Raw genomic sequence first — 57,671 nt, forward strand, 5'->3', positions numbered from 1 at the left:
TATAACCCGACCCGAGGAACTTGATCAGTGGTGGAACGTTGTAGGCGATCTGCCCGCGCACCAGCATCGCGCAGATGCCCGCACCGATCTGCAGCATGGCCAGCGTCATGATGAAGGAGGGAATGCCGATGACCGTGACGCCGAAGGCCGTGACCATGCCCAGCGCGACAGCTGACGCCAGGGCGAGCAGGATCGCGAGCGCGCCCGGCAGCGGCAGGTTGGCGATGTTCACATAGGCTTCCTGCATGGTGAAAAACGCCACCACGATTCCTACCGCATTGGCGACACTCGCCACGGAGAGATCAATCTCGGCGGTGAGGATGACGAAGGTGAGACCCGTCGCGATGATGGCGGTGATCGAGACCTGACGCAGGATGTTGGAAACATTGTCCATCGTCGCGAACGAGGGACTCATGGCACTGAATATGAGAACCAGGAAGATCAGCGTGATCAGCGGTGCGATTGCAGTGAGTCTGCGCGCGATCCACGATCCGATACCGCCTTGACTGGACGTCGCCAATAGTTCCCCTCCCCTTGATACCGTCACACCTGCGGGCCGGCTCAGGCGGCAGCCAGCAACTGGTCCTTGCCCACCGGCTCGCCGGCAAATTCCTTCGTTATCCGTCCGCGACGCATGACCACGATGCGATCGGCCAGCGACATGATCGTCTCGGGCTCGGTGGACACCACGACAACGCCCATCTTGCGCTCCTTCAGCGCCCGCACGATCTTCACCACGTCATCCTTGGCACCGACATCCATGCCGCGGGTCGGTTCGGCCAGCACGAGAATGCGCGGCTCGTGGGCAATCCAGCGGGCCAGGGCGACCTTCTGCTGATTGCCTCCCGAGAGTGTCCGCAGCAATGCATCGACGGAATCGGTCCGGATCTTCAGGTCATCGACCTGGGTCCGGGCGATCTGCCTTTCACGTTTCGGTCTGACGAACCAGCGGGAGATCCTCTCCAGGATGCTGATCGAGATATTCCGATAAACGGGAACATCGCCAAACAACATTGATGCCCGGCTCTCCGGAACGATGGCGATCCCGGCCCGTTTCCCGTCCGCGGTATGACGCAATCTCGCCGGCTTGCCGCCCCGCAGCAATTCGCCCGACCGCGGCCTGAACTTGCCGACCAGCGCCCGTGCCAGCTCCAGCTGCCCGCAACCCATGAAGCCATAGATGCCGACGGCCTCGCCCTCGCGCACGACAAGGTCGATGTCCTCGAAGGCCCCGGGCATGGTCAGGCCGCGCGCTGCCAGGACGACCGGCGCATCGGAAGCCTGTGGCAGTTCGAGCTGGTGCAGATAGGTTTCCTCCAGCTCATGATGCGACCGGCCGATCATCTGCTCGATGATCTTCGCCTTGTCGAGTTCGGCCGCAGGCGCCGTCATGACCCGCCGGCTGTTCTTGAAGATCGTCACCGAATCGGAGATCTCCAGCACATCGTCGAGGAAATGCGAGATGAAGATGAAGCTCCGCCCGCTCTTGCGCAGCCGGTCGATGACCGAGAACAGCTGCTTGACCTCGGGCGGCGAAAGCGCCGATGTCGGCTCGTCGAGGATGATGATCCGGGCACCGGAAAACAGCACGCGGCCGAGCTCGACAAGCTGCTGCAACCCGATGGACAGATCGCCGGCCCGCATCGCCGGATCGACGTCGATGCCCAGTGCGGAGAGATGCTCGCGCGCCTGTCCGGCCATGTGCCGCCAGCGCACGAGCCCCATGCCATTGACCGGCTGCGAACCGAGAAACACGTTTTCGGCGACGCTCAGCGCCGGAACGATCGACAGTTCCTGATGGACCATGCCGATGCCGTGGGCCAGGGCATCGGCCGTCGAACGCAGGTGCACGGGCCTGCCATCGATCTCGTACACCCCCTCGAAATCGGTATGCACCCCGGCGATGATCTTCATCGCCGTGCTCTTGCCCGCACCATTCTCGCCGACGAGGCCGTGCACCTCGCCACGCTGAAGCGCGAAATCGACATCGCTCAGGGCCGTGACGCCGCCGAAGCGCTTGGTGACGCCGCTCAGCCGGAGCAGCGGCGACGTCACCCCAACGGATTCGCCCACGTCGGATCAGATCAGGAAATGCTTCTGCATCCACAGCATGCCCGGTGCGTTGGCCTGCGTCACCACCGGACCATCGGTAATCACATGCTTGGGAATGCCGTCGACCCCCGTGGCCTCGCCGGTCAGTACCGCCGCGACACCGGCCATGAGCGCACCGCCGTGGATACGGCAGGACGGGTTGCGCACGGTGGCATGCATCCGACCGTCGATGACCGCTTCCACCGCCGGCGGCATGGCGTCGACACCGCCAATGACGATATCCGTGCGGCCGCGCGCCTGCATGACATTGTAGGCGGCGAGCGCCATGTCGTCATTGTGGAAGAAGGCTGCCGAGATCTTGTCGTACTTGGTCAGCAGGCTGTCCCAGATGCGCGACGCCTTGGTGACGTCCCAGTCCGCCGGCTGCTCGTCGAGCACCTCGATATCGGGATATTTGTCGACGATCGCATGGAAGCCGCGGGCCCGGCCCTGCGCACCGGTATGGCCGAGCGCCCCCTGGGTCATGACCATGGTTCCCTCGCCGCCGATGGCATCCACCAGCGCCTGGGTCACCGATGCCCCCATGAACTCGTTGTCGGGCGCGAGGAAGCTGTTGACGTTGATCTGTTCGAGCGGTGCTATCAGCGTGTCCATGTCGAACACCGGAATGCCGCGTTCGAGCATGCGGTTGACCGGATCGGTCAGCGTACCGATGCCGAACGCCTGAATGGCCACGAAGTCCCAGTCCTGGCTGGCCATGTTGTCGATGGCGGCGCGCTGCTTGGGAGCACTGAGCTCACCGTCGAACCATGTCACCTCGACGTTGAAGAGCGAGCCCCAGTATTCGGCTGCCTGCTTGCCCTGCGCACACCAGGTCGCCTGCAAACCGGCATTGGAGAAGGCCGCCTTGAGCGGCTTCTCGCTGCGTCCCATCTCCGCCGCCATGGCCGCCGACAGGCGCGGATCCATGCCGAATCCGCCCAGCATCGCACCCGCTGCCGCAGACGATGCCGCCGCGCGCCGGACGAACGAACGCCGGGTCGATGGTGAAAACTTGTCGAGATCGCTCATTCGACTCCTCCCCCTTGAAATCTTCTGCATGTGGGTTCTTCACATTCCATATTCTCTGGCCATTGAAGACACTTGGCAAGTGGCGATTGGCATACCAGAGATAAAGACGGCACCCGGAGACATCCGGGCGTCACCTCAGAATCGCGGCCGGCCATCCTGCCATCCAGGCCAGTGCTTGCGCATCTCGGTCGCGTCGTCGCGCCGCGTCAGGCCGGCATCGAGATAGTTCCTGTGCAGCCGTGCCAGGGCGTCCCGGTCGAGGGTCACGCCGAGGCCGGGGCCGTCGGGCAGTTTCATCTCGCCATCACGGATCGTCAGCTTGCCGCCTTCGATCACCTCGTCGACCTGCCAGGGATAGTGCGTATCGCAATCGTAGGTCAGGTTGGGTGTGGCGGCGGCGAGATGGGCCATGGCCGCAAGGCTGATCCCCAGGTGCGAATTCGAGTGCATGGAAAGGCTGATGCCGAAGATATCGCAGATCCGCGCCAGTTCGCGGCTGGCACGCAGGCCACCCCAGTAATGATGGTCCGAGAGGATCACGCGCACGGCACCGCTGGCGATGGCTTGCGGCAGGTGGTCGAAGGCGACCACGCACATGTTGGTGGCAAGGGGCAGGCTTGTGGCCGACTGGATCAGGCCCATGGAGGGAATGCCGATCGTCGGATCCTCCAGATATTCGAGCAGCCGTTCGAGTTCGGGCAGCAGCTTCAGCGTCGTATGGACGTGCCAGCCGCCGTTGGGGTCGATGCGCAGCGGTGCCCTCGGGAAGGCATCGCGCAGGGCCCGCAGGGCCTCGATCTCCGCTTCCGGTTCGAGCACGCCGGCCTTGAGCTTGATCGCCTCGAAGCCGTATTCGTCGACCATCCGCCGGGCCTCGTCGACCATGGCCTCCGGTGTCAGCACCTCGCCCCAGGCATCGTCCTCCGCCTCCCCGTGATGGCGGGCGAACTTGTAGAACAGATAGGCGGAGAACGGCACGGTCTCCCGGACCTGCCCGCCGAGTATCTCGCAGACCCGGCGGCCGGAGGCCTTGCCGAAGGCGTCGTGACAGGCCACCTCGATCGCCGCCACCGCACGCGGCAGCCGTCGCTCGCCGCCATCCTCGACGATCACCGCACTTCCCTCGCGCCGCAGCGCGTTCAGGTCCATGACATCCCGGCCGATCATCCGCGGAGCCAGTGCGGCAATCGCGTCGAGCACCGACTTCGACCCGTAGCTTTCGCCCAGGCCGACGAAGCCGCCTTCAATCTCGACTTCGATGATGCTGCGCAGGGCCCAGGGCTCGTGGCAACCGGCGACATTCAGCAATGGCGGATCACGGAACGCGATGGGCGTGACCCGGATATCCTCGATACGGTTGGCCACTTGACCTGTCCCCTTCTTGAAGATCAGGCCAGATTGGCCTCGATGTAGTCGAGGTTGAGATCCTGGCCGAGGCCGGGCTCGGTGCGGCAGTGGACATATCCGTCCTTGTCCATCTCGTCATCGATGCGGTTCTGGAAATCCTTCGGTTGATCGTAGTCGATGAAGGGATGAAGCAGACCGCGTTCGTAATAGCTCGTGTTGGAGATGGCTGCCGCCACGGCAAGGTTGCCGGCACCCGTGCCGTGGACTTCGCAGGACATTCCGAAACTGTCGGCCAGATGTGCCACCTTCATCGACGGTCCGATGCCGCCGACATCCCACACGCCGGTACGGAGCATGTCGCATGCTCCCTTCGATGCCCACTCGGCACGGGTCCAGTGCTTGCCGGTCATGCTCTCGGGACCGAGAATGTTCAGTCTTGGCAGATTTCCCGAAAGCCACTGATAGGAGGAAAGCGAGGCCTCCTCCATGCATTCCTCCATCCACAGGAATCCCAGTTCCTCAAGTTTCTGGCCGAGCCACAGGCTGTCCGCTCGCGAATACCAGTGGTTGGGGTCGAGCATCAGGGGGATGTCGGGACCGACGGCTTCACGTACCGCGGCACAGGCCGCGTAGTCCATTTTCACATTCGGTGCACCGGGAATGGGGGGCATCCACGTGTGCAGCTTTATCGCCCTGTAGCCATGCTTCCTGACAAGCCGTTCGGCAAAGCGACCATAGTCCTCCGGGGTGGCAAGACCATTGTCGAGATCATCGCCGCACATGGTCGATCCATAGGCGAGGATCTTCTCACGATAGCCGCCAAGCAGTTTCCACACCGGCTGCCCGCAGATCTTGCCGACGAGGTCCCACAGGGCGAGATCGACCGCGCACAGCACACGGTCGGTGAGCCGCATGGAGCTGCCGCGCTGCCACTTGTACAGCGCCCGCCACAGGTGCTCGTGCCGCATCGGGTCGGCACCGATCAGCACCGGCCGGATGAACTGCGCCAGCAGAGGTTCCGCGATGTCGGCCGGATTGGCGATGACATGGCCGACCGTGCCGTCATCGGCGACAATCGACAGAAGTCCCCCCCGGGTTTCGGTCACCGGTCCGGGATGACCGTGCCCGTCGCTGTCGCGGCTGGTGTTGGTACGATAGCGGAATGTCCTTGACTCGACTTTTTCGATCTTCATCTTCGGCGCAGCTTTCTTCGTCGTGACAATCGTGTCTGGATGTAGAGGGCTTCATCGCGCGTTCCGGGCTCGTTGGCCCAGCCATCGTCGGGGGGAAGTTCGGCAACGTTGCGAATGCCCGGATAGCGGACAATCTCGCCTTCGATAATGTCGACGCCGAGCCCCGGAGCGTCCGGCACCGGCAGGCGGCCATCCACGACCTTCAGCACCGGTCGTACCACCTCGTACCGGCCCGGCCAGTCGAACTCGACCCGCTCCAGCATCAGCGCGTTGGGGATGGTGGCCATGACGTGCAATGCCGCGAACTCGGCCACCGGCCCGAGCGAACCCGAATGCGGCGCCATCATGATCCCGTGCGCCTCGGCCATGGCCGCCATCTTGCGCATCTGGGTAATGCCGCCGGCACGTCCCGTATCCGGCTGGATCACGTCGACCAGATCGCGTTCGATATAGGGTCGCATTCCGTGGATGGTTGCCACCCGCTCTCCGGCTGCAAGAGGCACATTTACCGAATCGCGCAGGCGTGCCAGAGCGTCGAGATTCTCCGGTGGGACAGGGTCCTCATAGAACAGGAGGTCGAATGCCTCGAGTTCCCTCCCGACGAGAATGGCATCTTGTGTGGTCATCCATGACGGGCCGTGGGCATCGACCATGAGATCGCGCTCATCGCCGATTGCCGTACGGATGTCGGCGACAATGTCGAGATCGACCGCTCCGGTGAACGGAACCTTGAAGCCGCGATAGCCGCGCTCGATCAGTTCGGCCGCCCGCTGGGGCGTGCGGGCATGGCCGTAGACCTGTATACAGTCACGGAACCGCCCGCCCAGCAGGTTCCAGACCGGCTGCCCCAGCGCCTTGCCCTTGATGTCCCACAAGGCCATCTCGATGCCGCTCATGGCGCCGCCGGCAACCGTGCCGAGCATGCCATGCCCCATCATCGCCAGTTGCATGCGATGCCATAGCCGGTCGACATGTTGCGGATCCTCGCCGACCAGGACATTGGCCAGGTCCTGCACCGCCCGTTCGACGACACGCGGCCAGCCGCTGCATTCCCCGACGCCGTGAAGGCCCTCATCGGTCAGGACACGCACGAACAGCCAGTTGCGCGACCCGCGGAAATCGGCATCCACCCCCAGCGCCGCGCCGCCGGACGGCCTCGCCCCCACCTGCATCAGGTGGGTCTCGATGGCCGTGATCTTCATCGCTCCAGTCCTTCAAGGAATCGCACGGCGTCGGCGAGCACGCTGCGGGCGGCCGGAAGCACGCGCGCCCGATTGATGAATCCGTGCGTGACCCCTTTCTCCACGCGCAATTGCGTCCGGACGCCCGCAGATTCGAGCCGACGGGCCATGGAGAGCGTATCGTCGCGCAAGACGTCGAGTTCGGCCGCTACCAGCCATGTGGGCGGCAAGCCGGCGAGATCGCCCAGCATGGGCGTCACGAGCGGATCGTGGACGCGGCGTCCGCCAGGGTCGTAATGGTCGAAATATTCCATCATCCGGGCCCGCGGCAGACCGAACCTGCCATCGGCAAATTCGCGATAGCTGGGGCTGTCGAAATTCACGGCGAGCACGCCGTAGAACAGCATCAACCCCGCCAGCCCGGCCCGCTGGTTGTCGGCAAGGGCCGTGGCCGCAGCCAGATTGCCTCCCGCAGAAGTGCCGGCAAGGACGATCCGGGCCGGGTCCAGCCCCAGCCCCGGCCCGCTTTCACGGATCCACGCCAATGCGGCCGTGCAATCAGTCAACCCGGCGGGAAAGGGATGTTCGGGCGCCAGCCGGTAGGTGGGGGCCACCACACTCCAGCCGCTGTCATGCACCAGTGTGCGGATGGCCGGTTCGTTCTGGACGACGCTCCCGGCGACCCAGCCCCCGCCATAGATGTAGAGGATGACCGGCGAGGGTCGGCCCTTCGCCCCGCGGAACAGGCGAAGGGGCACGGTATGGCCGTCATCCGCGGCTGTATGCAGCTCCTCCGTGATCCCGGCTTCCACAAGTCCCTCATTCCAGAAGGATGCCGTCAGCGGTCCGGCACGTCGCGATTCGGCGATGCCCTCGCCGCGGCCAAATTCACGGTCGAGCCTCGCTTCCTCGGCCATCGAACGGGCCATGCCCGGCGCCAGCCTGTGTTCGTCATCGCCTGTATGCAGGTTCATTCCTCCCCTCGATAGCGTACCCTCTTGCGCGTTCCGCGCAGTGCGGGATCGGCACTGGGCACAGCCGACAACAACGCCTGGGTGTAGGGATGTTGCGGATCGGTGATGACCTGTTCGGTATCGCCGAGCTCGACGATGCGGCCCCGGTACATGACCGCGATCCGGTCGCAGAAATAGCGGATCACGGCCATGTCGTGACTGATGAAGAGGAAGGACAGGCCGAGGTCGCGTTGCAGTTCCAGCAGCAGGTCGAGGACCTGTGTACGGATCGACACGTCGAGGGCCGAGGTCGGTTCGTCGGCGATGATGAGCTTCGGATCGAGCGCTATGGCCCGGGCAATGACGATACGTTGCCGCTGTCCGCCGGAAAAGGCGTGCGGATAACGTTCCCGCATCGCCGGATCGAGCCCCACCCGTTCGAGCAGCGAACCGACCCGCCGATCCAGTTCACTGCCCGCCATGCCCTGATTGATGACCAGGGGCTCGGCAATGATCTGCTTGACGGTCATCCGCGGATTGAGCGAGGCGAACGGGTCCTGGAAGATCATGCGGATCTCGCGCCGCACCGGTTCGAGGTCGGCGGCACCGGCCGTCATCAGATCCTTGCCGCGGTAGCTGATCTCGCCGCCGGTCGGTTCGTAGACCCGGGCGATGCAACGACCCACGGTGGTCTTGCCGGATCCGCTCTCGCCAACGATCCCGAGCGTCTCGCCCTGCCTGAGTTCGAAGGAGATGCCGTCAACGGCCCTGGTGCGGTCGGTCACCCTCTGGAAGAAGCCGGTGCGCTTCTCGAAATGCATGGCGAGATCGCGCGTCGTGAGAATGGATGGCGCGTCGGCCGGAACGGGCGTCTTGTTGCGGGCCTTGCCGGAAAGCAGCTTGACGGCTCCGAGCAGGCGCTGCGTGTAGGCCTCCCGGGGCGCATTGAAAATGGCATCGACATCGCCGCGCTCGACCACGCGCCCCTTGTGCATGACCACCACGTCATGCGCGATCTCGGCGACCACCCCCATGTCGTGGGTGATGAACATGACCGCCATGCCGAGATCGCGCTGCAAGGTGGCGATGAGATCGAGGATTTCCGCCTGTGTGGTGACGTCCAGCGCCGTGGTGGGCTCATCGGCGATAAGGACGTCCGGATGACAACATAACGCCATGGCAATCATTGCCCGTTGGCGCATTCCGCCCGAAAACTCGAAGGCATAGCGGTTGATCGCCTTCTCCGGATCGGGAATTTCGACCTGCCGCAACATGTCCACGGCGATCTCGCGCGCTTCCCTCCGGCTCGCCTTGCGATGCAGCAGCACGGCCTCGATGATCTGCGCCCCGATGGTGTGGACAGGCGAGAGCGAACTCATCGGTTCCTGGAAGATCATGCCGATGCGCCCCCCGCGGATCTCGCGGATGGCCTTCGAGCGCGAGCCGAGCGCAATGAGTTCGGTCGCTCCGCTCCCCGGCTCGGGCTCGAAGAGGATGCGGCCGCCCGTGATCGTTCCCGGCGGCGGCACCATGTTGAGAATCGAGCGCGCCGTCATCGACTTGCCCGATCCGCTTTCGCCGACGATGCAGGTCGTCTTGCCGCGTTCGAGCTCGAAGGTCACGCCATCGAGGACGCGAAGCCCCCCCTGGCGCATCGCGAAATCGACGACGAGGTTGTCGACCCTGAGAATGGCTCCGTTCATGCCGTCACTGCCCATAGGGGTCGGCGGCGTCACGCATGCCATCGCCGAGGAAATTGAAGGCGAGCACCGCCACCACCACGAAGCCGCCCGGGATGAACAGCCAGGGTGCTTGACTTATGGAGCGCACGTTCTGCGCCTCCTTGAGCAGCACCCCCCAGCTGATCGCGGGCGGTTGCAGGCCGAGACCGAGGAAACTCAGGCTCGTCTCGGCAAGGATCATCAGCGGGACCGCCAATGTCAGCGAGGCGATGATGTGGCTGGTGAGCGATGGCAGCATGTGACGAAAGATGATGCGCTTCTCGCTGGCACCGTCGAGACGGGCCGCGATGACGAAATCCTCGTTCTTCATGGCGAGGAAACGGCCGCGCACCACCCGTCCCAGTTCGGTCCATCCCACGAGCGACACGATCAGCGTTATGACGAAATATTGCAGGTAGATGGGCCATGACGGCGGCAGGGCCGCCGCAAGCGCGAGCCAGATCGGAATGGTCGGCAGCGAGAGGACGAACTCGATCAGGCGCTGGATGATGACGTCGACCCGTCCGCCATAGTACCCCGACAGGCCGCCAAGCGTGATGCCGAGGACGAGGGAGATGGCGACGCCGACGAGCCCGATCGACATTGATATCCGCGTGCCGTACATTGTCCGGCTGAACATGTCGCGGCCAAGACGATCGGCACCGAAGAAGAAGACATTGTCGCGGGGATTTTCCGTGGCGATCAGATGTGTCTCGCTGTCGAATATCCCCCACAACCTGTAGGGTGCGCCCTTGCCGAAAAACTCCAGATAGATCTTTTCGCCCGTGGGCTCGTAGCTCACCCTGAAGGTCTTCGGATCGCGCTTGCGGTCCATCGCATCCACATAGGGCCGGAACGACCAGCTCCCGTCTTCGGCAACATCCACGAAATGCGGCATCTGCGGCGGGTGGAATATCGCCCGGCGGTTCTGCGTGAGCGGATCGCCCGGCGCAATGAACTCGCAGAAGAGCACGATCACGTAGAACAGCACGATGACCCACAGCCCCGCCATGGCGAGCTTGTGCCGTTTGAAGGCCCACCAGGTGAGCTGGGCCTGGGACGCGACCGCCACCTTGTTGTCGACGGCGACCGGCGCATCGTTGTCGAGAATGCCTGCCTCACTCATAGCGCACCCGCGGATCCAGGAGAACGAGCAGAATGTCGGAAATCAGCATGCCGATGACCGTCAGCGACGAGAGCAGCAGCACGAAGGCACCGGCCAGGTACATGTCCTGCGCCAGCAGCGCCTGAAGCATCAGCGGCCCCGCCGTGGGCAGCGAAAGGACGATGGCGGTCACCACCGCCCCCGAAACGAGGTTGGGCAGGACCCACCCGATCGTCGATATGAACGGATTCAGCGCGACCCGCACGGGGTATTTCATGATGAGCCTGAATTCCGACAGCCCCTTGGCCCGGGCGGTATCGACATAGGGCTTGTTGAGCTCGTCGAGCAGATTGGCGCGCATGATGCGGATGAGGCTGGCGGTTGCCGACGTGCCGAGCACGACCATCGGCAGCCAGAGATGCTTCATCAGGTCGACCACCTTGGCCATCGACCACGGGGCATTTGCATACCGGTCGGAGAACAGTCCGCCGACATCGGCTCCGAAATACACGACACCGATGTACATGAGCACCAGGGCGAGGAGGAAGTTCGGGGTGGCAAGGCCGATGAAACCGATGAAGGTCGCAACGTAGTCACCCAGCGAATACTTGCGGACGGCGCTGTATACACCGATGGGAAAGGCGACGGCCCACGTGAACAGCAGGGTCGAGAAACTCAGGATGAGCGTCAGCCCCATGCGCTCCCAGATGAGGTCCGAAACCGGCTGCCGCCATTCGAACGACATTCCGAAATCGCCATGGAGAAGATTGGTGACCCACTTGAAGTACTGGACATAGAGCGGCTGATCGAGGCCGAAGCGCATGCGCAGGTTGTCGATCGTCGCCTGGTCGAGGACTTCGTTCGATTCGCCGAGCTTGGCGATGTAGGTGGTCAGGTAGTCGCCGGGCGGTGCCTGTATCAGCAGGAAGGCAACGATCGAAACGGCAAAGAGAAAGGGCACCATCCAGATGATGCGCTTGACGATATAACGCAGGATCATGATGGCGCCCCGTCAAATACGACGGGATCCGCAAACCGACCCCCCGACGCGGATCCCGCCCCCCATCAATTGTTGTCGTAGTACCAGGTCTGCGGCAGCGTCGGCCCGGGATCCGGATACATCCAGGCACCGGGCATGATCTCCGGAACGTTGCGCAGCTTCACGTTCACCACGCCATAGAGATTCGGTGCGGATGAAATTCCGAACACCTCGAAGGCGTCGGCGGCCATCTGGTGGATCTGCCGGAACAATTCGGCCTGCCGGTCGGGATCGGCCGTCTGCTTGAACTCGTCGTAAAGGGCAAGGCGTTCCTTCATCGACTCGCTCGGTTCCTGGCCATCCTTGCCGCCCGACAGGTACCAGCGCGCCCATGGAATGGCGAACCAGGAAGCCTGCGGATGGACGGCCAGCACGTCACGCGGGCTCAGATAGGGATCGAGACCGCCCGGCGCACCCCAGACCATGAAATCATGCTCATTGGCCTCGCCGCGGCTGTAATAGATGGAACGCTCCACCGAGGTGGAGTGGAGATCGACGCCGATCTTGCGCCACTGCTCCTTCATGATTTCGAGCGCATCGCCCCAGTCGGGCTGCTCGATCCCCGTGTACTGGACATTGAAGGTGAACCGGCGGCCGTCGGGCAGCAGGCGGAAGTCGTCGGAATCGCGCTTGTCCAGTCCCGCACCGTCAAGCAGCTCGTTGGCCCGGTCCGGGTCGTATTCCGTGAACTGGTGCCCCAGCTGCTCGTTGTACAGCGGATGGCTGGGTTTGGGACCGATCTGCCACGGCTCGCCCATTCCCTGGTAGACGATGTCGATGATCTCGTCACGGTCGATCCCGAGCGACAGTGCGACACGCACATCCCTGTTGTCCAGCACCTCGCGCATGACCGGATCCTTGTGGGTCAGGTTGAGATGGATGGCCATGGCATTGGAATTGGCATTATCGAGTTCATACAGCTTGTAGCCGTTCTTTTCCGCATTCTCGGCGAGCACGGGTACATTGGCGAGGGCATCGATGCGCCGCCGCTGCATGTCGATATTGCCGGCAGCCGCCTCCAGCAGGAGGGCCTCGGAATCCTGGACGACATTCATCGCCAGTTCATCGATGTAGGGCAGCTGGTTCCCGTCCGTGTCGACCTGCCAGAAATAGGGATTGCGGGCCATCACGACGCGTGTGGCTCCCGCCGTGTAGGCATCCTTGGTCATGACCCAGGGATCGAGCGTCGGGCGATCCGGATTGCCCCAGCGGTTGGGGGCCTCGACCTCCCCGCAGCGCAGGCGGAACAGTGCCGGCCAGTCCTCGACCGCTTCGGTGCTGGCAACCAGGTCGGCGACCTTGTCGTTGTACTTGGGATGGAACTGGCTGCAGTAATGCTTGGCCCAGAGCACAGGCTCCTGGGCCAGCGGCGTCGCCAGTTCCTGGAGGAACATGCCATACGGCGCGGCGAACTTCAGCTTGACCGTGTAATCGTCGACCTTCTCCGCGGTCATCAGCTTGTCGTCGACCACGAAGCGCGCCGGCGGATTGGGGTAGAATTCCGTGTTGCTCAGGAGATCGTCAACGAAGAACATGATGTCGTCGGCCGTGAACGGCTCGCCGTCCGACCACTTCGTCCCCTTGCGGAGCTTGAAGGTGTATTCGGACGCGTCGTCGTTGACTTCCCAGCTTTCGGCCAGGTTGGGCTTGATGTTCGAAAAATCGGGCTCCCACCGGGTCAGCCCCTGGGGTGAAACGATGCGCAGGATCGAGTTGTGGTCATTCGAACCGCCAAGCACGCGGCGCAATGTCCCGCCATAGGTTCCGACACTGTCGAGAGGCGTCACGACCTCGGGCTGGTCGGGAAGGCGCTGGTCCACTTCCGGCAATTGTCCCGCCTTGACCATCTCCGCCAGCGACGGCGCTTCCTGATAGGCCCAGGCCAGTGCCGGCGACAGCAGCAGCCCTGCCATGGCCGTAGCCATCAGTGCACGGCGACCGGCACACCATGATCGTGCCATGCGGATAACCTCCCTGATTTATTTCACAAGACAGGTTCACATCTTATCCGCGAGTTGTCAAACGCATTCATGAGTTGTCAATTAGGCTGTTGACTTGTCATGAAACCCGCTTCCACAATACGCGATCATGACTGCCGTCAATCCGCATCCGACCTGTCCGACGGGAGCCGATCGCAGGCCATCCGAGCCAACGCTGGGCGACCATGTCCACGAACAATTGCTGGACCGCATAAGGGCCGGCGTCTATCCGCTCGACAGCCGGCTGCCGAGCGAGATCGATCTGGCGGCCGAATTCGAGGTGTCGCGCCCGATCGTGCGCTCGGCACTCGCCCGGTTGCGCGAGGAGGGCCTGGTGGTCTCGCGCCGCGGTTCGGGGAGCTTCGTCGCCAGCAGCAGCGAAACCGGCACCGGCGGCTACATGCAGCTCAAGAGCGTCGAGGACATCGCCGCGTGGTACGAATTCCGTCGCATGATCGAATCGGAGACCGCGGCGCGCGCCGCAAGCCGCGCATCGGGCGATGATGTCGCCAGGCTGGAAGCCATCGCACTGGAGATGGAGCGCACCCTCGACGAGGGCCGTTCAGGCGTGGAGGTCGACATCCGCTTTCACGACGCGATCGCCGCGATCGCCGACAACCGCTTTTTGCACCAGACCGTCATCATGATCCGCCCCCACCTCTATTTCATCGCCCGCTTTGTCCGCAGCCTCGGGCAGATGGGCTATCTGACCGGCCAGATCGAGGCGCGCGGCGAGCACCGGGCGATCATCGCGGCGATCAGGGCCGGCGATGCCGATGCGGCCCGCAGGGCGATGGTCGACCACGTCGACGGGTCTCACAGGAGGGTATTCAAGGGCGAGTAGATTCAGCCGTTGTGATTATATGTCATTCTGATCATTTTCACATTGATGAGACAAATGGACACCCCCGCCCCGTCGGGCTGATCATGTAAGAGTCATGATGAACGGGCATCGTCACAGCCCGTCGGAATAAAGCGGGAGAGTCTCATGTCGATTGCCAGACCGGTCGTGCGGACCGTCGCACGAAACCTGTTGCTCATGGGCGCGTTCACGACGGCGGCGACAGCGCCATTCCCTGTCGATGCCCAGTCGGCAAGCGAAGTCGAAAGCCTGCAGAAGCAGATCGAGGAATTGCAGAAGCAGATCGACGATCTCAGGCAGAAGCAGACCGAGACGGCCAGGCGGGTGGAGGAGCCACCCACCGTCGGATCCGGCAACGACAAGGTGCGGCTGAGCATTTCGGGACAGGTCGACCGCGCCGTCCTGATGACCAATGACGGCCACAGCAGCGATGCATTCTTCGTCGACAACGACAACAGCTCGACGCGCATCCGCATGATCGGCGAGGCCGATGCGAGCGACGACGTCACGATCGGGTCCAACATCGAGGTGCAGTTCAAGAGCAATGCCAGCACGGCGGTCAACCAGCGCGACGAGCGCAATGTCGGCCCGAACAACTTCACCGAACGCAAGATGGAGATCTATGTCGACAGCAAGAGTCTTGGCCGCCTTTCCCTGGGCCAGGGCGACACGGCCTCGAACAGCACCTCGGAGGTCGATCTTTCCGGCACCACCGTCGTCGGCTACTCGTCGATCGCCGACATGGCGGGCGGCATTCTCTTTCGCGACGGCAGCGATTTCACCGACATCACCATCGGCGACGGTTTCAGCAATCTCGATGGCCTGTCGCGGGATGACCGCATCCGCTACGACACTCCGGACTTCGGCGGCTTCAAGCTCTCGGGCTCGCTGGTCGCGGACGAGAGATCGGACATTGCCGCCCGCTTCTCCCGCCAATATGGCGAGACCAGGGTCGCGGCCGCGATCGCCTACGCTCACGACGATGGCGATTTCGACCAGGTCAACGGCTCCGCGTCGGTCCTGTTCGCGAACGGCATCAGCCTGACAGCGGCCGGCGGCAACCGGGACAACGACAACCGGGATGACGGCAGGTTCATCTACGGCAAGGTCGGCTACGAGACGAAGCTGGTCGAATACGGCACGACGGCCTTTGCCGTCGACTATCAGCATGGCGAGGATATCGGTGCCGATGGCGACAAGGGCAATTCGTTCGGCGCGTTCGCGGTGCAGAATCTCGATGATTTGGCGACCGACCTCTATTTCGGCTACCGGTACTACGACCTCGACCGGAACAACTTCGATCTTGATGCCATCAACGCCGTCATGACCGGCGCGCGCGTGAAGTTCTGATGCAGCGCACTGTTGTCGCCCTGCTGGCGATACTGGCCGTCAACAGCTGCGGCGGCCAGTCCTACACGGCGCCGGAAGTCGACGAGCTCAAGCCCGGCCGTGGTCTCTTCACGGGCGACGAGGGCGCGTTTGTCATCCGTCCCCCGGCATCCACGATGAAACCGAAGAAACAGGACCGTATCTGAAGGACTTGCGGGCTGAAGCCGATCCCGGATATCGCCGCCGGGACCGGCTTTCCTTTCGGCTTCATCCGGCCTTCCCCGTCATTCGGGCACTGCCGGATCCGGCCGCGAACTCGGGTATGTGCGCGGCGGCCGCCTCGCGGATGCGTTCCACGGCGGCACCATCGACACCGCTGTACGGCCAGAGCAGGCGGGGAGTGATCGTCGCCCATCCGCCGGCCGCCGCCATGGCCTTGTCGCAGGCATAGCCCGGAAGGCCGGATGCGAGAATGGGGGCGATGGCATCCGCCATGAACGATGCGATGCGCCGTTCCAGATCGAGGGCCGCATCGGCGTCGGTGCGGACGAGCCCCGCCCAGGCGACGGCGGCGGCGGGATCGAGGCAGGCCATGTTCGAGTAGGAACCATGGGCGCCGGAAGCGATGCCGCTGGCGTAATGATGCCCTGGAATGAACACCGCGATCCGCTCCAGCACCGGCCGCATCGCTGCATACCAGTGGCCATCTCCGCCCGCGCACTTGAGCCCGATCAGGGAAGGCACTGCAATGCAAGCCTTTTCCAGATCCTGCGGTGTGAGCACGGTCTTGGCATGCGGTGGGTTGTAGAGCACCAGCGGCATATCCTGCGCAGCCTGTGCACAGCCTTCGAGATATCTGCATGCAGCCGGCGGGTCGATCGGCGACCAGTCGGGCAACGTGACCTGAATGGCAGCGGGTGCCAATCCGCTGGCGAATATGATGCGGTCGACGGCCTGCCGTGGAAGCGGATGCGATGCGCCGATCTGGAACGGCAACCCCGCCTGCCGTGCCGCATGGGCGAAACGGCGGCTGACCGCCTCGAATTGTCCATCGGCAAGGCAGTGGAACTCGCTGGCCGTGCCGTGGACATACACGCCGTCGACACCCGCCGCGGCGAATGCCCGGACCTGTTCGTCGATGGCTTCGAGGCGGATGCCGCCATCCTCGCGCACATCGAGGAGAACGGTCGCCCACACGCCGCGCAGGCGAGCAGCCGTCATCCGCGGCGGACGCCCCCCGTTCAGGCCAGCCATGGGCGCACCGCGTCCCCGGAGAGGAAGGCCGCGAGCTTCGTTTCGGCATCGTCGCAGCGCAGCGCCATGGGCAGGCGCGCGGGGCCGACATCGATACCGCCGATGCGCAGGGCAAGCTTGGTGCCGGGGACGACACCGGTTTCCATCAGCAGCTCGACGAAGCGCTGGGAGATGTCCTGAAGCTGGCGGGCGGTGGCGAGATCGCCCTCCCGAATCGCCCGGTGCAGGGCGACATACAGCTTGCCCAGGACATTGTAGGTGGTGCCGATACCGCCATCGCTGCCGAGCAACGCGCCCGTCGCATAGATTTCATCGAAGCCGAAATAGAAGGTCTTCCCCGGATGCCGGCGGCGCAGCATCGAGAACTTGAAGAGGTCGGTGGAGGAGAATTTCACACCCTGCACACGGGGCAGTTCGAGGATGGCGGAGAGCAGGTCGAGCGGTAGCGGCCGGCCGGTGCGGATCGGGATTTCGTAGGCGATCAGCGGCAGGTCGGTGGCCGCCGACAATTCACGGTAGTAGGAAAGGATCTCGGAATCGCTGAACGGGTAGGAATGCGGCGGCAGGGCGGAGAGCGCATGATAGCCCAGCCGTGCAGCGTTGCGCGCCAGTTTGACCGAGGTGCCCAGCGAGGGCATGCCCACATGGGCGATCAGCGTCGCGGGGTGGTTTTTCGCACTTTCCGCCACGACCGCCTGCTGTTCGAGCAGGGCATCGCTTTCCAGCAGTCCGGATTCGCCGCTGCTCCCGCCGACATACAACCCCGCCAGTCCCTGGCCGAGGACATGGGCATCCAGCCGGCGCTGGCGCTCGGGATCGAATTCGCCCTGATCGTTCATTGCGGTCAGCAGGGCTACATACATGCCGGAAAGGGGCTTTGTCATGGGATGTCCGGTTGCTGGATGACGGGTCGCGGCCGGCAGGTCGTGCGTGATGGGCCCGAATGCGGCACCCGCCGGAATGCGATGACCATGCGCCCTGCTTTTTGGTTTGACAATACGGAATTATTGTCTTACCAAAATTTCCACAAACTGATCCCGTTATTCTGCCGGATGGCCCGCCGGGCCGGACGAGGGAGGCTCAAGGTGCAGCTCGCGGCCGATGGCACGCGCGGACAGGGGCGTGTCGCCGACATGATCGCCGATACGCTGATCAGCGAGATCCGCTGCGGAAAGATCGCGATCGATGACGTGCTGCCGAGCGAGCGCTCGCTGTGCGCCCGTTTCGACGCGTCGCGGCCGACGGTGCGCGAGGCCCTCTCGCAGGTGCAGCTCCGGGGCTACATCCATGCGGGCGGCGGCAAGCGGCCACGGGCGGCATGGCCATCGCTGGCGGGGATCCTGCGGGGCGCCGGCGACGTCATCCGCGATATTCTCGGCGATACCGAAAGCTCGGCCCATCTGGAACAGATGCGCCACTTCATCGAGACGGGGGCCATGCGCGAGGCGGCCAGCCGGGCCGATCATCTCCAGATCGCGCAGATGCGTCATGCGCTCGAAACCAATTTCGAGGCCATCGGCACCTCCGGTTTCGCCGCCAGCGACCTCGCGTTCCATCGTTCGCTCGTGTCGGTGGTCGGCAATCCGATCATATTGACACTGCATGATCTTTTCGTCTCGGACATGCTCGCGCGAAGGCCGCCGGAACCCGACCGGCTCACCCACGACCGGCTGGTCTACGAGGAACACCGCCAGATCTACGACGCCGTACTCAAGGGTGACGTGATCGCTGCTACCGAGGTCATGGACCGGCATCTGGCCCGCTCCTATCGTGCCAGTCTCGGTTCGCCCAGGACTCTTTCGACCGGCGGTGATGGGGCGTAACCGACCTGCATCGCCGCACCGCGAAAAAAACCAAATGGAGGAATTCTTGCAATGTTGAAGAAAATGCTGGCCGCCACCGCCCTGGCGGTCCTGCTCACTGCGACCGCTTCCGCCCGCGAGCTGACGCTCGGATCGCAGGACAACGAGCAGTCCAATCCCTACAAGGGTGCCCTGGCCATGCAGGAGAAGCTGGCCGAGCTGTCCGGCGGCGATCTCACCCTCAAGCTGTTCCCCAATTCGCAGCTGGGCGACTTCAAGGCCATGGTCGCCCAGATGCAGGCCGGCGAGCTGGACATGGCGATGACCGGCTATCCCGACATGTCCTACATCATTCCCGAACTCAAGCTGATCGGCGCTCCCTATGTCGTGCGCGACTTCGATCACCTGAAGACGATCCTTGCCGGGCCGTGGGGCCAGGACATGGAGCAGAAGTTCGAGGCGCAGAACGTCAAAATTCTCGATGTGTGGTATTATGGAACGCGCCAGACCACGGCCAACAGGCCGATCAACTCGATCGAGGACCTCAAGGGCCTGCGGATGCGCACTCCGAACGTGCCCTTCCTGATCGCCTATGCCTCCGCCGTCGGCGCGACGCCCGCTCCGGTCGCGTTTGCCGAGGTCTATCTGGCCCTGCAGACCAACCAGGTCGACGCCGAGGAAAATCCGCTGCCGACCATCGAGGCCATGAAGTTCTATGAAGTGCAGAGCGCTGTGGCCATCACCAACCATTTCATCGCTTCCAGCGCCATGCAGATCTCGCTCGATACGTGGAACAGTCTCAGCGAACAGGAGCAGGGCTGGCTCATGGAAGCCATCAAGGCCGGCGGCGAGGTGAACGACACCCTCAATTTCGATGGCGAGGCCAAACTGCTCGACGAGTTCGCCAAGCGCGGGCTCACCGTCACCCATCCCGACCTCGAACCGTTCCGTGCGGCCATGCAGCCCTATTACGACGAGCTTGAGGCCGAGTTCGGCAAGGGCTCGATTGCCGCCGTCATCGGCGACTGACAATTCATCGCGACTGCAAGGCGGGGCCATGTGCCGGCCTCGCCGCTTCCATGTTTCCGGTGTGCAGGGAGAGAGCCGATGGACCGGCCACCCGCCCGATACGGCTTCGAGGGCGTGCTCGCCTCGCTGGCCTTCATCGCGCTTTTGAGCGTGCTTCTCGTCCAGATCCTCGGGCGCACGCCGCTGTTCAATGGACCGGTGTGGACCGAGGAACTGGCCCGCTGGATCTGGGTATGGATGGCATTCTTCGCCATCGGCGAGGCCGAGCGCACGGACAGCCAGTTGCGCATGGACTTCCTGGCGGGCTTCCTCCCGGAGATCGTCAGGAGAGCCGTGCGGATGATGATCGACATCGTCTATCTCGCCATTTCCGGACATCTGGTGTGGATCGCATGGAAGACCGTGCTTCGCACGTGGAATAACGAATCGGTGACGCTGCCGCTTTCGGATGCGGCCATGTATGCCGCGGCCCTCGCAGGTTTCGTCTTTGTCGTCCACCGTGTCGTCCGCCGGCTGATTCGCGGCTGCCGCCGACCCTCCTCCGCCGAAGGGATCCGTTCATGATCCTCGCCACCGTCGCCCTCGGCTGGCTCCTGCTCGTCCTTGTCGGCGTCCCCATCGGCGTGGCCATGGTCTTCGTCTCGATGGGCTACTTCTACCACAGCGGCCTCGGGCTGATGTTCGCGGTGCAGCGCATGGCCGACGGTCTCAACTCGTTTCCGCTGCTGGCCGTGCCGCTGTTCATCCTTGCGGCGGCGATCCTCAATTCCGCCGGCATCACCAATCACCTGTTCGGCTTTGCCCGCGCCCTGGTCGGCCACATTCCGGGAGGTCTGGGACATGTCAATGTTCTCGCTTCGTTGTTTTTCTCCGGCATGTCCGGTTCGGCCATGGCCGACGCCGGCGGGCTCGGCAAGATGGAGATCGAGGCGATGCGCAAGGCGGGCTATGACGACGAGTTCTCGGGCTCGGTGACAGCCGCCTCGTCGATGATCGGCCCGCTGGTGCCACCGTCGATCACCATGGTGCTCTACGGCGTGATCTCCAACACCTCGATCGGGGCCCTGTTCATGGGTGGCGTGATACCGGGGGTGATGTGCGCCGCGTCACTGATGGTGATGGTCTACGTCCTCGCCCGCAGGCGCGACTACCCGCGCGATCCGAAAAGCAGTGCCGGCGACATCGGCAGACTGTTCATCCGCTCGCTGCCCGCCCTGCTGACACCGCTGGTCATCATCGGCGGCATCTTCTCCGGTTTCTTTTCACCCACCGAGGCGGCGGCCATCACCGTGGTCTACGCCATCCTCATCGACCTGGTCTTCTACCGCGAGCTCACCTGGCGGCGGCTGTGGGATGCCATCTACGAAACGTCGGCCACGTCGGGTGCCATAGCCACCATCATTGCCGGGGTCAGCCTGCTCGGTTTCGTGCTGGCCCGAGAACAGGCGCCGCAATACATCGCCTCGCTGTTCCTTGCCATCGCCGATGGCCCCGTGAGCTTCCTCATCGCCGTCAACCTGATGATCTTCGTGCTCGGCGCCTTCATCGAATCGCTGGTCATCCTGCTGATCGTCGTGCCGATCCTGGTGCCCGTGGCGCTCGGTTTCGGCATCGACCCGATCCATTTCGGCATCATCGTGGTGCTCAACCTGATGATCTCGATCCTCACGCCACCCATGGGCATGGCCCTGTTCGTCGTTGCCCAGGTGGGGAATATCCCCTTCCAGAAACTTGCCCGCGGCATCCTGCCCTGGCTGATCCCGCCCGTCGTCGTGCTGGTGCTCGTCTGCACCTTCCCGATTCTCGCGACCGGCCTGCCCAGCCTGCTGCAATAGCCGGACGGACGGGCCGGGCATCCCGGAAAGCCGCCTTCATCGCCCCTTCTCCCCGGGAGCTGCCGTGCATTCCGCCCGCGCGAGGGCCGCGATCCCGATAACTCCCGCATCCGCGCCCAGGGCCGCCGCGACAAGCGACGGCCGCAGCCGGTCCGGGCGGGCATCGCACTGCCGGCGCAGGCGCTCCAGATAACCCCCGGCCATGCCGACACCGCCGCCGATGACGATGACCTGCGGATCGAAGGCCAATTGCAGGTTGCAGCAGAGCAGCGCCACATCGACTGCCGAAGCCCGCACGACCGCCTCCGCCCAGCTTTCGCCCGCCGCACAGGCCGCGAAGATCGCGGGTGCGCGCAGATCGTGCCCCGCCCGCCTCGCCGCCGCCTCGATGCCAAGCCCCGAAGCCCTGTCCTCCAGGCGTGCGCCGACGCCATCGATCGCCTGCCCGAAGCTCCCGGCCACACCGCCACGGCCGACAAGCAGCCGGCCATGGGTCACGACCCCGCCGCCAATGCCGGTGGAAACGGTGAGGAATACCATGTCGCGCCCCTGCCCCGCGCCATGCAGATATTCCCCCCACGCAGCCGCCTGCGCATCGTTGGCGAGAACGGGCCGGCAGCCGAATGCCGCACCGAGCCGGTCGGCCAGTGGATAGTGCGGCGGTATCGCCAGCGTACCGGTGTTGAGCGGCGACCAGCAGCCCCCGGCCACCACACCCGTCACCGCACAGCCGATCCCGTCATAACGGCCCTCCCAGCCTTCGACCGCCCGGACGATCTGTCCGATCCACTCCTCCGGGCCGGTCTCCCGCCGGGTCGCCATGACCCTGCGCTCGACGACCGTTGCCCCATCGACGAGACTTGCCAGGATTTTCGTCCCACCGATGTCCAGCGCCAGGATCGGGCTCATGCTCCGGCAATCGCCCGCGCGAACCATGAGGTGACATGCTCAGGCCGGGTGATCGCCGATCCGACGACCACAGCACCGGCACCGGCCCTGATCGCCGCCGCCGCGTCGACCGGCCGGTGATAACGCCCCTCGGCCAGTGTGAAACGGCCGAGCCCCGCCAGTGCGCGCACCAGTTCCAGGTCGGGATGGTCCGGAACCTCCCCGCCCGTGTAACCCGACAGCGTCGACCCCAGTATCCGGCATCCGAGCGCAGCCGCCCGCTCGCCATCCGCCAGAACCGCGCAATCCGCCATCGCCTGCGCGCCAAGCCCATGGACGAGCGCCACCAGCGCCTCGACCGGCTCCGGGCGAATCCGGTCCGTCGCGTCGAACGCGACGATGTCCGCCCCCTCACCGACCAGCCCGCGGACATGATCGGACAGCGGCGTGATCCGCACCGGACTGTCGTCGAGATCGGCCTTGACCAGTCCGATGACCGGTGCATCCGTCACCCGGCGCACCGCCCGCAGGTTGGCCAGCCCCTCGATCCTCAACCCATGCGCACCACCGTCGAGTGCCGCAAGCGCGAATGCCGCCGTGACCTCGGGACGATCCAGCGGCCCGCCCGGAACCGGCTGACACGATACCACCAGCCCGCCTGCCAACCGTTCGATCACCCCCGACATGTCCCCTCCGTGAAAATCCCGCCCGCATTGTCTTCGCCCCCCGCGCGAACCGCAAGGGGCTTCGGGGAGGCAGGGAAGAAGCCTCCAACCCCACTATTTTCACTGTAGAATAACCCCGCGCGAAGGCGTCAGGGGATGCCGGAGAGCGATTTGCCGAACACGGGGTGGGGTTTGCACACCGGCAGCGGCCGCCTCGCTGGCACGGGCGGCGGCGGCAGGTCGGGGAAATCGCCGGGCGGCAGCGCGCGGATGAGGCGCAACTCGTCCGGCGCGAAGATGGCGAACGCTCCCGCCTGCGGGGTCGTCATCATCGCGTCGAGGATATGCTCGTGGAGACTTTTCAACAGGCGGGACCGTCCCCTTGCGCGGAGCCTTTCCTCCTCGCCACGGGATTTCCTCGCCCTTGCGGGTTTCGCCGCCCCGGGAGTGTCCTCCGTGAGCGACCATGGCACCGGGCAGACATCCGGCACATCGATCCCTCTGGCCACCGACTTCAGCAGCGAGGTGATGACATTCCCCATTCCCCTGCGTCCGGCACGATCCAGCCATGCCCTTTCGGCACCATCCGCCGATGCGACGGATTGCGCCAGGGAGTTGTCCTGCAACCGGCGGAACCAGTCGCGGGAGTGGAACAGCAGCAGACGGTGGAGGATCGCCCGGAGGCCATGACCACCATGTGGGGATAGTCCCGCCCGCATCGCCGACAGGACACCTGCCACATGCGGCAGATGTTCCAACCCGTCGACCTCCGCCACATCAAGCCGGACCGCCGGCCCCGCCAGCACCCCGCGCCGCCCGGTCGCCACCAGCCAGCACACCTTCAGGAAACGAGGCGCGCCCCAGCGAAAGACCCGGCCGGCGAGTTTGCGCGGCAATATGGGGGGTGTGGGAGAGGTGTGGGACATGGGGGGAGGTTATGATGCAAGGGCAGTGTGAGAGTCAAGGAATATTTTCTTATATTTTGCAACATTCCGCATGTCGCCGTCTCACATGCCTGCACGACCGGACGGATCCTCTCCAGCACCGCCGGCGCCAGGTCATGGAGCCAACGGAACTTGCGGATATGTAACTTTTTCAATGGATTGAATCCATTGACTTTAAAGGATTTCCGTCCGATTATCGAACAAGTTTCTCCCCAAAGGTGCCGATGCCGGAACTGGCCATCATCGCGGATGATCTGACGGGCGCGCTGGATGCGGCGGCGCCATTCTGTGGCGTGCCGGGCGGGGTTGTCGTTGCGACCCATGCAGGGGCGCTGGCTGCTGCCCTGAAGGCTGGCGCGGGCGTGGTTTCGGTGTCGACCCGGTCCCGCGAGATTCCCGGGGACGAGGCCCGCCTGCGGGTCGCGGCCATCCTCGAAGCGCTTCCGTCCGGCGTGCGTATGTTCAAGAAGATCGACTCCCGGCTCAAGGGCCATATCGGGGCCGAACTCGAACCGTTCGGACCGGTGCCGTTCCTGGTTTCGCCGGCCATTCCCGATCTCGGCCGAAGCGTTGTGGACGGGCATCTGCAGGGCTTCGGCGTGGCCGAACCGATTGCGATCGCCCCCCGGCTGGGAGGCGCGGCCGGGCGCGCCATCATCCCCGACGCGCGGTCGGACGCGGACCTTGAGGACGCGGTGCGACAGGCGGTCGATCCTGCCGTCCTGGTCGGCGCGCGCGGTCTGGCCCAGGCGGCCGCAAGGGTCATGGGACTGGAGCCGGCACTGCTGTCCGCGACGCCCCTGCCATCGCCCATGGGTATCGTCGTCGGGTCCACCGATCCGATCACCCTGCGTCAGGTCGCCGCCCTGAAATCGGCGCACGGCGACCTGGTGCCGGTCGAGGCACCGTCGGGGCGGGTCGGTCCGCCGCCGGCAGCACCCCTGCCGCCGCTGACGCTCCTCCAGGCCGTCGCGGGTCCAAAACGGGCACCCGCCGCGGTCGCGCGCGATTTCGCCGATGGTGCAAGGGCATGGCTGGCACCGATGCGGTCCATGCTGCTGACCGGCGGGGCCACGGCCGAGGCGTTGCTCGATGCGTTGGGGATCGACGTCCTGACGGTCGAGGGCGAGATTTTGCCGGGCATTCCGTGCTGCCGAGGCGGCGACCGGATCGTGATGACCAAGTCCGGCGGTTTCGGTGGCGCCGACACCCTTGTCCGGCTCGCCGGGCGACTGGCCATGCGGAAGGCTTAGTTCATGGTGCTGCAAGCTCACGGCAAGCCCGGCAGGCGCCGGAATCTCGGCGATATCGTGTTCGACAGTCTCGCGAGTTCGATCAAGTCGGGGGTCTATGAGGTGGACGAGCGCCTGCCGACCGAGCAGGATCTGGCACTCGAATTCCAGGTGTCGCGACCGGTGGTCCGCGATGCGTTGCAGCGTCTCCGCGACCAGGGCCTGATCTATTCGAGGCGCGGGGCAGGCAGTTTCGTGCGCAATGCGGGCCTGCGCAAACCGCTGGGCTTCGGGCAGGTCGAGAGCATTGCCGACCTGTCCAGCTGTTACGAATTCCGCATCACGCTGGAACCGCAGGCCGCGGCTGCCGCCGCCGAGCGGCACAGTGCCGACGGACTGGCGGCGATCGGCGGCGCGCTCGACCTGATGCGGGATGCAACCGACCGGCAGCGGCACCGCGAGGATGCCGATTTCGCCTTTCACAATGCGATCGCCCATGCCGGCAACAACCCCTATTTCGCCACCGCGATGGAAGCGCTGAAGGATCACATCGCGGTGGGCATGCGCTTCCACGGCCAGTCGCTGAAGATGGCGCCGGGCGGGTTGATCGAGGTGTATCGGGAGCACAGGGCGATCTTCGAGGCGATCCGGGAGCGCGATGCCGGCCTCGCACGCGACCTCATGCGCAAACACCTGGCCGGATCGCGCGACCGGCTGTTCGAGGGGCGCAGGATCTGACCGGGAAAGGTCGGAGCGTTTCCCGATCAGGTGAAATCGGAAAACTGGCTCTATCTGTTTGTTTCGACGCATTTCCTGATCATTCAGACTATTCCGCCTGAACGGGAAACGCTAGAGCGCCGCGCGGTAGATGGCTTCGATATCGCCGCTGCTCATGTCGCGCGGGTTGTTGTCCATCAGCCTGCGGATGGCATGCGCTTCCCCGGCCCAGGAGCGCAGGTCGCCCTCCCTGACGCCGTGAGCCGCGAGGGACATGTCGATGCCGAGCCGCGAGCAGTAACTCCGGGTCAGTTCCAGGATGCCGTCGGCATCCTCCGCATCCGCCAGACCGAGTGCCGACATGATCTCGGCGGTCTTTTCGGGACGCGCCTGCGCGTTGAAGGCGAGGACATGCGGGAACAGGAGCGCCACGCTGAGCCCGTGCGGCAGCCCGGCATGGGTGCCGAGCGGATAGGCAAGCGCATGGCCGGCGGCGGTGTTGACCGGACCGAGGCACAGGCCGCCGTAGAAGGAGGACAGCGCCATGCCGGCACGCGCATCGGCGTCCCCGCCATCCCCGCAGGCACGTTCGAGATAATCCCCGGCGAGCCGGATGCCCATGCGCGCATAACCGTCGATCAGCGGATGCGCGTTGATGTTGGTGAACGCCTCGACGCAATGGGCCAGCGCATCCACTCCGGTGGCGGCCGTGACAGCCTGCGGGACGCTCATCGTCAGTTCGGGGTCGAGCACGGCGAGGTCGGCCAGCATGAGCGGGCTTTCGACCGCCAGCTTCGAATGGGTGTCGCTGGAGGTCACGAGCGCGCGGATGCCGCCCTCGGAACCGGTCCCCGCGGTCGTGGCGACCTGCGCCAGGAGCGAGCATTTCCGCGCCACGCGGTTCGGTCCGACGACATCCGCAAGCGTCTGGTCGCCGTCCCAGAGCACCGCGACCAGCTTGGCGACATCCATCACCGAACCGCCGCCGAGCCCGACGACCAGGTCGGGGCGGCATGATCTCGCCACGTCGATGGCGGCGGCAAGATCGGTGTCCTTCGGTTCCGGCGCGACACCGTCGAACACCGTCACCTTCCCCTTGAGGCCAAGCCTGTCGACCATCGGCCGGGTCACGGGCTGGGCTATGACCAGCACCCGGGCATCGTCATCGGCCCACTCGCCGACCCGTGCAGCGGCACCGGTGCCGATCTCGATCCGCCGGGGCAGGTGCAGGACGATGGCGCGCGAGATATTCATGTTCGTTTTCCCTTCAGGCATCGAGCCTGTCCATCCGGTCCCAGACGTCGCGGCACTCGGTCTCGTCCAGTTCGACGAGCGGCGGCATCGGTCTCAGCCAGCCCGGGTGCCCCTTGGCATGGGCCAGCATCGCCTTGATCGTGGGCAGCTGGACATAGGTGTTGGAAAGGGTGCGCCAGGAATTGATGCGATCCTGTGCCGTCTCCACTTCGGCGGCCCTGTCCGGGTTCCGCCAACCGTTCCAGACCGCACGCAACGCATCCGCCCGCAGGTTGGAGGTCGAGGTGATGCAGCCGGCGCCGCCCATCCGCAGCAGCGGCAGCATCAGCGGATCGGCTCCGGACAGGACCCCGAGCCGGGGAAAGCGTTCGCACATCGCCTTCATGTTCTCAAGCTCGCCCGAGCTGTCCTTGATGCCGCAGACGATGCCGGGAAACGCGTTCAGCAGCCGGTCGATGAGGGCATGGGTGATCGGCACCTGCGTCACTTGCGGAATGTGATAGAGGACCACGCGCAGGCGATTGTCGCCGACACCCTCGATCACGTCCGCGTAGAAACGGAACAATCCCTCGTCGCTGACGCCCTTGTAGTAATAGGGCGGCAGCAGCACGACCCCCCTGGCGCCGGCATCGACCGCGTGGCGGCTCAGTTCGACGGTATCGGCGATCACCGGGGTCGAGGTGCCGGGAAGAAGCGTATCGGCGGGGATGCCGCTTTCGATGGCGGCCTCGACGAGCGACTTGCGGTCCGCCATGCTGAAACTGTTGGCTTCGCCCGTGGTGCCGAGAAGCGCTATGCCATGGCAGCCCTCGTCGAGAAGCGCTCGGCAATGATCGGCGAAAACCGGCAGGTCCGGCCGGCGGTCAGCGGTTATCGGCGTCGCGGCGGCACAATGGACACCCTGGATCGCGTGGTTCATCGTCCGCGGCCCGCGGCGAGGCGACGCGCATAGGCGATGGCCTTGTGCAGGTTGAGATGGCTGGCTATGCCCTTGCCGGCGATATCGAAGGCCGTGCCGTGATCGACCGAGGTACGGTCGATCGGAAGGCCGAGCGAGACATTCACGGCCGTGTCGAAGGCGACCAACTTGACCGGGATATGCCCCTGGTCGTGATACTGTGCGACCACCAGATCGAATTCACCGGAATGGGCACGGTGAAAGAGGGTGTCGGCGGGCACGGGCCCCTGCACGTCGATACCATCCGCCCGCGCCGCCAGGACGGCCGGTGCAATGCGGGTCTCGTCCTCCGTGCCGAACAGCCCACCCTCGCCGCAATGCGGGTTGATCCCGGCGACCGCGACACGCGGTGCATCGTATCCCAGCCGCCTGAGATGGTCGCTGCCGACGCGGATCGTGGCCAGAACCGATTCCGTCGTGGCCCGTTCAATCGCATCGCGCAGGCTGACATGGGTCGAGTTGTGGATCACCTTGAGCCGGTCGGAGGCAAGGATCATCCAGGCTTTCGGCGTGCCCGTGAGCGAGGCGAGCATACCCGTGTGACCGTCATAATGATGGCCGGCAGCGTTGAGCGCCGCCTTGTTCAAAGGAGCGGTCACGATGCAGCCGATGTCACCTGCCTCGGCGGAGCGTACCGCCGCCTCGACGAACCTGAAAGCCGCATCGCCGGCACGCGGATCCGCCTTGCCGAACGGCAGTGGTGCACCCTCCACGGGAATGTCGGCGATGCCGATGCCGTCCAGGTCCAGATCCGATCCGATGGCGGTCCGTGCCGCTTCCAGCGTCGCCCAGCAACCGAAAACACGGGTCGCCGCGCGTTCGTCCGCATCCATGTCCGCCAGGGCCTTGAGGATGATCTCGGGGCCAACGCCCGCCGGATCACCCATGGTTATGCCAATCATCTCGCTTCCAGCCATTCGGGTGACAATCGCACGTGCCTGATGGCACGGCGGTGATAGGTATAGGCCAGATCCAGCGTCCCGTCGTCCTGCTGGACCAGCGAGGGATAGGACATCTCAAGATTCCTGCCATCCACGGAATTGTTGCTCAGACAGGTACCCGGCCCATCCTCGACAAGGACCCGTGTACCGAAACTGCGTCCCTCGTCGTCCGACAGGCAGAGCGTCATCGGCGCCCGCGGCACGCCCCAGACCGGGTTGCAGCCCCCCGATGCGTTGGGGCGCTCGTCACCTTCGCCAAGCTCGTCATACAACGAGGCGCGACGGGCCTCGGGATGCATTGCCGCATTCACCGGATTGCAGGCGATGGCGATGCGTCCGTCATGCAGCCGGATCGCCGAGATCGAGGAATTGTTGTTGGGTACATCGGTAGGCTGGGGAGCGGTCCAGCTTTCACCACCATCGCGGCTTTCCGACCGGTGCACGAAATCCGCCTGCCTGCGCCTGTAGAATGCGGCGTAGCGTTCGCCACCCAGCGACACGAGCGTCATGTGGACCGAGCCGATCGATCGAGGCACGTCGACCTCGCGCCAGCTTGCACCCGCATCCTCGCTGATCGCGAGCGCTGCCGTGTCATGGCTTCCCGTCCAGCGCTCACCGGGGCGCGACACGCATCGAAAGAGAGGCAGCAGCCACGCGCCATCGTCGCGCACGGCCAGCGGGCCGCGAATGAAGGTGCCGGCCGGCAGGTCCAGATCGCGAGGAGACCGGCCCACCTGCCGCATCCGCACGACACAGGCATCCTGGTTGCCACCGGGCTGCGCCGTGTGGAACAGCAATGGCGGTCCGCCAGGCACCTGGAACTGCACCGGGTTCTGCTCGGACCGCTCGCGATCATCGGTCAGCCGTTCGGCGGGTGCCCACCCTTCTCCCGCCAGGGTCGATCGCCATATCGAAATATCCGACTTGCCCTCCAGCGAACCGCCAAACCACAGGCATTGCAGGCCGTCGGCGCCGACATTGAGGAAGGCGGCATGGTTCTGGATGCAGGGCGACGGCAGCAATGCCTCAAGCCGGCCGCGCCCGTTCCCCCGCAGCAAGCCATCCATTCCGGTCGAGATTTCATCAGGCGTCATCACATGCACGAATCGAACTCACCCGCTCGGATACAGACAGACTGCCACATCTCACCCCGAAGACAAGTTGTCAAGTTGATAAAAGAAAAATCCACGCCTGTCATTTTTAGAAAACTATCATAACTAACTGTTTTTTATCATTATTTTTATTATGATATATATGGCTTCATTTCAACGTGAAATATCATTTGACAAATTTCGGCACTTAAAACACCTTGATGCGGCACCGAGGAAAAGCCGGTGTCCGGGGAGTCGGGACATTCATGTCGCTGAATGCATGGACAAAGAGCGAGGATCGCGCCGCCTACCTGGGCGTTGGCCTGATGGCGATCGTCTCTGGCATGATGGCCATAGATTCCGTGATCGTGCGCTACCTTTCCCCCGAGGTCCATCCGTTCACGATGGGGTTCACGCGTGCATGCTTCGGGCTGCTCGCCGTCTTGCCCTGGATCGTGCGACGCAGGGACATCCTCTCAACCAACTTCCGCTTCCGCCATTTCCTGCGCGCCGTGCTGAAACTGGCCGCGCTGATATTGTTTTTCTTCGCCTTCGCGTCGGCACCCCTGGCGGATGTGACGGCAATCGCCTTCACGTCGCCCATCTTCGTGATCCTTGGCGCCTGGCTGTTCCTGTCGGAAAGTCCACGGTTCATGCGCATCGTCGCCGTGATGATCGGATTTGCGGGCGTGCTCATCGTCCTGAGGCCGGGACAGGCTGCCGGCATCCCCGCGGGGCTGCTGTTCGCGCTGGCAGGAGCACTGCTCACGGCGGTCATCCAGCTGATCCTGAAGGGCATGGCGGCGCATGATTCGACCGAGACGCTGGTTGCGTGGAATCTGATCCTGACCGTGCCGATCGCCCTGATCCCCGCATTGTTCGTGTGGTCGCCCCTGGCGCCCGGACAATGGGCGCTGCTTGCCTTCCAGGGGATTATGGGCGCCTTCAACATGATGCTGGCAACCAAGGCGTTTTCACTCGCCGAAGCCTCTTTGATAGCACCCGTCGACTTTCTGCGCCTGCCCTTCGTCGCGTTGCTGGGCTATCTGATCTTTGCCCAGACCGTCCCGGTTTCCACCTGGATCGGCGCTGCGCTGATTTTCGCTGCCACTCCACTCATGGCGCGCAGCGCGCGCCGCAAGACGGCCGTCCGGGCATGAGATCCGGCATCTCACATATCGCGATGTCCGTCCGTGGTGCCGAGCGCCGCCAGGATCGTTTCGCGGACCTGGACATGCAAGGGCGTGCTCCGGTTGGGCGCGATGTTGAGATAGAGCGTCGAGCTGAATTCGGACGGGATATCGACGGGCAGGAATGCTACATTGTCCATGCCCATCGACATCGCCGACCGGGGGACAAGCGCGATGCCGAGCCCGACATTGACCAGTGCCACGATGGTCTGGGTCTGGCTGACCTCCTGCACGATGTTCGGTGCGATGCCAACAGAGGAAAACAGGGCGCGATGGGTTTCGCGAAGAAAGCCGCCGCGTTCGGCGGAAAAGCCGACGAAATCCTCCCCGTCCAGTTCGGAAACGTCGATGGTGCCGGCATTGTGCAGCCGATGCCCGCCGGGTATCGCCAGCACGAACGGCTCGCGCACGACCTGGATACTCTCGATTCCCCGTTCGCTCCCGGAAGTGCGGGTCAGTCCCAGATCGAGCCGGCCCGAATGCAGGGCCTCGACGATCTCGTAGCTCATCATCTCGATCGGGTCGAACCGCATTCGCGGCATCCGCTCCTTCAGCGCCGCCACGATCCGCGGAACGAACTCCAGCGCCGCGGAGGGAACAAAGCCCATGGCAACTGTCCCGACCTCGCCGCGCTCGGCCTGCCGTGCGGTGAGAACGGCATACTCGGCACGCTGGAGAAGGTCCGTGGCGCTGTGCAGGAAGCTGACGCCTGCCGGAGTGAGCCTGACGGACCTGTTGTTGCGTTCCAGCAGGGTCAGCCCGATACGGGCCTCAAGCAGCCTGATCTGCCGCGACAGGGGCGGCTGGGTCATGTTCAGGCGGGAGGCCGCGCGGCGGAAGTTCAGTTCCTCGGCAACCGCGATGAAACAGCGAAGCTGGAAAAGCTCGAATGTGCCCTGGGCCATTGGAGACATGCTCACAGGATTTCACATGCAGCACCATGATCCAATATTTGGATCATTTCAATCCAAGATTGGAATATACAACCGGGTGTCAGAAGGTACCCTGTTCCCCAATTCCACGATGGTGGCAGAATCCGTCGCGGAAAGACCGGCAGTCGCGGCAGCGAATGTCAAGAACCTGTACATGGGAGGAGAAACATGACTGCAAACCTGGGCCGCGTCTCGGCGGCCTTGCTTTTCACGACCCTTGCCGGGCATGCCCATGCGCAGGAATCCGTGACCGTCGTCCTTTCGGAGGAACTGGAAAACGTCGAACCCTGCATGGCGTCGAAGTCGAACATCGGCCGCGTCATCCTGCAGAACGTGTCCGAAACCCTGACGGAACTGGTCCCCGGATCGGGCCTGCAGCCGCGCCTTGCCACCAGCTGGGAGGACATGGGTAATGGTACGTGGCGTTTCCACCTGCGCGAGGGCGTGACCTTCTCCGATGGCACCGCGCTCGATGCCGGCGACGTCGTCTTCTCGCTGGAGCGCAACAAGTCCGACAAGTTCGTCTGCGAAATCGGCGCCAAGTATTACGGCGGCTTCGAGCTCTCGACCAATGTCATCGACGATGTGACCGTCGACATCACCAGCGATCCGGCGCAGCCGATCCTGCCGCTGCTGATGTCCACGCTGACGGTCCTGCCGTCGGAAACCGACACCGAAGCCTTCGTCGACCATCCGATCGGCACCGGCCCCTACACATTCGATGAATATGCCCGTGGCCAGCACATCAAGCTGAGCCTGCGCGACGATTACTGGGGCGATGTACCGACGGTGAAGGACGCCACCTACGTGTTCCGCTCCGAGAGCGCGGTAAGGGCCGCCATGGTTGCGGCGGGCGAGGCCGACATCGCGCCGAACATCGCGTTGCAGGACGCCACAGATCCGACCATGGACTACTCCTATCCGAACTCCGAAACCGTCTACATGCGGATCGACAACAATTCCGTCCCGACGAACGACGTGCGCGTGCGCGAGGCGTTGAACTATGCGATCGACAAGGAAGCCTTCATCGGCACCATTCTTGCCAATGGCACGCTGCTGGCGACCGGCATGGTTCCGCCGTCGACCATCGGCTACAACCACGACCTCAAGCCCTATCCCTTCGATCTCGAGAAGGCCAAGGCACTGCTGGCCGAAGCGGCGGCCGACGGCGTTCCGGTGGACAAGGAAATCATCCTGATCGGGCGGCTGGAGCAGTGGGCCAATGTCACCGAGACAATGGAAGCGCTGACGGCCATGTGGCAGGATGCCGGCCTCAACATCACGCTTCAGATGGTCGAGACCGCCGAGTGGAACGAATATTACAGCAAGCCCTTCGTCGAGGGCGGGCCGTTCATCGTCGGCGCGATGCATGACAACGCCAATGGCGATCCCGTCTTCTCCATGTTCTTCAAGTACGCATCCGATGGCGCACAATCGGGCGTGACCGATCCCAAGCTCGACGGGATGATCGCCGCCGCCACCGCTGCCACAGGCGACGAGCGCGAGAAGCTCTGGGAAGACACCTTCGCCTACATCTTCAACGATGTCGTTGCCGACGTGTTCCTGTGGCACATGGTGGGCTTCACCCGGGTCAACGAGCGACTCGACTTCAAGCCGACCATCAAGACCAACTCCGAGCTGCAACTGGCGCAGATCAGGTTCAAGTGAACACAAAGCCCGAAGGCGGTCGATATCGCCTTCGGGCTGTCTGGACGGCAGGGAGCCCGTTCAGTTGCGAAGCTGGAGCCGCGCACCGGCCATTTCCGGTCGGGGCGCGTTCCGGACAGTGGGAAGAGCGCATTCATCGAAGGGAGTTCCCTTGATCGGATGCGCAACTTCAGGGGGCGAGGTCATGAAGGCATTCCTGGGCAAGCGGGCCGTTTCCAGCGCCATATCGCTGATCGGCCTGATCATTCTGGTCTTTTTTCTGTCACGACTGACCGGCGACCCCACCAATCTGTATCTTCCCGTCGATGCCTCGCTCGAAAGCCGCGAACGGTTCCGTGAAATCAACGGGCTGAACGATCCGTTGATCATGCAGTTCTTCCGCTACGTGAGCGATCTGGTCCATTTCGACTTCGGCATGTCGATCCGCAGGTCCGAACCTGCGCTCGATGCGGTGCTGCACGCCTTCGTCTGGACGCTGCAACTTGCGGGCATCACCATGTCGCTGGTGACGATTCTGGCAATCATCGTGGGCAGCCTTGCCGCGTTCCACGTCGGCGGCATCTTCGACCGTATTGCGACGTTCTTCTCCCTGATCGGTGCCAGCGCGCCAGACTTCTGGATCGCGATTGTCGCCATCGTCATCTTCGCGGTGAAGCTGGGCTGGGTGCCGACTTCGGGTACCGGAACCGTCTGGCACTGGATATTGCCCATCGCGGTCCTCTTCATCCGGCCGTTCGGCCTGATCGTGCAGGTCGTGCGTGGCTCGATGATCACAGCACTCAGTTCGGCCTATGTGAAGACCGCCCGCGCCAAGGGCGTGAAGAACCACCCGATCATCTTTGTCCATGCCCTACGGAACGCGATGCTCCCCGTCATCACCGTCATCGGGGATCAAGCCGCGGGTCTTCTGAACGGAGCGGTGGTCGTGGAGACGATTTTCGGCTTCCCGGGCATCGGCAAACTCATGATCGACTCGATCCTGCAGCGAGACTTCGCCGTGGTGATGGCGGCCATCTTCGTGACGGCTGTCGCCATATTCGTGATGAACATCCTGATCGACATCCTCTACGCGGTGCTCGATCCCCGCATCAGGTACTGATCCATGAGCGTGTCCGACCAGATCGTCATCCGCGATGCTCCCCCTGTGTGGATAAGCATCGGACGCATGCTGTGGCGCGACAAGTTCGCCCTTTGCGCCGCGATCTTCCTTCTACTGGTGGTACTTTGCGCGCTCTTCGGCCCGATGCTGCTCGAAGGTATCGCGACAAAGCAGAACCTTCGGGGCCGCAACGCGCCGCCATTCGATTTCTCGCAGGCCTGGACCATGTGGCTGGGCGGTGATGCCCTGGGTCGCCCACTGCTCGCCCGGATCATCGTGGCCGCCCAGAACACCATCATGGTCGCCGCGGGAGCCGTGATCTGCTCGATGGCGATCGGGACGACCCTGGGCCTGATCGCCGGCTATTCGTCCAAGACGGCCAGCCAGATCATCATGCGGCTGGCCGACATCATCATGTCCTTCCCTTCGCTTCTGCTTGCCGTGATTGTCCTGTACATGCTGGCACCGTCGGTCGGGAACCTGATCATCGTCCTGGCCATTACCCGGATCCCCGTCTACCTGCGCACGTCACGTGCGGAAGTGCTGGAGGTGCGCGAGCGCATGTTCGTGCAGGCGGCACAGGTGATGGGCGCATCCACGAGAAGGATCGTGTTCCGTCACATCCTGCCGGTCGTCTTCCCGACGCTCGTGACCATAGCGACGCTGGATTTCGCCTTCGTCATGCTGGCCGAAAGCTCATTGTCCTTCCTCGGCATCGGCATCCAGCCGCCGGAGATCACCTGGGGCCTCATGGTCAGTCAGGGACGCCCCTACCTCACGACCGCATGGTGGCTGTCCTTCTGGCCGGGTCTGGCGATCATCCTGACCACGCTCAGCCTGAACCTGTTGTCGAACTGGATGCGCACCGCGCTCGATCCCGTGCAGCGGTGGCGACTGGAAGTTGCGAGGAAGAAGAATGACTGATCATCTCCTCGAAGTCCGCGGTCTTTCTGTCGACTTTCACACCGCGCAGGGCACGGTGCATGCGGTTCGCGATGTCAGCTGGTACCTTGATCAGGGCGAATGCCTCGCCATCCTCGGCGAGAGCGGGTCGGGCAAGTCGGTGTCGGCCAGCACGATCATGAATTTGATCGATTGTCCCCCAGGCGAGATCATCTCCGGCGAGATCATATTCGACGGACAAAATGTCCTGGCGATGAGCGACGAGGCGCGCCGCGAGCTGAACGGCAAGCGCATCGCGATGATCTTCCAGGATCCGCTCAGCCATCTCAACCCGGTCTACACCGTTGGCTTCCAGATCGAGGAGATGATGACCGCGCACGGAATGCCGAAGGAGCAGGCCCGGGCAAGGTGTCTGGAACTCCTGGAAAGGGTCGGCATTCCCGAATTCCAGAGCAAGATCGACGCCTACCCGCACCAGTTCTCCGGCGGGCAGCGGCAGCGGATCATGATCGCGATGGCGCTGGCACTGAAACCCGACATCCTGATCGCGGACGAGCCGACGACCGCGCTGGATGTGACCGTTCAGGCGCAGATCCTTGCACTTCTGGAGGAATTGCAGCAGGAAACCGGCATGGGCCTGCTGTTGATCACCCACGATCTGGGCGTGGTCGCCGAAACAGCGGACCGTGTTGTCGTCATGAATTCCGGCCAGATCGTCGAAACCGGCAGTGCTGCCGAAGTCTATCGCGCACCAAAACACCCCTATACGAAAAAGCTGATCGGTGCGGTTCCGGGAAGCGGCGACATGGCCCCGCCTCTCGATACCGGCATCAAGCCCATTCTGGAAATCAACGGCCTGTCCAAGCATTTCGGCGGTTTCGTCGCCCTTGAAGACGCAAGCCTGACAGTGCTGCCCGGCGAGACCGTCGCCATCGTCGGCGAGAGCGGGTCCGGCAAGTCGACACTGGCGAAAACACTTCTGCGGCTGGAGGAAGCGACATCAGGCGAGGCGCTGTACAATGGCCGCGACCTGGTCAGCATGCCCGCTGCCGAGCTCTTCGAGCTGCGCCGTGAAATCCAGATGGTGTTCCAGGATCCGACCCAGTCGCTGAATCCGAGGATGTCGGTCCATGACATCGTCTCCGAGGGTTTCGCCATCCATCCCGACATCCTGCCGAGGGCGAGATGGCGCGAGAGGGTGCGAGAGCTGCTGGAGCAGGTCGGACTGGAAGCCGGGCACATGCATCGCTATCCGCACCAGTTCTCCGGCGGACAACGCCAGCGTATCGCCATCGCCCGCGCGCTCGCGCTGGAACCGAAGCTGATCATCTGCGACGAGGCGGTGTCAGCCCTCGACGTGTCGGTGCAGGCGCAGGTGATCGACCTGTTGACCCAATTGCAGCGGGACATGGGACTAAGCTATCTGTTCATCGCCCACGACCTGCCGCTGGTGAGGGATTTCGCTCACCGGGTCGTGGTGATGCAGGGTGGCCGGATCGTCGAACAGGGGCCGGTGGCCGAGATCTTCGACCATCCGCGCATGGACTACACCCGCAATCTCATGGCGGCCTCGCTGAGTCCGGACCCGGATATCCAGGCCGAACGGCGTCGTGAGCGGCAATGACAGGAACAGGCTCAGGCATGGCCCGGCGTGATGTCCTTGTCATGTATCCGCTGCGGTCCAAGGCGATGGCGCAGCTGGAAGCTGCCTATACGCTGCACCGCTATGACGAGGCAACAGACAAGGATACCCTGCTGAGCGAGATCGGTCCGGCCTGCGAGGCCGTCGTCATCAACGGTCATGCGGCGCTCACCGTCGACCACCTGCAACATCTTCCCAATCTGAAGATCGTCGCCTGTTCCTCCGCCGGATTCGAATCGATCGATGCCGGCGCGCTGAAGTCGCGTGGTATCTGGCTTACCAACACTTCCGACGCCCTGCTGGATGACGTTGCCGATACCGCGCTGATGCTGACGCTCGCGGCGCGGCGCCAGCTCGTGACCGCGCATGACTATGTCCGCTCGGGCGACTGGAGCCGCAAGGGCATGTATCCGCTGTTGTCGTCGATGAAAGGCAAACGTGCCGGAATAGCCGGCCTGGGCCGGATCGGGATGGCCATAGCCCGGCGTCTCGAACCGCTGGGCGTCGACATCGGCTATACCGCCCGCAATCGGAAACCGGTCGGCCATGCCTATTTCGCCAATGTCCGCTCACTCGCGGAGTGGGCCGATATTCTGATCGCGATCCTGCCCGGAGGCAGCGAAACCGAGGGCATGATCGACCGCGAGGTTCTCGATGCTCTCGGCCCGGATGGCACGTTCATCAACGTGGGGCGGGGTTCGGTGGTCGATGAACCGGCCTTGATCGCGGCACTGTGCAGCCGCAGGCTCGGCAGTGCCGGGCTCGATGTCTACAAAAACGAGCCCGATCCGGATCCGGCGCTGACAATGCTGCCGAATGTCACGCTCTATCCGCACCATGCGAGCGGCACGGTGGAATCGCGCGACGCCATGGCCCAACTCGTTGTCGACAATCTGAATGCCTTCTTCGATGGCCGCCCGTTGCTGACACCGGTCCATGGGATACCCTGACATGACGGGAAAGAGTAGTGGCCATGCAATCGTCACGGGATGCAGTTCGGGTATCGGACGGGCGATTGCCGACAGGCTTCTTGGCGACGGCTGGCGCGTGACCGGAATCAGTCGTCGCGATCCGGGCATCGACCGGGAAGGTTTCCGCCATGTCGCCGCGGATCTGAAAAATGCCGAAAGCCTGCAGGCAGCCATGCGACAGGTGGAAAGGTGTGACGCCCTGATTCATGCCGCCGGCGTTCTCCGGATCGGTTCGATCAGCGAGATTGATCATGGCGATGGCGACCGGATGTGGCGCCTGCATGTCGAGGCCGGCGCAAGGCTGGTCCAGACGCTGGCGCCGGACATGCCCGATGGCGGGCGCATCGTATTCATCGGCAGCCGCGTCGCGACGGGTGCCGCCGGCAAGGCCTACTATGCCGCTTCCAAGGCTGCGCTGGAAGGACTGGCGCGCTCCTTTGCCGCCGAACTGGCTTCGCGCGGCATTACCGTCAACGTCATCGCTCCGGCCGCGACGGAAACACCGATGCTGGCCGATCCCGAGCGCGAGGGCCTGCCGCCGAAATTGCCACCCATGGGCCGCTTCGTGCAACCGGATGAAATCGCCGCCCTGGCGGCGTTCCTGCTCTGCGACGAGGCCGCAAGTATCACAGGCCAGCGCATAGTGGTTTGTGCAGGATCGTCACTGTAATTACCAAGTTCCAGGAATGGCTGGCGGATATCCTGCCGCACTGAAAATGCCTCAACGGATTGGACCCGGTCATGGGTCGAAACCACGAACCACCCTGCCCTTTCGAAGCGATCTTGATTTGCCTGCGACGTTCAGGACGATTCAAGCTGTCTTTTCATCTGCTGGCGCATCCACATCGTGGCTCCGGCACTGTAGCCGCCGTCGACAGGAATTTCAGCACCGGTAATGAAGGATGATGCATCACTGGCGAGGAATAATGCCAATTCGGCACATTCGCCCGGCGTGCCCGAGCGTTGCATCGGAATGCTCGCGCTGCGCGAGCGGATCAGTTCGGTTGAAGCGCTGGCGAACAGCGCAGTTCCCTCGATCTGGCCGGGATGGATCGAATTGACCCGGATATTCCAAGGCGCATATTCAATGGCCGCGGTCTTGGTCAGCCCGCGCAGGCCCCATTTGCTTGCGGTGTACGCTGCATCGTAATGCGCCATCAGTCCGGCCACCGACGAAATATTGATGATGGACCCACCACCACTGTCACGGATCACCGGCGCTCCCAGTTTCATTCCGATCATCGGCCCGGTGAGATTGATGGCGAGAGTCCTGCTCCACGTTTCCATCGATGTTTCGTCAAGTGTCTCGCGCGGAACGACTCCCGCATTGTTGACGAGGATGTTCAGTCCCGCAAACCGGGCCTTCGCCGTGGCGATCACATTCTTCCAGTCGTCTTCATTCGCCACATCGTGATGAATATAGACGGCCTTGCGTCCTTCCAGGACAATTTCTTCGGCAAGGGAACGACCGTTTGCGTCATCGATATCCGTGAGGATAACCGCAGCACCTTCGTTCGAGAACAGACGCGCCTCCGCAGCCCCCTGCCCATTTGCGGCCCCGGTGATCAGCGCGACCATTCCATCCAGTCGACCCATCCTTTATCTCCCGATTGTCCCGACCGAAAAACTGGATCTGCCGGAGGATCATCCCAATGGCAGGCCCTTTCCGGAGCCCAGGTACCGCAGTCATGATAGTCCGTAGCGCTTGATAAGCCTGTAGGTATTGCGTTCACTTATTCCGAGGGCTCGGGAGACCTGGGCCCGCTTGCCTTCGTACTTCTTCATCAGGTAGCCGACATAGCTCTGCTTGAGCTGTTCGAGCGTCGGTTCCGTTGCCCAGGGGATCTCATGCTCATCGGGAGGGGGTGCGTGACTGTCCAGCGCGATGTGACGGCTGCGGATCTCCGGTGCGTTGCCGGAGATGAGGATGGCACGCTCGACAATGTTACGCAGTTCGCGAATATTGCCAGGCCAGTCATAGTCGACCAGCCGGTCAATGGCTTCCGGGCTGAGCTGCTTGTCGACATTGCGAAGGAAATTCCGCCTTTTCAGAAAATGGGTAGCCAGAAGCGGGATATCGTCACGTCGTGCCCGCAGCGGCGGCACCTCGATCACGAAGGCTGCAAGACGATAATACAGGTCACTTCTGTACTTTCCGCCCTGGGCTGCAATGGCGAGGTCGCGATTGGTGGCGGCAACGAAACGGGCGCTGGAGCTGTGATCGGCAGTACCGCCCAGCCTGCGGAAGCGCCCGGTCTCCAGGAGTCGCAACATCTTGGCCTGCAGGCCGGGCGTCAATTCGCCGATTTCGTCGAAGAAGGCCGTGCCGTTCTCCGCGACCTCGATCAGCCCCTCCTTGCGTCGGTCCGCACCGGTAAAGGCGCCGCGTTCATGGCCGAAGACTTCCGATTCGAAGAGATTTTCCTGCAATGTCGAACAATCCACCGGCACGAAATTCCCCGCAGAACGATTGCTCAACTGATGAATGCTCTGCGCCACCAGCTCCTTTCCAACCCCACTCTCGCCCTGTATCAGGACGGTGCAGTCTGTCTGCGCGACGGACTCGACCAGGTGCAGCGTCTCGCGGAAGGCACGGCTCCGCCCGATCATGAGACCGCCGCTCGCAGGATGCAGCTGCGTGCGCACGAAATCATAGGAACGCCTGAGCGAGACCACCTCCAGCGCGCGACTGATCGCAAGCTCAAGCTCCCGCAGGTCCAAAGGCTTGGTCAGATATTCGAATGCGCCTCGGCGCATGGCGCTGACGGCCTGATTGATCGTCCCGTAGGCCGTCAGGACGATCACCGGACACTGCTCGACGACATCTTCTATCGCATCGAGCGAGTCCCTGTCGGGCAGCCTGACATCGAGCAAGGTGAGGACAGGGCTGCGATCGACCAGCATCGCCGCCGCGGTCTGCCAGTCCGGAGCGACTGCGCAGTCAAAACCATGGGCGCCGATCGCGTCGGTCAACATTCGGGCCAGGGTGCGATCATCCTCAACGATCAGAATTGTCCGGCCGTTGCCTTCCAGCTTCATGGTCCATCCGCCCAGGGTATGTGAACGGTGAAGGTCGTACCCTCGCCGAGGCGGGATTCGACCTCGATACGCCCGCCGTGGGCCTTGACGATCTCCCTGCAGATACTGAGGCCCAGCCCCGTGCCCGCCGTGCCTCCCCTGTCGGCCCGACGGCTCCAGAAGGGCTGGAAGATCCGTTCCAGGTGTTCGGGCGAGATACCGCAGCCGGTATCCTCCATGGCGATGAGGACCGTGCCCGCGTCGCATTTCCCCGTCACCTTCAACCGGCCGCCGTCGACCATGGCGTGGAATGCATTCTGGGCGAGATTGAGAACCAGCATCCGCAGGTCGCTGTCACTGCCGATTACCCGCAGGCTCAACGGCAGATCGATGTCGACGGCAATGCCGCGTTGTTCCGCATCGCTGGCCAGGAGCGTCATGACGTCCGGAACAAGCACGGCGAGATCCACCAGAGCGTCATGGCCACGCGTCGGCACCGAGAGCTTCAGGAGCCGATCGGTCACTTCGATGCACTTGTCGATTTCCTCCTGCATCAGATCAAGATAGCTCGACGCATCGACACTTGGCGAGCCGCCCTGCAGGGCCTGAAGTCCGATGCGGATGGAACTCAGGGGATTGCGAATTTCATGGGCGATACCGGCGGCAAGCATTCCCAGCTCCGACAGCTTCTGTTCATGACCGAGCGCCACGTCCTGACTGAGATTGCGGATCGACTCGACCACGCTCAACGGCTCGCCATTGTCATCGACCTCCAGGATCGCTGCCGAAATCTCGACGAACAGCTCATGACCGTCCGACCTCACATGGCGGTGCCTGCAGACGAGACTGTTGCGGCCATTGCCCAGTTCATGCAACGGACAGGTGACCATGGTAGGCGCGCATGGCGTGTCGCACCGATGGCTGGAAGTATGGCAGGGCTGTCCGAGCACGGCATCCGCCGCCAGGCCCTGCTGCTCCAGGAACGCGCGGTTGACCCGTTCGACCCGGTAGTCGCGATTGATGACCCGGATACCATCGGGCACCGCATTGATGAGGGCTTGCAGATAATGCTCGCGGGCGGCAAGGTCGTCGATCTGATGGGCAATGCGCTCGGCCATGCTGTCAAAACTGGAGCCGAGCCGAGCCAGTTCGTTGTGACCGGAAATTGCAGCACGGCTGCGATAGTCCCCCTGGGCGAGCCCCTGACTGGCGGCGCCTAGATATCCCAGGGGCCGCAGCAACAGCCGTTCCAGGGTCAGCCAGAGCGCCAGCATGGCGATTCCGACGACGACCATGCCGGCGGCCCCCATGGTGATGGCACTCAAAAGGGCCGACCGCCGCAGTTCACCCGCGGCATAGTCTACCACCAGGATACCGTTCACGGGATGCGTCGCGATCGGTCCGTGGCAGGTCTGGCATGGCTCCCTGTTGGCCACGGCAACTACGCTCCGCAGGACCTGCCGGCCGTCCTCCCGGCGCGTGAACGCGCCGACCGGGTCGAGATGGCCTTCGGGAAGCGCACATCCATGACACAGTTCGCCGCCAGCAAGATCGTATCGCCGACCGAGATTCTCATGCTCCGACGCGAAGCGTACCTCACCCGAAGGGGCAAGGATCATCACACCGGCAATCTCGCTCTGACGGCCGAGCTGATCGACGATCTCCCTGAGACCGTCGATATCCCGCTTGAGCATGGCGTTTTCGAGCGCTGTCCGCAGCAACTGGCGCACCTGCCCGGCAGCCGCACTGCGTTCATCGGCGAGATGGTCGTGATAGAGCTTGACAAGGATCGCCAGGAACACTGCCGACGCCACCGCGAGCCCGGCCACCAGGGCAGCGACCAACTGCCGGCGCAGGGAACTGGCGAGCCAATGACGCAGCCTGCCCGTGACGCCCCGGAGCCCACGCAACCCGGTTTGCGTCAAGAAGATCCCCATAACCGCATCATCAGCGTATCGGCAGGCAGCGCGTCGGGGGCGATGTGAATCACGGCCGTATCGTCGGGAAGATCGGCGTTGAACAACGCGATGGGGAAAATCAGTGTCAGCGGATGCGCAATGGCGGCCATGCGCGCGATCCAGCCCGAGCGGTCTTCCGCCGAACGGGTCGCCAGCAGCGACTCCACATTCTGCAGCACCAGGCCATTCCTTGCGGCATGTCCCGCGATTGTTTCCTCGATGAGCGACAACGGCAACGTCGCGGGATCGCTGCCGGCCTTCGCCATCACCTCCCGCCTGAAATCGCAGTGATCGAAGCCCGTTGCCTCCGCGAGTGCCCGGATCAGCTCGGGCCGATAGCTCGGCATGGCGACAAAGAGCGCCCGGCCGCTCCCGTTGGCGGCCAGCCAGTCGAACACCGGGTCGAGCCAGTCACTCATGGGTCGACAATGACGGCGCGGGGATTGGCGGCCGGACGCAGCCGGCAGATCCAGCATTGCTCATGCGATGTCGCCTCAAGAGGCTCATGAAAAGACAGGCCACAGACCGTACAACTTCGCTGACTCAAAGACAATCGCGAGTGCGGCGGCGAGACCCACGACCTGATGCTCACGGCACCGGTCTCGCAGACGTCGACGCAAAGGCCACATCCCGTGCAGCGCTCCGCCATGACTTCGTAGGCCGCCTGCTCGCCATCCTCCTGCAGCGCCAAGGCGCCGGTCGGACACATTTTCGCACAGGCATCGCAGCCATTGCACAGGTCCGGCTCCAGCGTCGGACCGAAGACAGCCCGTTCCCCCGGACGGGCCTCCGGCTCGATGAACGCAGCCGCAAGCCGGCCGAACATCGCACGGCGACTGCCGGCGGCACCACGATCGAAGGCCGGTTCGCTGTTTGCCCGCAGCCGGCCGCGCTTGCCGGAGCGAAGACGCTCGACCACCATCGGCCCGGTACCGCGTTCGGCCCAGACCTGTTGGGCAAAGCCGAGAGCTTCGCCGAACATATCCTCGCCATGCCGGCGACAGTCCGTGCAATCCGCATGCTCGATCCACAATCGGCCGATACCCTGCCGCCGCCACTCGTCCAGCTGCCGCCACCCGATCAGGTGAAGGCAGGGCATTTGCGGCCTGTCGTCTTCGCAGGCCACGGCAGCACAGGTGGCCATGGCGAAAACACCGTGCCTGTCCTGACGCTTCTCGATCGGAGTCGATACGGACAGTGCCCGTTGCGGACAGACGCCGACACAGCGGCCGCAACCATCACAGAGCTCCCCGTCAAGCTCCGGACCGGCAGTGGTCATCGTCCATGCCTTGCTGGGACATGCCTGCGCACAAGCCGCGCACTCGGACAACGGGCTCATGCAGGCGACGCACTGGTCGCGATCGAGGCGGGGAGGTTCGCTGACGGGTGGCCACGGCGTCTGCCCGCCAACCTTAAGCGCCGGCATGGACTACCAGCCGGGTCCGACGCCAGGCATGTAGGGCTGCGGTGCAGGTGCCGCTGCCGGCTGGCTGTCGGGCTTGATTTCGACGACCTCGCGCTCCAGACCCGTGATCGCTTCCACGAGATCCCGCAACTGCTCAAGATAGTCCGACGTCAGAACGGCGAGCCCGGCGAAGAACGGCGTCCTGCAGCGCGCGGCTACCCGCTCGGCAAAATCGGGTATCCAGCGCAAGGCGTGCCGGTCGAGGAAACGTGCCAGATCCACGAGACTGTAGTCCGTTGCGGTGCGCGCCAGATGCGCCATGAAACGGAGCTGAACGACCAGATGATCATCTGATCGCTGCCGCCAGTCGGTAGCTTCCAGCCCGTAATGAGCATACCATTCGCGCACCTGAAACATCGGTTCCTGACAGACCAGGTGATCCGGATCGAGCCAGGGCGACTCGGCAGGCGAGGCATGCAGGCCATGCACCAGGTAGATATCGGCGTAGTCGGTGGCGAGCGTATCGAGGCTCTCCCGGTCGACGGGCCGCGGCAACTCGCCCAGCGCATGGTCGAACACGGCCGCACCACCACTGTCACCCAGTGGCAGGGCGAACCATTCGGCGATCGGAGATTGTCGAAGCTCGTCAACGAGTGTCCGGTCGGGTTCGCGATCATGCAACCGGGCAAGCGTCTCAAGATCCTCGGCAAGTTCCTGCCACACGGCCCGGTCGATGACAGGAGGGCGTTCCGATGTCGCGGTCGTCATCTCAGACCTTGCCCTTGGAATGCGGAACGAAGACGATCGACGGGTTCGTCAGCTCCGGGTCGGCCATCGTCTTGACCTGCCGGACCACCTGATCGTTCGGGCCACGTGCCTTGGTCTGATAGGTGCCGTCGCGAAGCTGGTCGATGGGACCGATGTCGAGCACCCGCATCATGCAGGCCATGACACAATAGGGTTTGCGCCCGGCTTCCAGCTCGTCGATGCACATATTGCATTTCTTGACGGTCTCGCTTTCCGGATCCCATTGCGGCGCGCCATAGGGACATGCGGCCTCGCATCGCCGGCAACCGATGCAAAGGGTACTGTCGATGTCGACGACACCGTTTTCCTTGTGCTTCCAGATCGCACCGGTCGGACAGGCCGGAAGGCAGGCCGGCTCGGCGCAATGGTTGCAGGACATGTTGACCTTGTAGGCATAAACCTCGGGATAGGTTCCGCCCTCGATATACTGCACCCTGCGAAACCGCGGACCGGGTGCCAGGCCGTTCTTGTCCTTGCAGGCGATTTCGCAAGCGCGGCAACCGATGCAGTCGACATTGTTGTGGATGAATCCGAACTGCTCGTCCGGCACGACCGGCACATAGGCCTCGCGCTTGCGCTTCGCCACGTTCTCCTTGATCTTCGCCTTGTCGACGTTCTGGTTCGCCATGTCGTTTCTGCTCCCTCAGAGATCGCGACGGAAGACGGCGCTGCGCGACGTGGCCAGCATGTCCCATCCCGGTTTGTGTTCGAGGTCGGTCTTGCGAATGCCGGCAAGCACGGTGTTGTAGGCAAACGCACCAGCCGGACTGGGGTTGTCGAGGGTGAGGAAATCCGGATTGCCGGCCCGATCCACGCCATCGCCGTCGAGGTCCATCCATGCTCCCTCGAACAGCACCGCAACCCCCGGCATGCACCGCTCGGTCACATAGACCGGCACGACGCAGGTCCCGCGGTCATTGTAGACCTCGACGACATCTCCCGTACTCACGCCCAGACGCCTTGCATCCGACGCATTCATCGTGACCTCCTGCTGGTAGGTCTCGCGCAACCACGGGATGTTATAGAAGATCGAATGGGTGCGCCAGCGGGGATGCGGACTCACCACATGGAACGGGAAGCGCGACGTCTCGGGACTGTTGAGCGACTCCCACGGCTCGATCCATTTCGGAATGGCCGGAATTTCATAGCCATACTGGGTCCGCGTCCAGTCCGTGGTCTGACCGAGCGTGGTCGAGAAGATCTCGATCTTGCCGGATGGTGTCTCGAAGGGCTGCCCCTGCTCGATCTGCGCCCGGAAGGCAATATGCGGTTCCGACAGGATGAACTTGTAGATCCCGCGCTGCTTGAACTCCTCCCAAGGCATCTCGACGTTCTGGTGGTGCATGACCTTCTGCTCCCACCACTCGCTGAGATACGCCTCGTCCACTTCGGTCGGGTCATCGAAATAGGCACGGGTCGCCTTGGGATTGTATCCCTCGCCAAATCCGAGCCGGTAGGCCATCTCGGTGAAGATCTGGAAATCCGACTTGCTTTCGCCCATGGGCTGGATAACCACAGGGCGATGGATGTAATAATGTCCCTTGTACCAGGGCAGGGCGACATCGTGGCGCTCGAAATGCGTGGCCACCGGCAGCAGGTAATCGGCCCATAGCCCCGACGGGGTGATGGTCGAATCCATGCAGACCACGAGATCGAGCTTCTTGATCGCCTCGATCTCCTTGTTGATGTTGGTCAACTGGTTGAACCAGTCCGACCCCTGCCAGAAGATGCCCCGAATGTTGGGTGCCACTCCATCGAACTGGTCGTTTCGCGGCCACAGCCCGATCTCCTCGCGGCTCACATCGGGATAGTTGAGCACACAGTGCGCCCACCGGTCCGACTTGATCGAGGCGTACCAGACATTGGCGAACTGGTCGTAGGGATAGGCCACCGCCTCCGCATGCCAGGCCTTGCCGACACCCTCCGCGCAACCGCCAAGCTTGCCGATGTTGCCGGTCATCGCCTGCAATGCAGCGGCCATGCGATTGTACTGCTCGCCATAGGCGTTGCGCCCCGGCGCCCAGCTTGCCTTGAGCGCGGCGGGTTTGGTGGTGGCATACATGTGTGCCAGCTTGGCGATGTCGCTGGCCGATACGCCGCAGATCTCCGCGGCCCATTCCGGCGTCTTGGGCTGGCCATCGGACGTTCCGAGAATATAGTCCTTGAAACTTTCCCGTCCCTGCGCCCAGCCCGGCATGGTACCGGCATCCATGCCCTGCACGAAACGGTCGATGAAATCCTGGTCGTGCAGGTTGTTGGTGAAGATATAGTGCGCCATGCCGGCCATCATCGCGGCGTCGGTGTTGGGCCGGATCGGGATCCACCACGCATCGTAGCAGGCCGCACTGTCGGTATATTGCGGGTCGATGCAGACGAACTTGCAGCCACGCTGCTTCGCCAGTCTCATATAGTAGAACGTATTGCCGCCGTGGAAGGTATAGGCCGGGTTCCAGCCCCACATGATGATCAGCTTCGAATGCGCAAACGTATCGTCCTCGTTACCATCCTGGATAGTGCCGAAGGTGATGCGCGAACTGAACGTCGTGCCCTGGTAGGACGGCACCGACCATGAACTGGTGCGGCACCCGAACATGCCCAGGAAGCGGCCGAGCAGGCCCTCGATCTGGTCCGACTTGTGCAGGACACCGTAGGATGCGCCGGCATAGCTCTGGTCGAGCAATGCCTGCGGGCCGTAGGTATTGCGGATTTGCACCATCTTCTCGGTGATCTGGGTAAGCACCTCGTCCCAGGATGCCCGGCGGAACTTGCCCTCGCCGCGCTCACCGACGCGGATCATCGGATAGAGAAGACGCTCGGGAGAATAGAGCCTGACGCGGTAGGAACGGCCGCGCAGACACGCCCGCACCTGCGGTTTCTCCTCCGTATCGGTTCCCCAGGCATCGCCCTGATAGCTACCATTGTCGGTCGACAGCCGGACGATCACGTCACCCTTCTTGTGCGCCACCAGCATGTGTCGCGAACCGCAATTGTGCGCACAGCTCGTGACGACGGTCTCAAGCTCGTCATCGACCGGATAGGGCTCGTAGGCGAACGCCCTGGCTTCCTTCGGTGCCGTCGTCTGGACCAGGCCGCTCGCCACACCGGCGGCAGCGCTGGACTGCAGGAAGCGGCGGCGTCCCATGTTGAAATGTCTGGACATATCCATGAACTGGGTTCCCTCGCTTCAGTTCTGCTCAATTTGGTAGCGCGGATCGGATACGGTCGGACGATCGACGGCCCAATCGGGCACCTCTTCGGGCATGTCCGGCCAGGGATGGCGCGGATACGGATAGGAGATGCGATACCAGGCGCGACCGCCATGGCAACCGTAACAGACGTCCGAGCTTGTCTGCGCCAGTTCCTCGATACGATCGGCATGCAGATAGGTCACCTGATGCCGGACGGTGCGGAACAGGTCGGTGTGACAGGTCAGACAGCCATTCTCGCCCTCCTCGAATTCGAAATTCTCCCGAACCTCGGGCCAGGCCCCATCCACGCCTTCCATGTTGGCATAGGGAAAACTGCCATGGCAGCGCAGGCACGTGTCCGATGGATTGACCATCTTGCGCAACGTAAAAGCCGGCATGTCACCATCCGGGCCCGTGGATGCGAGCTGGGTGCGACCGTCCTCAAGAGGTGTCTGCGCCGATTCCTCGCGCGGATCGTCGCCCTTGTGACAAAAATTGCAGGAGAGGTTCATGACCTCCTTGGCATAGTCGCTCGACATATGCCTCTGGTGAAAGGTCTCCTGATCACCGGCATAGGTGTCGAGTGTCTGGTACCAGGCGAGCGACTGGTCGGCGCGCACGCCAGCCGGCGATTCCTCACTGACCTGCCGGTCAAGGATCTCGGAATGGCAGACGAGGCATTGCTCGTCCCGTGCCGTGTCGATCGCCGGCGAAAAATGCAACGGATCCCACACGGCCTGTTCATAGCTGGCAGTCGCCGCGCGGGCCTTCACCGCCTTGAGCACCTCGGCTGCCGCTGCATCCTCGGCCTTGCGTTCCTGCTCCCGAACGACCGCCCGAACGGCTTCATCGGCCATCTGCCGGGCAATTTCAGCCGCCGCGGTCTCCGTCGCATTGCGCGCGACCTCGGCCGCCTGACCGGCAGCAGCCTTGGCTTCCTCGGCAGCCGCCGTCGCCGTTGCAGCCGCATCCTCGGCACGGGTTACAACAGGCATCACGGCGTCCGTGGCAATCTGGGCGGCCTCGCGACGGGCAGCGTCCTCCGCTTCGCCAACTTCCCAGTGACTGACTATACGAACCATGAACCAGGCAAGGCCCAGAACAAGGACCAGACTGGCTCCAATTACTGCAATCGACGTCTTGCTGTTCATGAAACGGACTACCCGGCCATGCAGGAAAAGGCCGGGTGGCCCGGGTCAGATCAGGCCACCCGACGGAAGGAACCGGGAGGCTCACGCGACCGAGCCCCGGTTCTGGCGATTCGTCGCTAGTTCGACGAACCGCTCATGCCACCCATGCCGCCCATGCCAGACATGCCACCCATGCCCGACATGCCGCCCATACCGGACATGCCACCCATACCGGACATGCCACCCATGCCCGACATTCCAGACATGCCGCTCATGCCAGTTGGGGCACCGAACGACCACTGGGTGCAGGTCCAATTTCCACCAGCGGGTGCTCCCGCCATGCCGGACATTCCAGACATGCCACCCATGCCGGACATTCCCGACATGCCGCCCATACCGGACATGCCGCCCATTCCCGACATGCCACCCATACCGGACATGCCGCCCATGCCAGACATTCCCGACATGCCACCCATACCGGACATGCCGCCCATGCCAGACATTCCCGACATGCCACCCATACCGGACATGCCATCCATGCCGGACATGCCACCCATGCCGCCCATGCCTGACATGCCACCCATACCGGACATGCCACCCATGCCGCCCATACCGGACATGCCGCCCATGCCTGACATGCCACCCATACCGGACATGCCGCCCATGCCACTCGGCGGGCCAACCATGGTCCACTGGGTGCAGACCCAGTTACCGATCTGGTTTCCGCTCATGCCGGACATGCCGCCCATGCCTGACATTCCCGACATGCCACCCATACCGGACATCCCCGACATGCCACCCATACCGGACATCCCCGACATGCCACCCATGCCGGACATCCCCGACATGCCACCCATACCGCCCATGCCGGACATTCCCGACATACCCTGGGCGGAAGCTGCGAGCGGTGCCGCCAGCAACGCAACAGTACATGCCGTTGCGAGCAGGTTTTTCAGCTCTCTCTTCACAGTCATTCCTTATCTCCTCACCTGGCGCTCGAACGTTATGGAGGCTCGAGCGTACGACTTCAGGCGCCTCCCGGCCCGATCGTCGGCACGAATGGCCGGACGAATTTGCGAAATTCAGTTGGCGGTTTCCCCGGGCGCGCCATACAGGCCGCGAATGTCATAGCGGCCGGGCACGTTGGGATGGATGAACGGCGTGTACCAGACCCCCTCATCCTCAAGGAAACCGAGGCTTTCGGGAATCGGAGCGCTAATGCCGCGAAGGGCATTGGCATACCATGCCTCGCCATGATCGACCGTAGTAATGACCGGCGCACCAGCTGGCCGAAGACTCGGCTCAACCCCGGCTATCTCCTCGGCGGACGCCTGGCCGGCGAATCCACCTGTCAGACAGGCGACAACCGCCGCCCCGAAAATCTGCTTGACCCTTGAGCCTTCCATTGCCCTGTCCCGCGATTGGCTTTTGCCTATACACCAGCAAATGTCGTGCCAATTGGGACGAAACATCTTAACTTTATGATTTTACTGGAAGAGTTCGCAGATCGCCCTGTATCCGGCAACCATCCCGAACCTGACAAAATGTCAGATACGATACAACCCTGATATCATCTCATTGGTTTCAAGTAATAATTCCCGCACATGACAAAATGTCATGACATGACAAAATGTCATGCAGGGTCCGGCATTGCGCCACGCTAGAACCTTTTCCCATCAAATGGACCATTGATCCAGATCAAAAACGTCTGGACACTTTGAAGCTCTTATATGCGTGAATGTCATATGGGCGCGAATGTCATGGGTGCGGTTTCGCCGCGCCTCGACATGTCATGGCATTGTATTCTACAAATGTAGAATTATGTCGTGGTGCAGGTGCTGTTTTCACACCTCAGGAGGATGTCATGGTCGGTCTCAAGGAAAAGCAATCCGAGTCCAATGCAGCCGGGAACAGTCTGCCGAATGACGTGTTCTCACAGGCCCTGTCTTATTCGATCGACGCCATGCAGCGTTCGATCCTTTTCTGCGATGCGATGAGGCAACGCGCGGCCCAGCACGAAAGGCAAAGCGCCCTCGAAGCTCCCAACGTACTCGATTACGCTTGTGAACTCGTCCTCGACGGCCGCAATCTTCCCCGGCCGGTGAATTACGCCCTGGTGCGCATCAAGCCGCCGGAAGGTACGGAAGTCGACGATCGCAAGAGGCCTTTTGTTGTCGTCGATCCCCGTGCGGGGCATGGCCCCGGTATTGGAGGTTTCAAGTCGGACAGCGAGATCGGCGTGGCGATGAAGGCCGGCCATCCCTGTTATTTCATCGGGTTCAGGCCCATGCCAGAGCCCGGCCAGACGATTTTCGACGTCGCCGAAGCGGAAGCGGTGTTCCTGCGCGAGGTGATCGAACGGCATCCCGATGCCCAGGGGCTGCCCTGTGTCGTCGGCAATTGCCAGGCAGGCTGGGCAATCATGATCGTCGCGGCACTGCATCCCGACCTGTTCGGCCCCATCATCATCGCCGGCGCCCCGCTGTCGTACTGGGCCGGCGTACACGGGAAGAACCCCATGCGCTACAGCGGCGGCCTGCTCGGCGGCAGCTGGCTCACGGCCATGACCAGCGACCTGGGCCATGGAATTTTCGACGGCGCCTGGCTGGTCAAGAACTTCGAGGCGCAGAATCCGGCCAATACCTTCTGGTCGAAGCAGTACAATCTCTATTCGAAGATCGATACCGAGGTGCCACGTTATCTCGGTTTCGAACGCTGGTGGGGTGAAAAGACCCTGCTTAACGGCGAGGAAATGCAGACCATTGTCGATGATCTCTTTGTCGGGAACAAACTCGCGACGGGTGAGATTCAGGCCCCGAACGGCGATATTGTCGACCTGCGGGAGATCCGTTCCCCCATCGTCGTATTCTGCTCGAAGGGGGATAACATCACCCCGCCACAACAGGCGCTCGACTGGGTTCTCGACCTGTACGAAGATGTCGACGACATCCGCAGGCATCAGCAGACGATCGTCTACACCATCCACGAGTCGGTCGGTCATCTGGGCATTTTCGTGTCGGCCGGTGTCGCGCGCAAGCAGCACGACGAATTCGTCCACAACATCGACCTGATCAACATCCTGCCGCCGGGCCTCTACGAGGCGGTCTTCGAGCCGGTGGACGAGCATACGGCCAATGCCGATCTGGTATCCGGTCAGTGGGTCATGCGTTGCGAGGCGCGGAGCTTCGCCGATATTCGGGCACTGGGTGGCAACAGTATCGACGACGAGCATTGCTTCGAGGCGGCAGCCCGACTTTCGGAAGAAAATCTCGCCCTGTACCGGACTTTCGTCCAGCCCTGGCTCCGGCCGATGATCACCGAGCCCATGGCCGAGGCGATGCGGCAGATGCATCCGTTGCGCGTCCAGTACATGGCCACACCGGGACACCGGGCTTTCGATGGCGTGCTGGAGCAGATGGTCGGGCAGGTCGAGGAGAATCGCCAGCCCGCCGGGGAAGGAAACGTCTTCACCGAGGCCGAGAAGAAGGTGTCGAATTCGATCGTCGAAGGTTTCGAGGCCTGGCGGATCTTTGCCGAGCAGATGGCCGAAAAGACCTTCTTCGCGGTCTTCGGCAACCCGCTGCTACAGTCCCGGCTGGGCATCGATCCCGCATCGAGCGAGAGACCGCGCAAGGCCGCCAAGAGCCCGCACCATAAAAAACTCGTCGATCAGGAGATTGCTTCCCTGAAGGCACGGGTGACCGATGGCGGTCTTCGCGAGGCGTTCATCCGTTCGCTCCTGTATGTCGGTCTCGCCGAGAGGAAGGTCGACGAGCGGACCTTTTCCTTCATGCGTCACCTGTGGCACCAGCAGAAGCAGACGAGCAACCTCGACCTCGAAGCATTCCGCCGCCTGGTGCGCGAGCAGTTCTTCATGCTCGAAATCGATGAGAAGGCGGCGCTGGCGGCCATCCCCGGCATGCTGCCCGAAGATGCTGCCGAGCGACAGGCGGCATTCGATATCATCGGGCAGATCATCGAGGCTGGCAGCCCGCTCAGCAAGAAGGGCGAGGAGCGGCTGGCAGAACTCGTCGAATGGTTCGACCTCGGGTCCAAACCGTCGGGCAGGAGCAGGAAGCAGCCCGCGGCAACCGGCAACGGGACCCACCCGGCGACCCTGTCGGACGAAAAGGCCAGGACGGCTCCCGGCAAGACGGCACGAGGTGCCGCACGATGAACGAAGGTGTCGAAGGGCAGTCCGGACACTCGAAATACAACCGACTCATCGAGGCGGCCAAGGCAATGACCGCGCCGACGGTCATCGTCGCGCACCCCTGCGACAAGACCTCGTTGCAGGGGCCGCTCGATGCCGCAAGGGCGGGAATCGTGAAGCCCGTCCTTGTCGGCCCGCAGGCGCGCATCGTCGATATCGCGAAAAAGAACGGTATCGACATTGACGGCATCGAGATTGTCGACACGCCGCACAGCCACGCGTCGGCGGCACGGGCCGTCGAGCTCATCCGGCAAGGCAAGGGCACCCTCCTGATGAAGGGCAGCCTGCATACCGACGAGCTGATGAGCGAAGTGACATCGTCGGCGAAGGGCCTGCGGACCGAACGTCGCATCAGCCACGTCTTCATCATGGATGTCCCGGGCCATCACGAGACCCTGTTCATCACCGACGCGGCCATCAACATCTTCCCGGATCTCCTGTCCAAGCGCGACATTATCCAGAACGCTGTCGATCTCTGGCAGGGGCTGGCTCTCGGGCGACCGCGAGTGGCCATCCTGTCTGCGGTCGAGACGGTCACGCCGCGCATTCCCTCGACCATCGAGGCAGCCGCCCTGTGCAAGATGGCCGATCGCGGCCAGATCACCGGCGCAGACCTGGACGGGCCGCTCGCCTTCGACAATGCAATCGACCCCGAGGCCGCCCGGATGAAGGGGATCCAGTCGACCGTGGCGGGCCGGGGCCAGATCCTCGTCGTGCCCGATCTCGAAGCCGGGAACATGCTGGCCAAGAACCTCACATTCCTTTCCCATGCCGACGCGGCGGGAATCGTGCTGGGGGCCCGGGTGCCGATCGTTCTCACCTCACGGGCGGATTCGGTGCGCACACGACTGGCTTCTTGCGCCATCGCCTCCCTCTATGCCGCCGCCATACTGAAGTCGACGAAGGTTTCCGCATGACCGCACGGAAGTCCGTTCTTGCCGTCAATGCCGGCTCATCGAGCCTCAAGTTCCGGATCTTCACCATCGACAACGGCTCGCCGGAATGCCGGATCCGCGGCCAGATGGACGGTATCGGGGTAAAGCCGCACCTCGCGATCCACGATGTCGACGGAACCGTCATGGTCGATGAAACGTTCGATGCGGCGACGATCGCGACCCTGCCCGACGCGATCGTCCGCGTTTCCGACTGGCTGAAGACGCTCGAAGGTTTCGAATTCATCGGTATCGGTCATCGGGTCGTGCATGGCGGGCCGAACCATGACCGTCCGGTGCTGGTGGACGACAGGGTGCTGGAGGAACTGCGGGTCTACCAGGATCTGGCGCCATTGCACCAGCCCAACAACCTGGCACCCATCCGCCTCGCCATGGAGATGGTTCCGGGCATCCCCCAGGTCGCGTGCTTCGATACCGAATTCCACCGGCACCGCGAGCGCTCGCGCGACTGCTATGCGCTCCCCGGCGCCCTATACGAAGAGGGAGTCCGGCGTTACGGCTTCCATGGCCTGTCCTATGCCTACATCGCCGGGACGATGAGGACCGGCATGCCCGAACTGGCGAAAGGACGGGTGATCGTCGCCCATCTGGGCAGCGGCGCTTCCATGTGCGCGCTGAGCAACGGCAGGAGCATCGAGACCACCATGGGCTTCTCGGCCATCGATGGCCTGCCCATGGGAACCCGCAGCGGCCAGCTCGATCCGGGCGTGGCCCTCTATCTCATGCAACACAAGGGGATGAGTGCCGACGAGATATCGTCACTGCTCTATCACGATTCCGGCCTGCGCGGCCTGTCGGGCATTTCCAGCGACATGCGCGTTCTCGAAGCCAGCGACGACCCGCGCGCGGCCCTCGCCATCGAGCATTTTGTCTATCGGGCCGTGCTCAACGCCGGCATGCTGCAGGCCGCCCTGGGAGGACTGGATGCGATCGTGTTCACCGCCGGCATCGGCGAGCACTCCCCTTCCATCCGGGCGCGCATCGCCGATGGCCTGCGCTGGGCCGGCCTCGAACTCGACCCGGCTTTGAACGACTCGGGCAAGGGGCGTATTTCGACCGACGGCAGCAAGATCGCCGCTTTCGTCATCCCGACCGATGAGGAGATGATGATCGCCCGTGCCGTGGTGTCACTGGTCGCCGAACGGTGATTTCAATCCTTCCGGGAAGAACCGCATGACCGCGTTGGAAAGTACCTCGTCCCTCCTCGCCGGACGCAAGGGGCTTGTCGTCGGCATTGCCAACGACCGGTCGATCGCCTGGGGATGCGCCCGGGCCTTCCGCAGGTTTGGCGCCGAGGTGGCGGTCACCTACCTCAACGACAAGGCCCGGCCGCACGTCGAACCCCTCGCACGGTCCATCGATGCCGGCATCTTCATGCCGCTCGACGTGTCGGTCGAAGGGCAGATGGAGGCCGTGTTCAGGACGATCGGGGACGAGTGGGGCCGCCTCGACTTCCTCGTTCACTCGATCGCGTTCGCGCCGCGCCAGGCGCTCCACGGTCGCGTGGTCGATGTCGATCGGGCGGATTTCGCGAAAACGATGGAGATTTCCTGCTGGTCGTTCATCCGCATGGCGCATCTGGCCGAACCGCTGATGAAGGACGGCGGGGCAATGTTCGCCATGAGCTTCTTCGGTGCTCAAAGCGTGATCGATCACTACGGCATCATGGGTCCGGCCAAGGCGGCTCTGGAAGCCTCCGTCCGTTACCTGGCCGCCGAACTGGGTCCCGAGGGCATTCGCGTCCATGCGGTTTCGCCGGGGCCCCTGGCGACGCGGGCGGCATCGGGAATAGCCGAGTTCGACGAGCTGATGGCCAGGGCGCAGGCCAAATCGCCGGCCCGCTCGCTGGTCGATATCGACGACGTCGGCATCGCGACGGCCTTTCTCGCGCATGACGCGGCCCGGCACATCACCGGCCAGACGATCTTCATCGATGGCGGCTATCACATCATGGGATAGCCGCATGTCAACGAGACGCGGGGATAAGGACCCATCGGATATACCTTCCCAGCACCGCGACATTCCTGACGAATACATGGAAGGGACAGGATGAAAAAGGCCACCTCGTCAATGACAGCGGTCCCGGACATTCCCGAAGATCTGGAAAAGGCGGATCTGCAGACCGTCTACACGAGGCTGAAGACTTCGACGG

At 63.4% G+C, this 57,671-nt stretch carries 53 protein-coding genes (2 of these 53 cut by a window edge); 21 read left to right on the plus strand and 32 right to left on the minus strand.

Translation table 11 applies throughout. From position 1 onward, the window contains the following. The 11 genes from H6851_19970 to H6851_20020 all read right to left on the minus strand — a co-directional run. A protein-coding gene (locus tag H6851_19970; GenBank protein ID MCB9945885.1) for an ABC transporter permease crosses the window boundary here: on the minus strand, positions 1 to 415 show its beginning. It extends 476 nt beyond the left edge of the window; 415 of the gene's 891 nt are visible here — the first part of the coding sequence; its start codon is at positions 413 to 415; its stop codon lies beyond the left edge, outside the window. 146 nt (positions 416 to 561) lie between these two features. Then, entirely contained in the window at positions 562 to 2,034 is a 1,473-nt protein-coding gene (locus H6851_19975; GenBank protein MCB9945886.1) for a sugar ABC transporter ATP-binding protein, read from the minus strand. A gap of 45 nt (positions 2,035 to 2,079) precedes the next feature. Next, positions 2,080 to 3,123, minus strand: coding sequence for a sugar ABC transporter substrate-binding protein (locus H6851_19980; protein ID MCB9945887.1), 1,044 nt, complete (start codon positions 3,121 to 3,123; stop codon positions 2,080 to 2,082). Positions 3,124 to 3,258: 135 nt separating this feature from the next. Then, positions 3,259 to 4,488: a glucarate dehydratase gene (locus tag H6851_19985; GenBank protein MCB9945888.1), complete on the minus strand. Its 1,230-nt coding sequence runs from the start codon at positions 4,486 to 4,488 to the stop codon at positions 3,259 to 3,261. A 23-nt stretch (positions 4,489 to 4,511) separates the two neighbouring features. Further along, positions 4,512 to 5,663, minus strand: coding sequence for an enolase (locus H6851_19990; GenBank protein MCB9945889.1), 1,152 nt, complete (start codon positions 5,661 to 5,663; stop codon positions 4,512 to 4,514). Then, positions 5,660 to 6,865, minus strand: coding sequence for a mandelate racemase/muconate lactonizing enzyme family protein (locus tag H6851_19995; protein ID MCB9945890.1), 1,206 nt, complete (start codon positions 6,863 to 6,865; stop codon positions 5,660 to 5,662). Before H6851_19995 ends, H6851_19990 begins: the two co-directional genes overlap by 4 nt. Further along, on the minus strand, positions 6,862 to 7,818 hold the full coding sequence (locus tag H6851_20000) for an alpha/beta hydrolase (protein ID MCB9945891.1): 957 nt from the start codon (positions 7,816 to 7,818) through the stop codon (positions 6,862 to 6,864). Before H6851_20000 ends, H6851_19995 begins: the two co-directional genes overlap by 4 nt. Beyond that, positions 7,815 to 9,500 (minus strand): ABC transporter ATP-binding protein, encoded by a 1,686-nt coding sequence (locus H6851_20005; protein ID MCB9945892.1) that lies wholly within the window; start codon positions 9,498 to 9,500, stop codon positions 7,815 to 7,817. Before H6851_20005 ends, H6851_20000 begins: the two co-directional genes overlap by 4 nt. Before the next feature lie 4 nt (positions 9,501 to 9,504). Then, positions 9,505 to 10,644: an ABC transporter permease gene (locus H6851_20010; protein MCB9945893.1), complete on the minus strand. Its 1,140-nt coding sequence runs from the start codon at positions 10,642 to 10,644 to the stop codon at positions 9,505 to 9,507. Continuing rightward, a complete protein-coding gene (locus H6851_20015) occupies positions 10,637 to 11,620 on the minus strand; it encodes an ABC transporter permease (GenBank protein MCB9945894.1) in 984 nt (327 codons plus the stop codon). The genes H6851_20010 and H6851_20015 overlap by 8 nt, the downstream gene beginning before the upstream one ends. Before the next feature lie 68 nt (positions 11,621 to 11,688). Beyond that, positions 11,689 to 13,623, minus strand: a complete 1,935-nt coding sequence (locus H6851_20020; GenBank protein ID MCB9945895.1) for an ABC transporter substrate-binding protein — start codon at positions 13,621 to 13,623, stop codon at positions 11,689 to 11,691. A 127-nt stretch (positions 13,624 to 13,750) separates the two neighbouring features. On the opposite strand from H6851_20020, the gene H6851_20025 reads away from it, so the two are divergent. The 3 genes from H6851_20025 to H6851_20035 all read left to right on the plus strand — a co-directional run bounded on the left by H6851_20025 (position 13,751) and on the right by H6851_20035 (position 16,038). After that, positions 13,751 to 14,485, plus strand: coding sequence for a FadR family transcriptional regulator (locus H6851_20025; GenBank protein ID MCB9945896.1), 735 nt, complete (start codon positions 13,751 to 13,753; stop codon positions 14,483 to 14,485). 144 nt (positions 14,486 to 14,629) lie between these two features. Then, positions 14,630 to 15,853 (plus strand): porin, encoded by a 1,224-nt coding sequence (locus tag H6851_20030; protein MCB9945897.1) that lies wholly within the window; start codon positions 14,630 to 14,632, stop codon positions 15,851 to 15,853. Further along, positions 15,853 to 16,038 carry a hypothetical protein gene (locus H6851_20035; GenBank protein ID MCB9945898.1) on the plus strand — a complete coding sequence of 62 codons (186 nt, stop codon included), beginning with the start codon at positions 15,853 to 15,855 and terminating at the stop codon, positions 16,036 to 16,038. The genes H6851_20030 and H6851_20035 overlap by 1 nt, the downstream gene beginning before the upstream one ends. A gap of 61 nt (positions 16,039 to 16,099) precedes the next feature. On the opposite strand, the gene H6851_20040 is transcribed toward H6851_20035, so the two are convergent. Beyond that, on the minus strand, positions 16,100 to 17,086 hold the full coding sequence (locus tag H6851_20040; protein MCB9945899.1) for a dihydrodipicolinate synthase family protein: 987 nt from the start codon (positions 17,084 to 17,086) through the stop codon (positions 16,100 to 16,102). Continuing rightward, the gene (locus tag H6851_20045; GenBank protein ID MCB9945900.1) at positions 17,074 to 17,970 is read right to left on the minus strand and encodes a dihydrodipicolinate synthase family protein; all 897 of its coding nucleotides are present in this window, start codon (positions 17,968 to 17,970) and stop codon (positions 17,074 to 17,076) included. The genes H6851_20040 and H6851_20045 overlap by 13 nt, the downstream gene beginning before the upstream one ends. Positions 17,971 to 18,138: 168 nt before the next feature. Between H6851_20045 and H6851_20050 the strand changes: the two genes are divergently transcribed. The 4 genes from H6851_20050 (at position 18,139) to H6851_20065 (ending at position 21,752) form a co-directional block, all read left to right on the plus strand. After that, positions 18,139 to 18,909, plus strand: coding sequence for an FCD domain-containing protein (locus tag H6851_20050; protein ID MCB9945901.1), 771 nt, complete (start codon positions 18,139 to 18,141; stop codon positions 18,907 to 18,909). A 51-nt stretch (positions 18,910 to 18,960) separates the two neighbouring features. After that, positions 18,961 to 19,917, plus strand: a complete 957-nt coding sequence (locus H6851_20055) for a sialic acid TRAP transporter substrate-binding protein SiaP (GenBank protein MCB9945902.1) — start codon at positions 18,961 to 18,963, stop codon at positions 19,915 to 19,917. A gap of 78 nt (positions 19,918 to 19,995) precedes the next feature. Further along, a complete protein-coding gene (locus H6851_20060) occupies positions 19,996 to 20,481 on the plus strand; it encodes a TRAP transporter small permease subunit (protein MCB9945903.1) in 486 nt (161 codons plus the stop codon). Continuing rightward, positions 20,478 to 21,752 carry a TRAP transporter large permease gene (locus H6851_20065; GenBank protein ID MCB9945904.1) on the plus strand — a complete coding sequence of 425 codons (1,275 nt, stop codon included), beginning with the start codon at positions 20,478 to 20,480 and terminating at the stop codon, positions 21,750 to 21,752. Before H6851_20060 ends, H6851_20065 begins: the two co-directional genes overlap by 4 nt. 36 nt (positions 21,753 to 21,788) lie before the next feature. Here H6851_20065 and H6851_20070 read toward each other — a convergent pair whose 3' ends face one another. The 3 genes from H6851_20070 to H6851_20080 form a co-directional block, all read right to left on the minus strand. Next, a complete protein-coding gene (locus tag H6851_20070; GenBank protein MCB9945905.1) occupies positions 21,789 to 22,661 on the minus strand; it encodes an ROK family protein in 873 nt (290 codons plus the stop codon). Further along, positions 22,658 to 23,326, minus strand: coding sequence for a putative N-acetylmannosamine-6-phosphate 2-epimerase (locus tag H6851_20075; GenBank protein MCB9945906.1), 669 nt, complete (start codon positions 23,324 to 23,326; stop codon positions 22,658 to 22,660). The genes H6851_20070 and H6851_20075 overlap by 4 nt, the downstream gene beginning before the upstream one ends. A gap of 128 nt (positions 23,327 to 23,454) precedes the next feature. Continuing rightward, complete coding sequence (locus H6851_20080; protein ID MCB9945907.1) at positions 23,455 to 24,231, minus strand: hypothetical protein; 777 nt, start codon at positions 24,229 to 24,231, stop codon at positions 23,455 to 23,457. Positions 24,232 to 24,473: 242 nt separating this feature from the next. On the opposite strand from H6851_20080, the gene H6851_20085 reads away from it, so the two are divergent. Both H6851_20085 and H6851_20090 read left to right on the plus strand, forming a co-directional pair. Beyond that, positions 24,474 to 25,502: a four-carbon acid sugar kinase family protein gene (locus H6851_20085; protein ID MCB9945908.1), complete on the plus strand. Its 1,029-nt coding sequence runs from the start codon at positions 24,474 to 24,476 to the stop codon at positions 25,500 to 25,502. 3 nt (positions 25,503 to 25,505) lie between these two features. Continuing rightward, positions 25,506 to 26,219, plus strand: a complete 714-nt coding sequence (locus tag H6851_20090) for a FadR family transcriptional regulator (protein MCB9945909.1) — start codon at positions 25,506 to 25,508, stop codon at positions 26,217 to 26,219. Positions 26,220 to 26,330: 111 nt separating this feature from the next. Here H6851_20090 and H6851_20095 read toward each other — a convergent pair whose 3' ends face one another. The 4 genes from H6851_20095 to H6851_20110 are packed head-to-tail and all read right to left on the minus strand — an operon-like array spanning position 26,331 to position 30,445. After that, positions 26,331 to 27,452, minus strand: a complete 1,122-nt coding sequence (locus H6851_20095; GenBank protein ID MCB9945910.1) for an iron-containing alcohol dehydrogenase — start codon at positions 27,450 to 27,452, stop codon at positions 26,331 to 26,333. Positions 27,453 to 27,465: 13 nt separating this feature from the next. After that, the gene (locus H6851_20100; GenBank protein ID MCB9945911.1) at positions 27,466 to 28,371 is read right to left on the minus strand and encodes a dihydrodipicolinate synthase family protein; all 906 of its coding nucleotides are present in this window, start codon (positions 28,369 to 28,371) and stop codon (positions 27,466 to 27,468) included. Next, positions 28,368 to 29,327: a 4-hydroxythreonine-4-phosphate dehydrogenase PdxA gene (pdxA, locus tag H6851_20105; GenBank protein MCB9945912.1), complete on the minus strand. Its 960-nt coding sequence runs from the start codon at positions 29,325 to 29,327 to the stop codon at positions 28,368 to 28,370. Before pdxA ends, H6851_20100 begins: the two co-directional genes overlap by 4 nt. Then, positions 29,309 to 30,445 (minus strand): exo-alpha-sialidase, encoded by a 1,137-nt coding sequence (locus H6851_20110; GenBank protein ID MCB9945913.1) that lies wholly within the window; start codon positions 30,443 to 30,445, stop codon positions 29,309 to 29,311. Before H6851_20110 ends, pdxA begins: the two co-directional genes overlap by 19 nt. A gap of 323 nt (positions 30,446 to 30,768) precedes the next feature. On the opposite strand from H6851_20110, the gene H6851_20115 reads away from it, so the two are divergent. Further along, complete coding sequence (locus H6851_20115; protein MCB9945914.1) at positions 30,769 to 31,602, plus strand: DMT family transporter; 834 nt, start codon at positions 30,769 to 30,771, stop codon at positions 31,600 to 31,602. A gap of 11 nt (positions 31,603 to 31,613) precedes the next feature. On the opposite strand, the gene H6851_20120 is transcribed toward H6851_20115, so the two are convergent. Beyond that, complete coding sequence (locus H6851_20120) at positions 31,614 to 32,537, minus strand: LysR family transcriptional regulator (protein MCB9945915.1); 924 nt, start codon at positions 32,535 to 32,537, stop codon at positions 31,614 to 31,616. Positions 32,538 to 32,732: 195 nt separating this feature from the next. Between H6851_20120 and H6851_20125 the strand changes: the two genes are divergently transcribed. The 6 genes from H6851_20125 to H6851_20150 all read left to right on the plus strand — a co-directional run bounded on the left by H6851_20125 (position 32,733) and on the right by H6851_20150 (position 39,517). Continuing rightward, a complete protein-coding gene (locus H6851_20125) occupies positions 32,733 to 34,232 on the plus strand; it encodes a peptide ABC transporter substrate-binding protein (protein MCB9945916.1) in 1,500 nt (499 codons plus the stop codon). 184 nt (positions 34,233 to 34,416) lie between these two features. Next, complete coding sequence (locus H6851_20130) at positions 34,417 to 35,331, plus strand: ABC transporter permease (GenBank protein MCB9945917.1); 915 nt, start codon at positions 34,417 to 34,419, stop codon at positions 35,329 to 35,331. A gap of 3 nt (positions 35,332 to 35,334) precedes the next feature. Continuing rightward, a complete protein-coding gene (locus H6851_20135; GenBank protein ID MCB9945918.1) occupies positions 35,335 to 36,255 on the plus strand; it encodes an ABC transporter permease in 921 nt (306 codons plus the stop codon). Then, a complete protein-coding gene (locus tag H6851_20140) occupies positions 36,248 to 37,858 on the plus strand; it encodes an ABC transporter ATP-binding protein (GenBank protein MCB9945919.1) in 1,611 nt (536 codons plus the stop codon). The genes H6851_20135 and H6851_20140 overlap by 8 nt, the downstream gene beginning before the upstream one ends. A gap of 17 nt (positions 37,859 to 37,875) precedes the next feature. Continuing rightward, positions 37,876 to 38,826, plus strand: a complete 951-nt coding sequence (locus H6851_20145) for a 2-hydroxyacid dehydrogenase (protein ID MCB9945920.1) — start codon at positions 37,876 to 37,878, stop codon at positions 38,824 to 38,826. Then, a complete protein-coding gene (locus H6851_20150) occupies positions 38,813 to 39,517 on the plus strand; it encodes an SDR family oxidoreductase (GenBank protein ID MCB9945921.1) in 705 nt (234 codons plus the stop codon). The genes H6851_20145 and H6851_20150 overlap by 14 nt, the downstream gene beginning before the upstream one ends. 131 nt (positions 39,518 to 39,648) lie before the next feature. Here the strand turns inward: H6851_20150 and H6851_20155 are convergent, their stop codons facing one another. From H6851_20155 to H6851_20205, 11 genes are all read right to left on the minus strand, one after another. After that, on the minus strand, positions 39,649 to 40,443 hold the full coding sequence (locus H6851_20155; GenBank protein MCB9945922.1) for an SDR family oxidoreductase: 795 nt from the start codon (positions 40,441 to 40,443) through the stop codon (positions 39,649 to 39,651). Between the two features lie 90 nt (positions 40,444 to 40,533). Beyond that, complete coding sequence (locus tag H6851_20160) at positions 40,534 to 41,886, minus strand: sigma-54-dependent Fis family transcriptional regulator (GenBank protein MCB9945923.1); 1,353 nt, start codon at positions 41,884 to 41,886, stop codon at positions 40,534 to 40,536. Further along, entirely contained in the window at positions 41,883 to 43,790 is a 1,908-nt protein-coding gene (locus H6851_20165; GenBank protein MCB9945924.1) for a HAMP domain-containing protein, read from the minus strand. The genes H6851_20160 and H6851_20165 overlap by 4 nt, the downstream gene beginning before the upstream one ends. Then, positions 43,787 to 44,242 carry a hypothetical protein gene (locus H6851_20170; GenBank protein MCB9945925.1) on the minus strand — a complete coding sequence of 152 codons (456 nt, stop codon included), beginning with the start codon at positions 44,240 to 44,242 and terminating at the stop codon, positions 43,787 to 43,789. The genes H6851_20165 and H6851_20170 overlap by 4 nt, the downstream gene beginning before the upstream one ends. After that, positions 44,239 to 45,249: a 4Fe-4S binding protein gene (locus H6851_20175; GenBank protein ID MCB9945926.1), complete on the minus strand. Its 1,011-nt coding sequence runs from the start codon at positions 45,247 to 45,249 to the stop codon at positions 44,239 to 44,241. The genes H6851_20170 and H6851_20175 overlap by 4 nt, the downstream gene beginning before the upstream one ends. 3 nt (positions 45,250 to 45,252) lie before the next feature. After that, positions 45,253 to 45,996 (minus strand): molecular chaperone TorD family protein, encoded by a 744-nt coding sequence (locus tag H6851_20180; protein ID MCB9945927.1) that lies wholly within the window; start codon positions 45,994 to 45,996, stop codon positions 45,253 to 45,255. A gap of 1 nt (position 45,997) precedes the next feature. Continuing rightward, positions 45,998 to 46,663, minus strand: coding sequence for a 4Fe-4S dicluster domain-containing protein (locus tag H6851_20185; GenBank protein MCB9945928.1), 666 nt, complete (start codon positions 46,661 to 46,663; stop codon positions 45,998 to 46,000). 15 nt (positions 46,664 to 46,678) lie between these two features. Continuing rightward, positions 46,679 to 49,201 carry a molybdopterin-dependent oxidoreductase gene (locus H6851_20190; GenBank protein MCB9945929.1) on the minus strand — a complete coding sequence of 841 codons (2,523 nt, stop codon included), beginning with the start codon at positions 49,199 to 49,201 and terminating at the stop codon, positions 46,679 to 46,681. A gap of 18 nt (positions 49,202 to 49,219) precedes the next feature. Further along, positions 49,220 to 50,374: a hypothetical protein gene (locus H6851_20195; protein ID MCB9945930.1), complete on the minus strand. Its 1,155-nt coding sequence runs from the start codon at positions 50,372 to 50,374 to the stop codon at positions 49,220 to 49,222. A 116-nt stretch (positions 50,375 to 50,490) separates the two neighbouring features. Continuing rightward, on the minus strand, positions 50,491 to 51,327 hold the full coding sequence (locus H6851_20200; protein MCB9945931.1) for a hypothetical protein: 837 nt from the start codon (positions 51,325 to 51,327) through the stop codon (positions 50,491 to 50,493). A 108-nt stretch (positions 51,328 to 51,435) separates the two neighbouring features. Beyond that, a complete protein-coding gene (locus H6851_20205) occupies positions 51,436 to 51,759 on the minus strand; it encodes a hypothetical protein (protein MCB9945932.1) in 324 nt (107 codons plus the stop codon). A gap of 458 nt (positions 51,760 to 52,217) precedes the next feature. On the opposite strand from H6851_20205, the gene H6851_20210 reads away from it, so the two are divergent. The 5 genes from H6851_20210 to H6851_20230 all read left to right on the plus strand — a co-directional run. Beyond that, positions 52,218 to 54,530 carry a DUF3141 domain-containing protein gene (locus H6851_20210; protein ID MCB9945933.1) on the plus strand — a complete coding sequence of 771 codons (2,313 nt, stop codon included), beginning with the start codon at positions 52,218 to 52,220 and terminating at the stop codon, positions 54,528 to 54,530. After that, a complete protein-coding gene (locus tag H6851_20215) occupies positions 54,527 to 55,483 on the plus strand; it encodes a phosphate acetyltransferase (protein MCB9945934.1) in 957 nt (318 codons plus the stop codon). The genes H6851_20210 and H6851_20215 overlap by 4 nt, the downstream gene beginning before the upstream one ends. After that, entirely contained in the window at positions 55,480 to 56,667 is a 1,188-nt protein-coding gene (locus H6851_20220; protein ID MCB9945935.1) for an acetate/propionate family kinase, read from the plus strand. Before H6851_20215 ends, H6851_20220 begins: the two co-directional genes overlap by 4 nt. Positions 56,668 to 56,692: 25 nt before the next feature. Next, a complete protein-coding gene (gene fabI / locus H6851_20225) occupies positions 56,693 to 57,478 on the plus strand; it encodes an enoyl-ACP reductase FabI (protein ID MCB9945936.1) in 786 nt (261 codons plus the stop codon). A gap of 90 nt (positions 57,479 to 57,568) precedes the next feature. Next, positions 57,569 to 57,671: the 5' portion of a plasma-membrane proton-efflux P-type ATPase gene (locus H6851_20230; protein MCB9945937.1), read on the plus strand. Its footprint extends 2,477 nt past the window's final position; the window shows 103 of its 2,580 coding nt (coding positions 1-103); the start codon lies at positions 57,569 to 57,571; its stop codon lies beyond the right edge, outside the window.

This window comes from Geminicoccaceae bacterium, from assembly GCA_020638465.1.
In the GTDB taxonomy this organism is placed as follows: Bacteria; Pseudomonadota; Alphaproteobacteria; order Geminicoccales; family Geminicoccaceae; genus JAGREO01.

Excerpts from the sequence above, each read along its gene's own strand:
- H6851_19980 (MCB9945887.1), bottom strand. The coding sequence starts at position 3,123 with ATGAGCGATCTCGACAAGTTTTCACCATCGACCCGGCGTTCGTTCGTC.
- H6851_19990 (MCB9945889.1), bottom strand. The coding sequence starts at position 5,663 with ATGAAGATCGAAAAAGTCGAGTCAAGGACATTCCGCTATCGTACCAAC.
- H6851_19995 (MCB9945890.1), bottom strand. The coding sequence starts at position 6,865 with ATGAAGATCACGGCCATCGAGACCCACCTGATGCAGGTGGGGGCGAGG.
- H6851_20000 (MCB9945891.1), bottom strand. The coding sequence starts at position 7,818 with ATGAACCTGCATACAGGCGATGACGAACACAGGCTGGCGCCGGGCATG.
- H6851_20005 (MCB9945892.1), bottom strand. The coding sequence starts at position 9,500 with ATGAACGGAGCCATTCTCAGGGTCGACAACCTCGTCGTCGATTTCGCG.
- H6851_20010 (MCB9945893.1), bottom strand. The coding sequence starts at position 10,644 with ATGAGTGAGGCAGGCATTCTCGACAACGATGCGCCGGTCGCCGTCGAC.
- H6851_20020 (MCB9945895.1), bottom strand. The coding sequence starts at position 13,623 with ATGGCACGATCATGGTGTGCCGGTCGCCGTGCACTGATGGCTACGGCC.
- H6851_20025 (MCB9945896.1), top strand. The coding sequence starts at position 13,751 with ATGACTGCCGTCAATCCGCATCCGACCTGTCCGACGGGAGCCGATCGC.
- H6851_20030 (MCB9945897.1), top strand. The coding sequence starts at position 14,630 with ATGTCGATTGCCAGACCGGTCGTGCGGACCGTCGCACGAAACCTGTTG.
- H6851_20035 (MCB9945898.1), top strand. The coding sequence starts at position 15,853 with ATGCAGCGCACTGTTGTCGCCCTGCTGGCGATACTGGCCGTCAACAGC.
- H6851_20040 (MCB9945899.1), bottom strand. The coding sequence starts at position 17,086 with ATGGCTGGCCTGAACGGGGGGCGTCCGCCGCGGATGACGGCTGCTCGC.
- H6851_20045 (MCB9945900.1), bottom strand. The coding sequence starts at position 17,970 with ATGACAAAGCCCCTTTCCGGCATGTATGTAGCCCTGCTGACCGCAATG.
- H6851_20050 (MCB9945901.1), top strand. The coding sequence starts at position 18,139 with ATGGCCCGCCGGGCCGGACGAGGGAGGCTCAAGGTGCAGCTCGCGGCC.
- H6851_20055 (MCB9945902.1), top strand. The coding sequence starts at position 18,961 with ATGTTGAAGAAAATGCTGGCCGCCACCGCCCTGGCGGTCCTGCTCACT.
- H6851_20060 (MCB9945903.1), top strand. The coding sequence starts at position 19,996 with ATGGACCGGCCACCCGCCCGATACGGCTTCGAGGGCGTGCTCGCCTCG.
- H6851_20065 (MCB9945904.1), top strand. The coding sequence starts at position 20,478 with ATGATCCTCGCCACCGTCGCCCTCGGCTGGCTCCTGCTCGTCCTTGTC.
- H6851_20070 (MCB9945905.1), bottom strand. The coding sequence starts at position 22,661 with ATGAGCCCGATCCTGGCGCTGGACATCGGTGGGACGAAAATCCTGGCA.
- H6851_20075 (MCB9945906.1), bottom strand. The coding sequence starts at position 23,326 with ATGTCGGGGGTGATCGAACGGTTGGCAGGCGGGCTGGTGGTATCGTGT.
- H6851_20080 (MCB9945907.1), bottom strand. The coding sequence starts at position 24,231 with ATGTCCCACACCTCTCCCACACCCCCCATATTGCCGCGCAAACTCGCC.
- H6851_20085 (MCB9945908.1), top strand. The coding sequence starts at position 24,474 with ATGCCGGAACTGGCCATCATCGCGGATGATCTGACGGGCGCGCTGGAT.
- H6851_20090 (MCB9945909.1), top strand. The coding sequence starts at position 25,506 with ATGGTGCTGCAAGCTCACGGCAAGCCCGGCAGGCGCCGGAATCTCGGC.
- H6851_20095 (MCB9945910.1), bottom strand. The coding sequence starts at position 27,452 with ATGAATATCTCGCGCGCCATCGTCCTGCACCTGCCCCGGCGGATCGAG.
- H6851_20100 (MCB9945911.1), bottom strand. The coding sequence starts at position 28,371 with ATGAACCACGCGATCCAGGGTGTCCATTGTGCCGCCGCGACGCCGATA.
- pdxA (MCB9945912.1), bottom strand. The coding sequence starts at position 29,327 with ATGGCTGGAAGCGAGATGATTGGCATAACCATGGGTGATCCGGCGGGC.
- H6851_20110 (MCB9945913.1), bottom strand. The coding sequence starts at position 30,445 with ATGACGCCTGATGAAATCTCGACCGGAATGGATGGCTTGCTGCGGGGG.
- H6851_20115 (MCB9945914.1), top strand. The coding sequence starts at position 30,769 with ATGGCGATCGTCTCTGGCATGATGGCCATAGATTCCGTGATCGTGCGC.
- H6851_20120 (MCB9945915.1), bottom strand. The coding sequence starts at position 32,537 with ATGGCCCAGGGCACATTCGAGCTTTTCCAGCTTCGCTGTTTCATCGCG.
- H6851_20125 (MCB9945916.1), top strand. The coding sequence starts at position 32,733 with ATGACTGCAAACCTGGGCCGCGTCTCGGCGGCCTTGCTTTTCACGACC.
- H6851_20130 (MCB9945917.1), top strand. The coding sequence starts at position 34,417 with ATGAAGGCATTCCTGGGCAAGCGGGCCGTTTCCAGCGCCATATCGCTG.
- H6851_20135 (MCB9945918.1), top strand. The coding sequence starts at position 35,335 with ATGAGCGTGTCCGACCAGATCGTCATCCGCGATGCTCCCCCTGTGTGG.
- H6851_20140 (MCB9945919.1), top strand. The coding sequence starts at position 36,248 with ATGACTGATCATCTCCTCGAAGTCCGCGGTCTTTCTGTCGACTTTCAC.
- H6851_20145 (MCB9945920.1), top strand. The coding sequence starts at position 37,876 with ATGGCCCGGCGTGATGTCCTTGTCATGTATCCGCTGCGGTCCAAGGCG.
- H6851_20150 (MCB9945921.1), top strand. The coding sequence starts at position 38,813 with ATGGGATACCCTGACATGACGGGAAAGAGTAGTGGCCATGCAATCGTC.
- H6851_20155 (MCB9945922.1), bottom strand. The coding sequence starts at position 40,443 with ATGGGTCGACTGGATGGAATGGTCGCGCTGATCACCGGGGCCGCAAAT.
- H6851_20160 (MCB9945923.1), bottom strand. The coding sequence starts at position 41,886 with ATGAAGCTGGAAGGCAACGGCCGGACAATTCTGATCGTTGAGGATGAT.
- H6851_20170 (MCB9945925.1), bottom strand. The coding sequence starts at position 44,242 with ATGAGTGACTGGCTCGACCCGGTGTTCGACTGGCTGGCCGCCAACGGG.
- H6851_20175 (MCB9945926.1), bottom strand. The coding sequence starts at position 45,249 with ATGCCGGCGCTTAAGGTTGGCGGGCAGACGCCGTGGCCACCCGTCAGC.
- H6851_20180 (MCB9945927.1), bottom strand. The coding sequence starts at position 45,996 with ATGACGACCGCGACATCGGAACGCCCTCCTGTCATCGACCGGGCCGTG.
- H6851_20185 (MCB9945928.1), bottom strand. The coding sequence starts at position 46,663 with ATGGCGAACCAGAACGTCGACAAGGCGAAGATCAAGGAGAACGTGGCG.
- H6851_20190 (MCB9945929.1), bottom strand. The coding sequence starts at position 49,201 with ATGGATATGTCCAGACATTTCAACATGGGACGCCGCCGCTTCCTGCAG.
- H6851_20195 (MCB9945930.1), bottom strand. The coding sequence starts at position 50,374 with ATGAACAGCAAGACGTCGATTGCAGTAATTGGAGCCAGTCTGGTCCTT.
- H6851_20200 (MCB9945931.1), bottom strand. The coding sequence starts at position 51,327 with ATGACTGTGAAGAGAGAGCTGAAAAACCTGCTCGCAACGGCATGTACT.
- H6851_20205 (MCB9945932.1), bottom strand. The coding sequence starts at position 51,759 with ATGGAAGGCTCAAGGGTCAAGCAGATTTTCGGGGCGGCGGTTGTCGCC.
- H6851_20210 (MCB9945933.1), top strand. The coding sequence starts at position 52,218 with ATGGTCGGTCTCAAGGAAAAGCAATCCGAGTCCAATGCAGCCGGGAAC.
- H6851_20215 (MCB9945934.1), top strand. The coding sequence starts at position 54,527 with ATGAACGAAGGTGTCGAAGGGCAGTCCGGACACTCGAAATACAACCGA.
- H6851_20220 (MCB9945935.1), top strand. The coding sequence starts at position 55,480 with ATGACCGCACGGAAGTCCGTTCTTGCCGTCAATGCCGGCTCATCGAGC.
- fabI (MCB9945936.1), top strand. The coding sequence starts at position 56,693 with ATGACCGCGTTGGAAAGTACCTCGTCCCTCCTCGCCGGACGCAAGGGG.